Origin of the sequence: Micromonospora sp. NPDC005206, from assembly GCF_040608175.1 — a bacterium.
Lineage (GTDB): Bacteria > Actinomycetota > Actinomycetes > Mycobacteriales > Micromonosporaceae > Micromonospora.
Genome location: NZ_JBEXHU010000008.1, coordinates 225621 through 281470, shown reverse-complemented (window position 1 = coordinate 281470; position 55850 = coordinate 225621). Strand labels below are relative to the sequence as shown.

General features: G+C 72.8%; 53 protein-coding genes, 4 tRNA genes and 1 pseudogene (2 of these 58 cut by a window edge). 40 read left to right on the top strand and 18 right to left on the bottom strand.

Going from position 1 to position 55850, the window contains the following annotated elements; all coding sequences use genetic code 11:
- Nucleotides 1–1972, top strand: the 3' portion of a protein-coding gene (locus tag ABZU69_RS14775) for a DEAD/DEAH box helicase (RefSeq protein ID WP_354964852.1). Its footprint begins 161 nt before the window's first position; the window shows 1972 of its 2133 coding nt (coding positions 162–2133); its start codon lies beyond the left edge, outside the window; its stop codon occupies nt 1970–1972.
- A gap of 295 nt (nt 1973–2267) precedes the next feature.
- Nucleotides 2268–3197 (top strand): hypothetical protein, encoded by a 930-nt coding sequence (locus ABZU69_RS14770; protein ID WP_354964851.1) that lies wholly within the window; start codon nt 2268–2270, stop codon nt 3195–3197.
- A gap of 21 nt (nt 3198–3218) precedes the next feature.
- Here the strand turns inward: ABZU69_RS14770 and ABZU69_RS14765 are convergent, their stop codons facing one another.
- Entirely contained in the window at nt 3219–3635 is a 417-nt protein-coding gene (locus ABZU69_RS14765; protein ID WP_354964850.1) for a helix-turn-helix domain-containing protein, read from the bottom strand.
- 250 nt (nt 3636–3885) lie between these two features.
- On the opposite strand from ABZU69_RS14765, the gene ABZU69_RS14760 reads away from it, so the two are divergent.
- Nucleotides 3886–4332 (top strand): hypothetical protein, encoded by a 447-nt coding sequence (locus ABZU69_RS14760; protein ID WP_354964849.1) that lies wholly within the window; start codon nt 3886–3888, stop codon nt 4330–4332.
- A gap of 21 nt (nt 4333–4353) precedes the next feature.
- On the opposite strand, the gene ABZU69_RS14755 is transcribed toward ABZU69_RS14760, so the two are convergent.
- The gene (locus tag ABZU69_RS14755) at nt 4354–5517 is read right to left on the bottom strand and encodes an SAM-dependent methyltransferase (RefSeq protein WP_354964848.1); all 1164 of its coding nucleotides are present in this window, start codon (nt 5515–5517) and stop codon (nt 4354–4356) included.
- An 86-nt stretch (nt 5518–5603) separates the two neighbouring features.
- Nucleotides 5604–7292 (bottom strand): DEAD/DEAH box helicase, encoded by a 1689-nt coding sequence (locus tag ABZU69_RS14750; RefSeq protein WP_354964847.1) that lies wholly within the window; start codon nt 7290–7292, stop codon nt 5604–5606.
- Nucleotides 7293–7608: 316 nt separating this feature from the next.
- On the opposite strand from ABZU69_RS14750, the gene ABZU69_RS14745 reads away from it, so the two are divergent.
- Entirely contained in the window at nt 7609–8259 is a 651-nt protein-coding gene (locus ABZU69_RS14745; RefSeq protein ID WP_354964846.1) for a ferritin-like fold-containing protein, read from the top strand.
- A 75-nt stretch (nt 8260–8334) separates the two neighbouring features.
- Here the strand turns inward: ABZU69_RS14745 and ABZU69_RS14740 are convergent, their stop codons facing one another.
- Both ABZU69_RS14740 and ABZU69_RS14735 read right to left on the bottom strand, forming a co-directional pair.
- Nucleotides 8335–8562, bottom strand: a complete 228-nt coding sequence (locus ABZU69_RS14740; protein WP_030329796.1) for a DUF3107 domain-containing protein — start codon at nt 8560–8562, stop codon at nt 8335–8337.
- Nucleotides 8563–8626: 64 nt separating this feature from the next.
- On the bottom strand, nt 8627–9265 hold the full coding sequence (locus tag ABZU69_RS14735) for a TetR/AcrR family transcriptional regulator (protein WP_354964845.1): 639 nt from the start codon (nt 9263–9265) through the stop codon (nt 8627–8629).
- A gap of 149 nt (nt 9266–9414) precedes the next feature.
- Here ABZU69_RS14735 and ABZU69_RS14730 point away from each other — a divergent pair, with 149 nt between their 5' ends.
- From ABZU69_RS14730 to ABZU69_RS14705, 6 genes and pseudogenes are all read left to right on the top strand, one after another.
- Nucleotides 9415–12864 (top strand): hypothetical protein, encoded by a 3450-nt coding sequence (locus ABZU69_RS14730; protein ID WP_354964844.1) that lies wholly within the window; start codon nt 9415–9417, stop codon nt 12862–12864.
- 23 nt (nt 12865–12887) lie between these two features.
- A complete protein-coding gene (locus ABZU69_RS14725; RefSeq protein WP_354964843.1) occupies nt 12888–13862 on the top strand; it encodes an alpha/beta hydrolase in 975 nt (324 codons plus the stop codon).
- A 5-nt stretch (nt 13863–13867) separates the two neighbouring features.
- Entirely contained in the window at nt 13868–14728 is an 861-nt protein-coding gene (locus ABZU69_RS14720) for a DUF3152 domain-containing protein (RefSeq protein ID WP_354964842.1), read from the top strand.
- A 101-nt stretch (nt 14729–14829) separates the two neighbouring features.
- A complete protein-coding gene (locus ABZU69_RS14715; RefSeq protein WP_354964841.1) occupies nt 14830–15666 on the top strand; it encodes a DUF3152 domain-containing protein in 837 nt (278 codons plus the stop codon).
- A 56-nt stretch (nt 15667–15722) separates the two neighbouring features.
- Nucleotides 15723–16971, top strand: a pseudogene (gene moeZ / locus ABZU69_RS14710) (adenylyltransferase/sulfurtransferase MoeZ).
- Between the two features lie 139 nt (nt 16972–17110).
- On the top strand, nt 17111–17995 hold the full coding sequence (locus ABZU69_RS14705) for a prenyltransferase/squalene oxidase repeat-containing protein (RefSeq protein ID WP_354964886.1): 885 nt from the start codon (nt 17111–17113) through the stop codon (nt 17993–17995).
- Nucleotides 17996–18006: 11 nt separating this feature from the next.
- Here the strand turns inward: ABZU69_RS14705 and ABZU69_RS14700 are convergent, their stop codons facing one another.
- Together ABZU69_RS14700 and proB are read right to left on the bottom strand one after the other, a co-directional pair.
- Complete coding sequence (locus ABZU69_RS14700; protein WP_354964840.1) at nt 18007–19248, bottom strand: glutamate-5-semialdehyde dehydrogenase; 1242 nt, start codon at nt 19246–19248, stop codon at nt 18007–18009.
- Nucleotides 19249–19312: 64 nt separating this feature from the next.
- A complete protein-coding gene (gene proB, locus ABZU69_RS14695; RefSeq protein ID WP_354964839.1) occupies nt 19313–20470 on the bottom strand; it encodes a glutamate 5-kinase in 1158 nt (385 codons plus the stop codon).
- A gap of 13 nt (nt 20471–20483) precedes the next feature.
- Between proB and ABZU69_RS14690 the strand changes: the two genes are divergently transcribed.
- From ABZU69_RS14690 to ABZU69_RS14680, 3 genes are read left to right on the top strand one after another with little or no spacing between them, the layout of a single operon-like run.
- Nucleotides 20484–20798, top strand: coding sequence for an MGMT family protein (locus tag ABZU69_RS14690; protein ID WP_354964838.1), 315 nt, complete (start codon nt 20484–20486; stop codon nt 20796–20798).
- Nucleotides 20799–20830: 32 nt separating this feature from the next.
- Nucleotides 20831–22240, top strand: a complete 1410-nt coding sequence (locus ABZU69_RS14685) for an MFS transporter (protein WP_354964837.1) — start codon at nt 20831–20833, stop codon at nt 22238–22240.
- 27 nt (nt 22241–22267) lie between these two features.
- Complete coding sequence (locus tag ABZU69_RS14680) at nt 22268–23791, top strand: aminotransferase class V-fold PLP-dependent enzyme (RefSeq protein WP_354964836.1); 1524 nt, start codon at nt 22268–22270, stop codon at nt 23789–23791.
- Between the two features lie 105 nt (nt 23792–23896).
- On the opposite strand, the gene ABZU69_RS14675 is transcribed toward ABZU69_RS14680, so the two are convergent.
- From ABZU69_RS14675 to ABZU69_RS14655, 5 genes are all read right to left on the bottom strand, one after another.
- On the bottom strand, nt 23897–24742 hold the full coding sequence (locus ABZU69_RS14675; RefSeq protein ID WP_354964835.1) for a hypothetical protein: 846 nt from the start codon (nt 24740–24742) through the stop codon (nt 23897–23899).
- On the bottom strand, nt 24743–25288 hold the full coding sequence (locus ABZU69_RS14670; RefSeq protein ID WP_354964834.1) for a SigE family RNA polymerase sigma factor: 546 nt from the start codon (nt 25286–25288) through the stop codon (nt 24743–24745).
- A gap of 110 nt (nt 25289–25398) precedes the next feature.
- The gene (locus ABZU69_RS14665; RefSeq protein ID WP_354964833.1) at nt 25399–26316 is read right to left on the bottom strand and encodes a hypothetical protein; all 918 of its coding nucleotides are present in this window, start codon (nt 26314–26316) and stop codon (nt 25399–25401) included.
- A gap of 219 nt (nt 26317–26535) precedes the next feature.
- Nucleotides 26536–27759: a hypothetical protein gene (locus ABZU69_RS14660; protein ID WP_354964832.1), complete on the bottom strand. Its 1224-nt coding sequence runs from the start codon at nt 27757–27759 to the stop codon at nt 26536–26538.
- A complete protein-coding gene (locus ABZU69_RS14655; RefSeq protein ID WP_354964831.1) occupies nt 27752–28312 on the bottom strand; it encodes a SigE family RNA polymerase sigma factor in 561 nt (186 codons plus the stop codon). Before ABZU69_RS14655 ends, ABZU69_RS14660 begins: the two co-directional genes overlap by 8 nt.
- Before the next feature lie 231 nt (nt 28313–28543).
- Between ABZU69_RS14655 and ABZU69_RS14650 the strand changes: the two genes are divergently transcribed.
- Nucleotides 28544–29125 carry an NADH-quinone oxidoreductase subunit B family protein gene (locus ABZU69_RS14650; RefSeq protein ID WP_354964830.1) on the top strand — a complete coding sequence of 194 codons (582 nt, stop codon included), beginning with the start codon at nt 28544–28546 and terminating at the stop codon, nt 29123–29125.
- 87 nt (nt 29126–29212) lie between these two features.
- Nucleotides 29213–30529 carry a DUF2252 domain-containing protein gene (locus ABZU69_RS14645; protein ID WP_354964829.1) on the top strand — a complete coding sequence of 439 codons (1317 nt, stop codon included), beginning with the start codon at nt 29213–29215 and terminating at the stop codon, nt 30527–30529.
- 16 nt (nt 30530–30545) lie between these two features.
- Here the strand turns inward: ABZU69_RS14645 and ABZU69_RS14640 are convergent, their stop codons facing one another.
- Nucleotides 30546–31592 (bottom strand): glucose 1-dehydrogenase, encoded by a 1047-nt coding sequence (locus ABZU69_RS14640; protein WP_354964828.1) that lies wholly within the window; start codon nt 31590–31592, stop codon nt 30546–30548.
- A gap of 116 nt (nt 31593–31708) precedes the next feature.
- On the opposite strand from ABZU69_RS14640, the gene ABZU69_RS14635 reads away from it, so the two are divergent.
- Nucleotides 31709–32527: an NADH-quinone oxidoreductase subunit C gene (locus tag ABZU69_RS14635; RefSeq protein WP_354964827.1), complete on the top strand. Its 819-nt coding sequence runs from the start codon at nt 31709–31711 to the stop codon at nt 32525–32527.
- Nucleotides 32527–33489 carry a complex I subunit 1 family protein gene (locus ABZU69_RS14630; protein WP_121656084.1) on the top strand — a complete coding sequence of 321 codons (963 nt, stop codon included), beginning with the start codon at nt 32527–32529 and terminating at the stop codon, nt 33487–33489. Before ABZU69_RS14635 ends, ABZU69_RS14630 begins: the two co-directional genes overlap by 1 nt.
- Nucleotides 33490–33579: 90 nt before the next feature.
- Here the strand turns inward: ABZU69_RS14630 and ABZU69_RS14625 are convergent, their stop codons facing one another.
- On the bottom strand, nt 33580–34599 hold the full coding sequence (locus tag ABZU69_RS14625; RefSeq protein ID WP_354964826.1) for a glutathione S-transferase C-terminal domain-containing protein: 1020 nt from the start codon (nt 34597–34599) through the stop codon (nt 33580–33582).
- A gap of 174 nt (nt 34600–34773) precedes the next feature.
- Between ABZU69_RS14625 and ABZU69_RS14620 the strand changes: the two genes are divergently transcribed.
- The gene (locus tag ABZU69_RS14620) at nt 34774–35202 is read left to right on the top strand and encodes an ester cyclase (protein ID WP_354964825.1); all 429 of its coding nucleotides are present in this window, start codon (nt 34774–34776) and stop codon (nt 35200–35202) included.
- Here the strand turns inward: ABZU69_RS14620 and ABZU69_RS14615 are convergent.
- On the bottom strand, nt 35183–35758 hold the full coding sequence (locus ABZU69_RS14615; protein ID WP_354964824.1) for a Uma2 family endonuclease: 576 nt from the start codon (nt 35756–35758) through the stop codon (nt 35183–35185). The two genes, ABZU69_RS14620 and ABZU69_RS14615, sit on opposite strands and share 20 nt — an antisense overlap.
- A gap of 96 nt (nt 35759–35854) precedes the next feature.
- Between ABZU69_RS14615 and ABZU69_RS14610 the strand changes: the two genes are divergently transcribed.
- The 8 genes from ABZU69_RS14610 to ABZU69_RS14575 all read left to right on the top strand — a co-directional run bounded on the left by ABZU69_RS14610 (nt 35855) and on the right by ABZU69_RS14575 (nt 44883).
- The gene (locus tag ABZU69_RS14610; protein WP_354964823.1) at nt 35855–36463 is read left to right on the top strand and encodes an NADH-quinone oxidoreductase subunit I; all 609 of its coding nucleotides are present in this window, start codon (nt 35855–35857) and stop codon (nt 36461–36463) included.
- 40 nt (nt 36464–36503) lie between these two features.
- Complete coding sequence (locus tag ABZU69_RS14605; protein ID WP_354964822.1) at nt 36504–37067, top strand: NADH-quinone oxidoreductase subunit J; 564 nt, start codon at nt 36504–36506, stop codon at nt 37065–37067.
- Entirely contained in the window at nt 37064–37450 is a 387-nt protein-coding gene (gene nuoK / locus ABZU69_RS14600) for an NADH-quinone oxidoreductase subunit NuoK (protein ID WP_354964821.1), read from the top strand. Before ABZU69_RS14605 ends, nuoK begins: the two co-directional genes overlap by 4 nt.
- The gene (locus tag ABZU69_RS14595) at nt 37447–39384 is read left to right on the top strand and encodes an NADH-quinone oxidoreductase subunit L (protein WP_354964820.1); all 1938 of its coding nucleotides are present in this window, start codon (nt 37447–37449) and stop codon (nt 39382–39384) included. Before nuoK ends, ABZU69_RS14595 begins: the two co-directional genes overlap by 4 nt.
- Nucleotides 39385–39498: 114 nt before the next feature.
- Nucleotides 39499–41007, top strand: a complete 1509-nt coding sequence (locus ABZU69_RS14590; protein WP_354964819.1) for an NADH-quinone oxidoreductase subunit M — start codon at nt 39499–39501, stop codon at nt 41005–41007.
- Entirely contained in the window at nt 41004–42494 is a 1491-nt protein-coding gene (locus ABZU69_RS14585; protein WP_354964818.1) for a proton-conducting transporter membrane subunit, read from the top strand. The genes ABZU69_RS14590 and ABZU69_RS14585 overlap by 4 nt, the downstream gene beginning before the upstream one ends.
- A 112-nt stretch (nt 42495–42606) precedes the next feature.
- Nucleotides 42607–43482, top strand: coding sequence for a zinc metalloprotease HtpX (htpX, locus tag ABZU69_RS14580; RefSeq protein ID WP_354964817.1), 876 nt, complete (start codon nt 42607–42609; stop codon nt 43480–43482).
- Nucleotides 43483–43623: 141 nt separating this feature from the next.
- Nucleotides 43624–44883 (top strand): MFS transporter, encoded by a 1260-nt coding sequence (locus ABZU69_RS14575; RefSeq protein ID WP_354964816.1) that lies wholly within the window; start codon nt 43624–43626, stop codon nt 44881–44883.
- A gap of 19 nt (nt 44884–44902) precedes the next feature.
- Here ABZU69_RS14575 and ABZU69_RS14570 read toward each other — a convergent pair whose 3' ends face one another.
- The gene (locus tag ABZU69_RS14570) at nt 44903–45670 is read right to left on the bottom strand and encodes a MerR family transcriptional regulator (protein ID WP_354964815.1); all 768 of its coding nucleotides are present in this window, start codon (nt 45668–45670) and stop codon (nt 44903–44905) included.
- Nucleotides 45671–45763: 93 nt separating this feature from the next.
- On the opposite strand from ABZU69_RS14570, the gene ABZU69_RS14565 reads away from it, so the two are divergent.
- Nucleotides 45764–46291 carry a dihydrofolate reductase family protein gene (locus ABZU69_RS14565; protein ID WP_354964814.1) on the top strand — a complete coding sequence of 176 codons (528 nt, stop codon included), beginning with the start codon at nt 45764–45766 and terminating at the stop codon, nt 46289–46291.
- Between the two features lie 108 nt (nt 46292–46399).
- On the opposite strand, the gene ABZU69_RS14560 is transcribed toward ABZU69_RS14565, so the two are convergent.
- Nucleotides 46400–46834: a hypothetical protein gene (locus ABZU69_RS14560; RefSeq protein WP_354964813.1), complete on the bottom strand. Its 435-nt coding sequence runs from the start codon at nt 46832–46834 to the stop codon at nt 46400–46402.
- Between the two features lie 182 nt (nt 46835–47016).
- Nucleotides 47017–47511 carry a YajQ family cyclic di-GMP-binding protein gene (locus ABZU69_RS14555; RefSeq protein WP_354964812.1) on the bottom strand — a complete coding sequence of 165 codons (495 nt, stop codon included), beginning with the start codon at nt 47509–47511 and terminating at the stop codon, nt 47017–47019.
- Nucleotides 47512–47658: 147 nt separating this feature from the next.
- Between ABZU69_RS14555 and ABZU69_RS14550 the strand changes: the two genes are divergently transcribed.
- The 13 genes from ABZU69_RS14550 to rplK form a co-directional block, all read left to right on the top strand.
- Nucleotides 47659–47742 (top strand) — tRNA-Tyr (locus ABZU69_RS14550).
- Nucleotides 47743–47925: 183 nt separating this feature from the next.
- Nucleotides 47926–49122 carry an epoxide hydrolase family protein gene (locus tag ABZU69_RS14545; RefSeq protein WP_354964811.1) on the top strand — a complete coding sequence of 399 codons (1197 nt, stop codon included), beginning with the start codon at nt 47926–47928 and terminating at the stop codon, nt 49120–49122.
- 573 nt (nt 49123–49695) lie between these two features.
- Entirely contained in the window at nt 49696–49887 is a 192-nt protein-coding gene (locus tag ABZU69_RS14540) for a hypothetical protein (protein ID WP_354964810.1), read from the top strand.
- Between the two features lie 115 nt (nt 49888–50002).
- Complete coding sequence (locus tag ABZU69_RS14535) at nt 50003–52531, top strand: bifunctional diguanylate cyclase/phosphodiesterase (RefSeq protein ID WP_354964809.1); 2529 nt, start codon at nt 50003–50005, stop codon at nt 52529–52531.
- A 93-nt stretch (nt 52532–52624) separates the two neighbouring features.
- Nucleotides 52625–52697, top strand: a tRNA-Thr gene (locus ABZU69_RS14530).
- Between the two features lie 24 nt (nt 52698–52721).
- Nucleotides 52722–52794: transfer RNA gene (locus ABZU69_RS14525), tRNA-Met, on the top strand.
- Between the two features lie 132 nt (nt 52795–52926).
- Complete coding sequence (gene rpmG / locus ABZU69_RS14520) at nt 52927–53094, top strand: 50S ribosomal protein L33 (protein WP_007073056.1); 168 nt, start codon at nt 52927–52929, stop codon at nt 53092–53094.
- A gap of 126 nt (nt 53095–53220) precedes the next feature.
- Entirely contained in the window at nt 53221–53667 is a 447-nt protein-coding gene (locus tag ABZU69_RS14515; protein ID WP_074314636.1) for a MaoC family dehydratase N-terminal domain-containing protein, read from the top strand.
- Between the two features lies 1 nt (nt 53668).
- Nucleotides 53669–54061, top strand: a complete 393-nt coding sequence (locus ABZU69_RS14510) for a MaoC family dehydratase (protein WP_354964808.1) — start codon at nt 53669–53671, stop codon at nt 54059–54061.
- Between the two features lie 128 nt (nt 54062–54189).
- Nucleotides 54190–54262, top strand: a tRNA-Trp gene (locus ABZU69_RS14505).
- A gap of 210 nt (nt 54263–54472) precedes the next feature.
- Complete coding sequence (secE, locus tag ABZU69_RS14500; protein WP_089018931.1) at nt 54473–54865, top strand: preprotein translocase subunit SecE; 393 nt, start codon at nt 54473–54475, stop codon at nt 54863–54865.
- Between the two features lie 41 nt (nt 54866–54906).
- Nucleotides 54907–55629 carry a transcription termination/antitermination protein NusG gene (gene nusG / locus ABZU69_RS14495; protein WP_354964807.1) on the top strand — a complete coding sequence of 241 codons (723 nt, stop codon included), beginning with the start codon at nt 54907–54909 and terminating at the stop codon, nt 55627–55629.
- A 187-nt stretch (nt 55630–55816) separates the two neighbouring features.
- Nucleotides 55817–55850 carry the 5' portion of a 50S ribosomal protein L11 gene (rplK, locus tag ABZU69_RS14490; RefSeq protein ID WP_354964806.1) on the top strand. Its footprint extends 398 nt past the window's final position, so the window shows 34 of its 432 coding nt (coding positions 1–34); its start codon is at nt 55817–55819; its stop codon lies off the right edge, out of view.

The window sequence follows — 55850 nt, the reverse complement described above, 5'->3', positions numbered from 1 at the left end:
CAAGTCGGCGGTCTACTTCGTGGCCACCGCGCTGCTCCGAGACAGCGAGCAGGCCGACCAGGCCGGCCCGACCGTCATCGTCTCGCCCCTGTTGGCGCTGATGCGTAACCAGGTCGAGGCGGCCGCTCGAGCCGGCATCCGGGCCCGCACGATCAACTCGGCGAACCTCGACGAGTGGGACGAGATCACCGCCGAGATCCAGACCGGCGCGGTGGACGTGCTCCTGATCAGCCCGGAGCGGCTCAACAACCCGGACTTCCGCGACGGCGTACTGCCGAAGCTGGCCGCGACCACCGGGCTGCTGGTCGTCGACGAGGCGCACTGCGTCTCCGACTGGGGGCACGACTTCCGGCCGGACTACCGGCGGCTGCGCACCTTCCTCGCCGAGCTGCCGGAGCGCACCCCCGTGCTGGCCACCACCGCCACCGCCAACACCCGGGTCACCCAGGACGTGGCCGAGCAGTTGGGTGACGCCCTGGTGCTGCGCGGCACGCTGGACCGGGAGTCGCTGCGCCTCGGCGTGCTCGACCTGCCCAGCCCGGCGCACCGCCTGGCCTGGCTCGCGGACCACCTGGACCAGCTGCCCGGCTCCGGCATCGTCTACACGCTGACCGTCGCGGCGGCTGGGGAGACCGCCGAGTTCCTGCGCACCCGGGGCTACCCGGTGGCCTCGTACACCGGGCAGGCCGACGACGCCGACCGGCGGGCCGCCGAGCAGGACCTGCTGGACAACAAGATCAAGGCGTTGGTCGCCACCAGCGCGCTCGGCATGGGCTTCGACAAGCCCGACCTGGGCTTCGTCGTCCACCTCGGCGCGCCGCCCTCGCCGATCGCCTACTACCAGCAGGTCGGCCGCGCCGGCCGCGCCGTCGAACACGCCGAGGTGCTGCTCCTGCCCGGTGCCGAGGACGCCGCCATCTGGCGCTACTTCGCCTCGCTCGCGTTCCCTCCCGAGCAGCAGGTGCGGGCCGTGCTGGCCGCCCTGCACACCGACCGCCCGCTTTCCACCCAGGCACTCGAGCCGCTGGTCGACCTGCGCCGGGCCCGGTTGGAGCTGATGCTCAAGGTGCTCGACGTGGACGGCGCGGTCCGCCGGGTGCGCGGTGGCTGGCTCGCTACCGGCGAGCCCTGGGTCTACGACGAGGCCCGGTTGCGGCGCGTCGCCGAGGCGCGCACCGTCGAGCAAGAGGCCATGCGGGAGTACGCGACCACGTCCGGCTGCCGGATGCGGTATCTACGTGAGTGCCTCGACGACACCGGGGCGGCCGACTGCGGCCGGTGCGACCGGTGCGCCGACCCGCTCTTCGGCTCGGACGTGTCGACGGCCGCGCTCACCGCCGCGCAGACGTTCCTGGGGCGGCCCGGCGTGGAGATCGCCCCGAAGAAGCTGTGGCCGACCGGGCTGGACGCGGTGGGCGTACCGCTGAAAGGCCGGATCCCCCCGGCGGAGCAGGCGCTGCCCGGGCGTGCCGTGGGGCGTCTCTCCGACCTGGGCTGGGGTGGTCGGCTGCGCGACCTGGTCGGCCCGGACGCTCCCGACGCCCCGGTGCCCGACGATGTGGCCGCAGCGGTGGTGGAGGTGCTGAAGGCGTGGGCGCACGGCGACGACCCGTGGCCCCGTCGCCCAGCGGCGGTGGCCGCGGTCGGCTCCCGACGGCGGCCCCGGCTGGTCGGCTCGCTGGCCGAGCGGATCGCCGCCGTGGGTCGGCTGCCGCTGCTCGGCGAGGTTTCCCCGACCGGTCCGGGTGGCGCCGGCGGGCCGCGCGGCAACAGCGCCCAGCGGGTCCGCGCGCTGCATGACGCGTTCACCGTGCCGGCCGAGCTGGCCGACGCGCTGGCCGGGCTGGCCGGACCGGTGCTGCTCGTCGACGACCTGGTCGACTCGGGATGGACGATGACGATGGTGACCCGGGTGCTGCGCCAGGCTGGTGCGCCGGACGTGCTTCCGCTCGCCCTCGCTGTGGCCGGCTGAGCCCGCCGAGCCGCCCTCGCCGGCCGTTCCGCAGCCCGACGGGCGGTCCCCTCCGGCGTCCGCCGCCCCTGGCCGGTCGGCCAGCCCTGGTGGTGGCGGAAAAGTTCCCGGGCAGGGCGGATTGCGACAGTCGCCACGCCGCCCCGGCGTCGCCCGGGACCGGCCGGCCGCGGCGGTACCGTGGGCGGCATGACCGATCAACCGTCCGTCACCGCGTACGCCATCCCCGGGATGACCTGCGAGCACCGCGTGCGGGCGGCCGTCGGCGACGGTGTCCACGCGCTGGACGCCAGCGGTGCCTGACCGGATCTCCACCACGCCGGACCGGAGCACACTCCGGCTGGCGCTGGTGGTCGGCGGGCTGGTACTCGCGGTGCTGCTCGGCTTCGGCCTGGGTCGGATGAACGCTGGCGGCGCCACCAGCGCCGGCGGTACGGCGCTGGCCGCCGACCACACCCACCCGCCGGGCACGGAACCGCACGACCACGGCAGCGCCACCGTTGCGGACCAGGGCGCGGGCGCGGAGCCGGGCGGCCTGTCGGTCAGCTCCGCCGGGTACACCCTGGCCCCCGAGGCCACTGAGTTCCCGGCGGGCCGTTCCGGGCAGCTCCGGTTCCAGGTACGCGACGCGCAGCGCCGGCCGGTCACCCGCTTCGCCGTGGTGCACGACAAGCCGATGCACCTCATCGTGGTCCGCCGGGACCTGACCGGCTACCAGCACCTGCACCCGACCATGGCGCCGGACGGCACCTGGTCGGTGCCGTTGACCCTCGCGCAGCCCGGCGTTTGGCGGGCGTACGGCGACTTCACCGTGGTCGCCGACGACGGCGGCCAGACCGCGGTGACCCTCGGCACGGACCTGGTCGCGCCCGGCGGCTACCAGCCCCGTTCGCTGCCGGCGCCGGCCACCTCGACGGCGGTCGACGGGTTCACGGTGGGCTACCAGGGCGGCCCGCAGGCCGCCGCGACGGTGCCGCTCACGTTCCGGATCGACGCCGCTGGCGGCGCCGCCCCGCTGGAGCGCTACCTCGGGGCGTACGGGCACCTGGTGGCGCTACGCGAGGGCGACCTGGCCTACCTGCACGTACACCCTGAACCGGAACTCGTGGACGGCCAGGTCAAGTTCTGGCTGACCACCCCCGGCCCCGGCCGCTACCGCCTCTACCTCGACTTTCAGGTAGCCACCAAGGTCCACACCGCAGAGTTCACCCTCACGGTCCCCTAACCCCCCGGGGCGGGGCCGGGGTTAGCCGGCGCGGCGGATGGGGCGGCGGGCCAGGTAGCGGAGCAGGTCGCGGATGTGGTGCTTCTCCTCGGCGGGGACGGTGGGGTCGGCCAGCCGGTCCAGGATGGCGCGAACGTCCGCCTCGACCGGGCCGTCGTCGTTGCGTCGGCGGGGTGCCGGGCCGGCGTCGGGCAGCCCGAGCGCCCGGAACGCCGCCGCGACCGGCAGATCCAGCGCGGAGCAGAAGCCGCGCACCTTCGCCAGTTCGGGGTAGTCCTGCCAGTCACCGGCCAGCCAACGGAACACCGTGGAACGGCCCACGCCCGTGTGCGAGGCAAGGTCGGTGACCGTCCACCCGCGTTCGTCGCGAGCGTCGTCGATGGCGCGCCGGACGAAGCGGGCGAAGGCCATCTGTGGTGAAACGTCTGCGGAACCCATCCCTGCGGGTCTTCCCCTTCCGGCCGAAGCACTGGGGCATGCGCTTTCCGAGGGTAGTACGCCGAGGGGTGGAAACAATTGACTGACCGCACAAACTGTCCCGTGGATGGGACTTTTGCTGAGCCGGAGTATCGGCCAGGCCGGAACGCGTACCCAGCGATCATCGTCGTTCTTCCACTAGGCTCGGTGCCCGTCCCGGCATGGCGTGCTCGCCTGCCGCGTCCGACCGGACCACCTGTCGAGGAGCACCATGGCCGACTTGAGCCGCCCCCAGCCGTACCAGCCCGGTGCGGTGAGCCTCTTCTTCGTCGCCAAGGCCGGCGTCTTCGCCGCCGCGCTCTGGATCTGGTTGCTGGTCCTGGTGCTCCGCACCGACGCGGCGACCGGCGCGCACGTGCTCGCCGCCACTGGCGCGATCACCACCACGCTGGTGGCAGTGGTGCTGGGCGCTCGGATGGCGTTGCAGCACAACGCCGCCGTGCGGCACGCGGAGATGAAGAAGCTGCTGGTCGACATCTCCTGGAACGCCTTCGCTGCGGCCGGCAACGCCGAGAGCGCGGGCAAGGTGGTGCCCTTCCCAGCCGGCGCGGCCGACAGCGAGTGGGCAGCCCAGCGGGCGGGCAGCGACCGGGTGTCGGTCTTCGACCGTGGCTCTGGCGGGCGGGACCGCGGCAGCAACGGCGACCGCCGTCGCTAGCCGAGGGGCGACCCGTCGTCGTTAGGCGGCGGGCGGCTCGTAGGTGGCGAGCAGGGTCTCCAGCCGGGGCGTGACCCGCCACTGGTCCACCAGCTCGCGATACTCCGCACGTTGCGGACCGGTGGCCCCGGTACCGGTACGGCGGGCCCGGATCAGCAGGTTGCGCGGGGTGTGCTGCGAGTCCACGAACTCCACCACCTCGGCCCGGTACCCGTGCACCCGCAACAACCCGGCGCGCAGCGCGTCGGTGAGCACGTCGGCGAAACGCTCCCGCAGGATGCCCTGTCGGGTCAGCAGCTCGTACGGGGCCGGGGTGGGTTGGGCGCGTAGCTGTTTCGCCAGGTCGTGGTGGCAGCAGGGCGCGGCGAGCACCCAGCGGGCCTCCCAGCGCACCGCGCGGGCCAGCGCCTCGTCGGTGGCGGTGTCGCAGGCGTGCAGCGCCAGCACCAGATCCGGTGCGGGGTCGACGACAGCGTCGGCGATCGTGCCGGCCACGAAGCTGACCCGGTCGGCCCAGCCCAGTCGCTGTGCCAGCTCGGTGTTGCGCCGCCGCTGGTCCTCCCGGACGTCCACGCCGATCAGCTCGACGGCGAGCCCCCGGCCGGACAGGTAGCGGTACGCGGCGAAGGTCAGGTACGCGTTGCCACAGCCCAGGTCGACCACCCGCAGCGGACCGGTCAGGTCGTCCGGCAGGGTCGCCGCCAGGGCCCGCAGGAACGCGTCCACCTGGCGGCGCTTGGCCGCCGAGCCGCCGATCTCGGCGAAGATCTCATCGCCCGGGTCCAGCAGGTACTCCTTGGCCCGGTCGTTCCCGGCGGGTGGCGCGACCGGCCGGGCCGGCGCGGCGGCCCGGTGCACCTGCGCCTCGCCGGACTTCGTCACCCGGAGCTGGAGCGTCGCGTCCGTCGTCTCCACGTGCCAGTTGCCGAACGGCTCCGCCAGCAGCTCGTCGATCGCCGCGGCGGTCTCCGGGCCGGGGGTGACGTTGCGGGTGTACGGGCGGGCACCGTCGGAGGTGGCGATCTGGAGGCGCGGCCCGGCCTTGAGGGTCACCGGCCGCAGCTCGGCCCGGACCACCGTCGGACGGCGGCCACGGCGGCGCCCGGCGGCGACCGCCCGGGTCAGCGCGGGATCGAGCAGCAGTGCCCTGACCTGGGACAGGGCGGCGTCCAGTGGTTCCGGCATCGTTCCATCTTCTGACGGTGGGGTGGGAAGGGAACATCCCCCGTACCGCGCGGGGCGGTGCGGGGGATGTCGGGTGTGGCTGTGCGTCAGTCCGCGGTCGCCTCGGCCGGCGTACCCGCGCCGGAACCGCCACCACGGCGACGGCGACGGCGACGCGGCTTCGACGGCTCACCGTCGGTCGCGGCCACCGGCTCGGCCGGGGTCGTGTCGGCGGAGATCACCGCAGTCGGCTCGCCCACGGCCGCCTCGCCGGCCCGGCGGCGACGCCGGCGGCGGGGGGTGCGGGTGCCCTCTTCGTCGACGGCGGCGTTGTCCGCGGGTGCGTCGGCGGCCGGCGTGCCGGCGTCGGTGCGGTCCCGACGGCCGTCGCTGCGACCGCGGCGCTCGCCCCGGCCGTCGCCACGGCTCTCGCCACGCCGGGAGCCCCGGCCGCCGCTGTCGCCACGCCGGGAGCGCGTGCCGCCCAGGTCTTCCTCGATCTCGGCGGACAGCCCGGCCCGGGTCCGCTCGGCGGTGGGCAGCGTGCCGGTGATCTCGGTGGAGATGTGCAGGTCGGTGTAGAGGTGCGGGGACGTGTGGTACGTCTCCGGCGGCTCCGGCATCTCCAGACCGAGGGTCTTGTCGATGATCCGCCAGCGGGGCATGTCGTCCCAGTCGACGAAGGTCACCGCGACACCGGTCGCCCCGGCCCGGCCGGTCCGGCCGATCCGGTGGGTGTAGGTGTCCTGGTCTTCCGGGCAGTCGTAGTTGATGACGTGGGTGACGCCGGTGACGTCGAGCCCGCGGGCCGCCACGTCGGTGGCGACCAGAATGTCGATCTTGCCGGCCCGGAACGCCCGCAGCGCCCGCTCGCGGGCACCCTGGCCGAGGTCACCGTGCACCGCGGCGACCGCGAAACCGCGGAAGTCGAGATCCTCGGCGACTCGGTCGGCGGCCCGCTTGGTGCGGGTGAAGATCATGGTCAGCCCGCGCCCCTCCGCCTGGAGGATGCGCGCCACCACCTCGACCTTGTTCATCGAGTGGGTGCGGTAGACCAGCTGCTGGGTCTGCGGGGACGGGCCGGTCTCGGCGGTGTGCCCGGCGTGGATCGTCATCGGCTGACGCAGGAAGCGCCGGGACAGGGTGACGATCGGGTCCGGCATGGTGGCCGAGAAGAGCATCGTCTGCCGGTCTTCCGGCAGCATCGCCAGGATCTTCTCGACGTCGTCGAGGAAGCCCAGGTCGAGCATCCGGTCGGCCTCGTCGAGGACGAGTGCGTGCACCCGGTCCAGACGCAGGTGCTTCTGCTTCTGCAGGTCCATCAGCCGGCCGGGGGTGCCGACCAGGATCTCCACGCCCTTGCGCAGCGCGTCGATCTGCGGCTCGTACGCCACGCCGCCGTAGATCGGCAGCACCCGGACGCCCCGCGTTCGGCCGGCGGCGGCCAGGTCCTTGGCGACCTGGATGCCCAGCTCGCGGGTGGGGACGACGACCAGCGCCTGCGGGACGCCGTCGCTGCCCTCGCCCGGCGCGAAGACCCGCTCCAGCAGCGGTACGCCGAAGCCGAGGGTCTTGCCGGTGCCGGTGGGCGCCTGACCGATCAGGTCGACGCCGCGCAGCGCGATCGGGATCGCGTACTCCTGGATCGCGAACGCGCGGGTGATGCCGGCCGCGGCCAGCGCCTCGACGGTCTCGTCGCGAGCGCCGAGTGCGGCGAAGGTGGGGGCCTCCGGTCGAACCGGGGCGGTGGGGGCCAGTTCCTGGCCGTCCATCAGATCTTGAGTCAATTCGCTCATGTGGATGTGGGGGTGCCCTCTCGTGGGTGCGCCCCGTCATGTCCTCAGGGCGCGTTCGGTATGACGCGGGCCACACGGTCGGGGGCGGACTGCCGAGCCGGACCGGGCCGCACGCGCGCCGCAGGCTGAGCTTCGATCAGATCGGCGCCCACGGCAACTGCTCTATGCTACCTGAACAGGCATACCCCCGTCCCGATTCCCGGCCGGGGTGAGTCCAGCCGGGGCAACCAGATGTGACCCGGGTCACAATGTTCGGGTGTGGGTCGTGCCACGCGCGGGGCACCCACGCCCCGACGACGAACGGTAACCTGCGCTCGTGTCCGCGCCGACCACCCCCGGTCCCGCCGTCGCCGACCTGCTGGGTCTGGTCGCCTTCGGTGAGCTGCTCGCCTTCGAGCGGATGGCCGGCGACGCCCGGCTCGCGCCCGATCTGCACCGCCGCGCCGCGCTGAGCGAGATGGCCGCCGCCGAGATCGCCAACTACCGCCGGCTCGCCGACCGGCTCACCGCGTTGGGCGTGCCGCCGGCGGACGCGATGGCGCCCTATCTGACGGCCCTGCAGGCGTACCACGACTCGACCGAGCCACGGGACTGGGCGGAGGTCGTGACCAAGGCGTACGTCGGTGACGCCATCACCGACGACTTCCTCCGCGAGATCGCCGACGCGTTGGACGAGCCCGACCGGGCGCTGGTGCTGGACGTGCTGCACGACTCCCGGTACGCGGAGTTCGCCGCCGCGGAGATCCGGGTGGCAGTCGCCGCCGACCCCCGGGTTGCCGGCCGACTCTCCATGTGGGCCCGGCGGCTGGTCGGCGAGGCGCTCTCCCAGGCCGGCCGCGTGGCCGCCGAGCGGGCCGCGCTCACCACGCTGATCGCGCAGGACGACCGGGTCGACGTGCCGGGGCTGTTCCGGCGGCTCACCGCAGCGCACACCGCGCGGATGGCCGCCGTCGGGCTGAACAACTGATCACCCGGGCCGCCGGGTGCGGTGCCGGCCCGCGGCAGGTGGGCCAACGCCGACCTGCCGCGATGGCCGAACCGGTCAGCGGACGGTGAAACCGACCGCCCGGGGCGACGCCTCGGCGATCTCGACGTAGGCGACCTTCTCGACCGGAACGATGACCCGCCGGCCCTTCTCGTCGGTCAGGGAGAGCGTGCCGCCGTTGCCGGCGAAGGCGTCGGTCACGATCTGCTCGATCTCGGCCGGCGACTGCGCGCTGTCCAGAACCAGCTCGCGCGGCGCGTACTGCACGCCGATCTTGACCTCCACTGTGCCTCCTCAACTGGGGCGAAAGAACCGCCCTGCGAAGGCTATCCGATCACGGGGGCGGTGGTCAGGCTGACTCACCTTGCAGCGGGAAGCTCGCGATGCCCCGCCAGGACAACGCCGCCACCAACGCCTCGGCCTCGGCCTTCGGCACCTGTCGACCGCCGGCCAGCCAGAACTGCGCGGCCGTCTCCGCCGCGCCGACCAGCCCGGAGGCCAGCAGCTCGGCGTGCGCCCGGCTCACGCCGGTGTCCGAGATGATGGTGTCGGTGATCGCCGCGATGCAGCCCTGCTCGACCCGCTCGACCCGCTGCCGCACCGCCGGATCGTTGCGCAGGTCCGACTCGAAGACGAGGCGGAACGCCTCGCTCTCGTGGTCGACGAAGTCGAAGTATGCCCGCACCGACGCGCTGACCCGCTCCTTGTTGTCGCTGGTACCGCGCATCGCGTCGTGCACCTTTGCGACGATGGCGTCACAGTGCGTGTCCAGCAGGGCCAGGTAGAGCTCCATCTTTCCCGGGAAGTGCTGATAGAGCACCGGCTTGGAGACCCCCGCCCGCTCGGCGATGTCGTCCATCGCCGCGGCGTGGTAACCCTGCGCGACGAACACCTCCTGCGCCGCCGCGAGCAGCTGCTTACGGCGCGCTGAACGGGGCAGGCGGGTGGGCCGGCCGGCGGTCTGTGCACCGTTCCCCACAGCGGTCATGGGATCCTCCGAGTTCTCCGTACGAGCCGGCATTTTCCCCCCAGACCGGGCGTGGCCCGTGACCCCCGTCGTGGAAATGGCCCGCCGCTGTAACTTATCGCCACTGTCACCACACGGTAGCCTCAGCGAGGGCGACCAAGGAGCGCGCGGTGAGTGAAACAGGGCAACCCGGAGCCGCCACCCCGGGAGAGCACGGTGACGGAGCGGGTCAGCACGACGACCCGGGCCGTTCCGGCAGCGGGTGGGCGCCCCCGGCGGGCGGATGGTCCCGGGCCGCCGAGCGCGAGGACGCCCGGAAACAGGCGGCCCGCTGGCAGCCCGATGCCGCGTCCGGTTGGCGTACGTCCTCCACCCGGCACGGCGACCTGCCAGCATCCCTGCCCGGTGCCACCGACCCACCGGCCCGGGTCAACGGCCACCACGCCAACGGCGTCCGCCACGCGGGTGCCGAAGCCAACGGCGTCCACCACCCCGGTGCCGAAACGCCGGCTGGCCGCCCGGCGCCGGTGAGCGCGCCGCCCGGGTCGACCGCCGAGGACCGGCGCGACCAGGCCAGCGACCGCCTGGTGGTGCCCGCCCAGCGCCCGGCACCGCCGCAGGAACAGGGGCCTGGCGAGCCTGACAGCGGCCCGGCCCGACACTCCACCGTCGATCCTGCCGCCGGCCAGAGCGCCCGCTGGGCCGACCCCGGTATGCCCACCTCGGCGCCCCCCGGCGTCCAGGTGCCACCCGTCGGCACCGCCGCCTCGGGCTTCGAGGTCCCGCCCGGTTTCCACGCACCCACCGCCGAGCGGCCGTCCGCCGACGAACCGCCAGCCGCGCCGCGCGGCTGGCGCGACCCGCTCGCGCCGCAGGCATCGAGTGAGCCGAGGCGCATCCCCGACCGGGCCGCCGGGCACGCCGACGATTCCGAGTCGGGCCGCGCCGCCGAAGGCCCCGTGCCCGGGGACACGCCCCGGGCAGGGGAGTCGCCGGCGATCGAGCCGGACTGGTCCGGGCCGAGCTGGAATCGCCCGAGCTGGGGCAGCGGCTGGGCGCCGCCCTGGTCCCGACAGGATGGCGAGCCCGCCGCACGCTCGACACCGGACGAGCCCGCGCCGGGTTGGGTCGCCGACCCGAACGTGCCGTACGAGCCGGCACGCGTCGAGCCGACCCGCCCGTACGACCCGGTACGCGCCGATCCGCCGCGCGGGTACGACGTCGCCCGCGACGAACCTGAGCCCGGGGCATCGACCGAGCCGGCTGCGGCGGCTGGTGCCGCTGTGCCGGGCGAGGGTCCCTCCTGGGCCGGTGGACGACCGGCACTGAGCCCCACCGGCACACCGCCGGAGCCGTCCCGGGCCGAGCCGGCGGATCGCCCCTCCTGGGCCGGCGGTCGCCCCGCCCCGACCAGCGGCCCACCCGCCGACCGGCCCTCCTGGGCCAGTTCCGCGCCGACCAGCGCCCCCCGGGTCGAGCCGACCAGCGCCCCGCGGGCCGACCGGCCCTCCCCGGCCGGTGGATCGGACCCGGCGCCCACCAGCGGCCCGCCGTCGCGTCCGTCCTGGGCCGGTCCGGCCCCGACCAGCGCTCCGCCCGCCGTCCGGCCCTCCCCGGCCGGTGGATCGGACCCGGCGCCCACCAGTGCCCCGCCGTCGCGTCCGTCCTGGGCCGGTCCGGCCCCGACCAGCGCTCCGCCCGCCGTCCGGCCCTCCTGGGCCGGTGGACCGGAGCCGTCGCCGACCAGCGCTCCGCCATCGCGTCCGTCCTGGGCCGGCGAATCGACGCCCAGTAGCGCACCCACGGGCGACCGGCCGTCCTGGTCCGGCCCGGCGCCGACCGACCCGCCGCTGCCGACCGAGGCTCCTCCGGCGCCGGCCGGAGCACCTCCGGCGCTGTCCGACGCACCCCCGGAACCGACCGGTCCGGCGCTCGTGGCGGAGCGGCCCTCCTGGACCGGCCGGTCGCCGGCCACTCCGGCGGGCGAGCCGCGGACCGAGCGGGCCGACTGGTCCGAGGGACGCCTCCCCGCGGCCCCGGCCGAGCGCCCGTCCTGGCCGGCCAGTCGGTCCGCGAGCACGCCCCGTGCGAGCGACGTGGGGGAGCCGTCCGGCCCGCTCCGGCCCGAAACCCGATCGACCGCGCCGTTCCGGTTCCGGCCGGAGACCCCCGAGCCGCCCCGCGCGGCTCCGGCGGCCACCGGCCCGTCACCCGCTGCCAACGCGCCGACCCCGGCCGGTGCCGTCCCGGCCCCCTCGACGAGCGGGTCCGGGCGCAGCGACCGGCCCTCACCCGCGCCCGCCCCGACGAGCGCACCTCCCTACGCGGCTCGCCGATCCGCGCCCGATCCCGCGTCGCCGGTCGACCCGGCCGACGGCGCTCGGCTGCCGGACCAGACGTCGGCGGTGCTGCCGCAGCGCGTCCCTGCGGAACCGGACGTGCCCGTCGTGCCGGAGCCGCCAGCCGTGGAGCCACCCGCCGAAACCCCGGAACTCGCCCGTATCGCCACCCACCTACGTCGCGACGACGAGCCCGCGCCCCTGCGGGAGCGCCCCGAGGGGTTCGACGTCAACGCCATCCTGGACGCCGTCCGGGAGGTCGCCGGCGTGCGGGACGCGGCCCTGCGCCGTACCCCGGCGGGAGCGCACAGTCTCCGCCTCGACCTGGCCGACGGCGCCGACCCGGCCGAGGTGAGCCGGCAGGTGGCGCGGCTGCTCCAGGAGCGGATGGGGTTGGCCGCCGCCCCGCAGAACCTGCCTGGCCTGCCCAGCACGCCGGCTCCGCCGGTCCGCCGCCGGGCGGCCGAGCCCCGCTCCGCTGAGCCCCGGCAGGCTGTGCCCCGGCAAGCCGAGCCCCGGCAAGCCGAGCCCCGGTCCGCCGAGCGGCGTTCTCCAGAGCCCCGGTCCGACGAGCCGCGCGACGCCGCTGCGGAACCGCGTACCGGCGAGGTGCGGGCCACCGGATCGGTTGCGCCCGGTCGGGTCGAGGCCACGCCGGCGAGCCCTGAACAGCAGGTGGGAGCGGACGGCTCGCGCCGTCGCCGGGCGATCGCCCCGCACCGGGGCCGCGCCACGGTGGAGGAGCCGGGGTCGGTCTCGGCCGCGCCGGCCGGTGCGGCCACCGGCAGTCCCGCGACGCTCGGCACGTCGTACTCCGGTGGTCAGGTGACCACCACGGAGTCGGCGCCGTCCCGGCCGCTGGAGACGGGCGGCACGCCGGGGCCGCGGGTGGTGATCGACCACGTGCAGGTCAGCACCTTCGGCCTGGACGCCAACGTGGAGGTCCGGCTGCTGGCCGGCGGTGAGAGCGCCGCCGGTTACGCCACAGGCCCGGCGGTGGACGGCTACGTCCTGCGGCTCTGCGCGGTGGCCGCGGCCGCCGCCGTGGACGAGTTGCTGCGCGGCGCGGAGAACGCCGAGCGGGGGCGCTGCTTCGTGGAGCACGCGGCGGTGGTGCCGTTCGGCAACTGCGAGGTGGCCACCGTGGTGGTGCTGCTGGTGTGCGAGGGCTGGGTCGAGCAGCTCGCCGGTTCGGCCCTGGTCGCCGGCGATCCGAGACAGGCGGTGGTCCGGGCGACGCTGGCAGCGGTGAACCGTCGCCTGGAGGCGCTGCTGTCCTGAGTGGTCCGGGGCAGACTGGAACGATGAAGCCCGCCACTCTCTGGCCGGACCATTTCCTTCCCGAGGCCCGTGTCCCGCCGCCGTGGCCGGGTCGGGCGGTCCGCCTCGACGGCTCGGTCACGTACGTACGGGACACCCCGGCCACCGCCGCCGGCGCGGAGCCGGCGTTGTACGTGCACGGCCTGGGCGGCTCATCGCAGAACTGGACCGACCTGGCCGGCCTGCTCGCCGATCGTCTGGACGGCCAGGCCATCGACCTGCCCGGCTTCGGCCGCAGCGAGCCGGGCCGCCGCTACACCGTGCCGGCCTTCGCTGATCTGGTCGTCCGCTGGATCGAGCACTCCGGTCGGGGTCCGGTGCACCTGTTCGGCAACTCGCTGGGCGGTGCGGTCGTGGTTCAGGTGGCCGGGCTCCAGCCCGACCTGGTGCGCACCCTCACGCTGATCTCTCCGGCGCTGCCGTTCCTGGACTTCCGTCGCTCGTTGCAGGGGCGCCTGCTGCCGGTGCTGGCCGTTCCCGGGGGTGAACGGTTGGTCGCCCGGCGGCTCACCCAGCTCGCCCCGGAGGTGATGGCCGAGCAGGTGTTGGAGGCGTGTGTCGCCGACCTCAGCCGGATCTGCGCGCAGCGCCGCGCCGAGGCGCTGGAGGAGATCCGGGTGCGCTACGAGGCGGAGCACTACGCGGCCGCGTACGTCCGGACGTTCCGCGGGCTGGTCTCCAGCTTCCTGCGGGCGTACCTGCCGGGGTCGGGCTCGCTGTGGCGGCTTGCCCGGGCGGTGCGCGCGCCGACCCTGGTGGTGGGCGGTCGGCAGGATCGGCTCGTCGACGTGCGGGTCGCGCCGCAGACCGCCCGGGCCATCCCGGACAGCCGGCTGCTGATGCTCGACGGCGTCGGCCACGTGGCGCAGATGGAGGTGCCTCGGCTGGTCGCTCGGGCGGTGGTCGGCCTCCTCGCCGAAACGGAGGAGACCGCCACGCGGCCTGATCTGGCAGGCTGAGCCGGATGCGCACGTCCTCCCGCCGCCCTGGTCGCCGTCACCGACAACTCGCACTGCTCGCCCAGCTGGTCGCGGTCGTGCTGGCCGTCGGCGCGGTGGTGACGGTGGTCGCCGAAGGGCCGGGCGGGCATCCTGGCGCCGACCGGCTGGCCGCCGACGAGATCACCGGGCCGCCACCGCTGGTGGCCGCACCGTTGCCGCCGTCGGCCGACCCGTCGCCGTCCGGGTCGCCGGTCGCCCCGTCGAGTGCACCCCCGGTGCTGCGGCTGTCCGGGGCGGTGCCGACCGCCGGCACCGGTCGGTTCGGCTACGACGACCGCACCGGGCCGTTGCTGGGCCGCGCGGGTGAGCTGCGGCGCTACCGGGTGGCGGTCGAGTCGGGCAGTGGGGAGGACCCGGTCGCGTTCGGGCAGGCGGTCCAGACGGCACTCGCCGGGCCGGGGAGCTGGGTCGACAGCGGCCGGCTGAGGTTGCAGCAGGTGCCCGGGGGCGCGGCCCGTGACTTCACCGTCTACCTGGCCACCGCTCGCACGGCGGGCCGGATGTGCGCCGACGGTGGAGTGGACATCCGGGTCGGCGGCCGGCCGTATACCTCGTGCCGCGCGCCCGGCAAAGTGGTCATCAATCTGGACCGGTGGCGGCTGTCCGTGCCGCACTTCGTCACGGCCCGCGTGCCGCCGGCGGTCTATCGGACGTACGTGGTCAACCACGAGGTGGGCCACCAGCTCGGGCACCGGCACGAGCGCTGCCCGGGCGCCGGTCGACCGGCTCCGGTGATGATGCAGCAGACCCTCTTCCTGAACGGGTGCCGGGTCAATCCGTGGCCGTACCTCGAGGGTCGCCGCTACGCCGGCCCCGCGCTCTGACCGCCTGGTCCGACACGCCGAACCATCGCGACCATCAGGCGTATTGCGTTAATCGCGGCAAAGGCGGGGAAATGCCCGAATAATCTGGCAGGCTCGAGTTCATGACGCCGTCGTCCCCTTACGGCCCGCCTCGGCCGCCCGGCCCGTCCGGCCGGTCGGAGTACCGGGCCCCGGACGCACGGCCCGCGCTGGTCCGGATGCTCCGACGACGCCGTCGCAGCCTGGTGCTCGGCCTGCTCCTGCTCGCCGTCGCCGCCGCCGGAGTGACGTTGACCCGGGGCGGCGAGCCGCCGGCCGGGCCGCCACCCGTCACCCATGGCCGGATGGGTCATGGCGGTGGGGTGGGCGCGCACCCGGCACCAACCAGCTACCCGTCCGTCGGCGCGGGCCGCTTCACCTCCGCCGACGCTGAGACCGCGGTGCACGGCGAAGACGGGCCGCTGCGCCGTTACCGGGTCGCGGTCGAACGCGGCACCGGCCAGGACGCCGACGCCTTCGCCGACACGGTGGACGAGGTGCTTGCCGACCCCCGTAGCTGGATCGCCTCCGACGAGCTGCGGGTGCAGCGGGTCGCCGACGCCGGTGCCGCCGACTTCACCATCTACCTGGCCACCCCGGTCACGTCGGAGCGGATGTGCGCCGAGGGTGGGCTGACCACCGAGCGCTACACCTCCTGCCGCCTCCCCGGTCAGGTCATCATCAACCTGGCGCGCTGGCTGGAGGCGGTGCCGGACTACGGCGCCCCGCTGGAGACGTACCGGACGTACGTGATCAACCACGAGGTCGGCCACGAGCTCGGCGAGGAGCACGAGGCCTGTCCGGGCCCCGGCGAGCCCGCGCCGGTGATGCAGCAGCAGACGTACGGCCTGGAGGGCTGCGTCGCCAACGCCTGGCCCTACGTCGACGGTCGTCGTTACGCGGGGGACATCGTCCCCTGATCGACCCGGTCGTCGGTTATTCCCGCTCCCGCATCGCGGGCCACGTGTCCTCCCTCATGGCCGAGCATCGGGCCGGCGAGCGACAATGGCGCGGTTCACACCGCCGATCCCGGGGAGTCCACCGTGTCGTTGCCCCCGCTCGTCGAGCCCGCCGCCGAGCTGACCGTTGACGAGATCCGCCGCTACTCCCGCCACCTGATCATTCCGGACGTCGGGGTGACCGGGCAGAAGCGGTTGAAGAACGCCCGGGTGCTCTGTGTCGGCGCCGGTGGCCTCGGGTCGCCCGCCCTGCTGTACCTCGCCGCGGCCGGGGTCGGCACGCTCGGCATCATCGACTTCGACACCGTCGACGAGTCCAACCTCCAGCGCCAGGTCATCCACGGCGTGTCCGACGTCGGCCGGTCCAAGGCCGAGTCCGCCGCCGCGTCGATCCGCGAGATCAACCCGCTGGTCAACGTGGAGATCCACAACACCGCGCTGGACCGGGACAACGTCCGCGAGATCTTCGCCCAGTACGACCTGATCGTCGACGGCACCGACAACTTCGCCACCCGGTACATGGTCAACGACGCGGCGGTGCTGCTCGGCAAGCCGTACGTCTGGGGCTCGATCTACCGTTTCGACGGCCAGGCGTCGGTGTTCTGGGCCGAGCATGGCCCCTGCTACCGGTGCCTCTACCCGGAGCCGCCGCCGCCCGGCATGGTTCCGTCCTGCGCCGAGGGTGGCGTGCTCGGTGTCCTCTGCGCGTCGATCGGCTCGATCCAGGTGAACGAGGCGATCAAGCTGCTCACCGGCATCGGCGAGCCGCTGGTCGGCCGGCTGATGGTCTACGACGCGCTGGAGATGGAATACCGCAAGATCAAGGTTCGCAAGGACCCGAACTGCGCGCTCTGCGGCGAGAACCCGACGGTCACCGGCCTGCTGGAGGACTACGAGGACTTCTGCGGCGCGGTCTCCGACGAGGCACAGGAGGCGACGGTCGACTCGACCATCACCGCGCTGGAGCTCAAGGAGTGGCAGGACGCCGGCAAGGACATCTTCCTGGTCGACGTCCGGGAGCCGGCCGAGTACGAGATCGTCCGGATCCCCGGCGCCACCCTGATCCCCAAGGGCGACATCATCTCCGGTGAGGCGCTGGCCCAGCTGCCGCAGGACCGGCAGATCGTGCTGCACTGCAAGTCCGGCGTCCGCTCGGCGGAGGCGCTCGCCGCGCTCAAGGCGGCCGGGTTCCGCGATGCCGTGCACGTGCAGGGCGGCGTGCTCTCCTGGATCAAGCAGATCGACCCCGCGCTGCCCGCGTACTGACCGGCCCGAGCCGGGGTGGCCGACACCGCCGCCCCGGCTCCCGCACGGGAGTGCCGGGCCCGCCGGCCGGGATGCGCCGGCGAATCGACGCAGGCGGCTCCAAGCGGCCCTTTGCCCGGAGCGACGCAGCCATTCCCGGCTGGCCGATTCCCCGAGGCGGTATCGCGTCTGCGCAGGTAGCGTCTCCGCCGTGGTCGACTTGGATGCCGCGATCGGGTTCGTCGTGGCGCACGGGGACGCGGTGGAGCGTGCCCGACTCTCCTGGCTGCGCAACGGCACGCCGGTGCCCGACGAGCTGCTGGAGACGGCCGAGATCGGCCAGGCACCCGACGGCGGCTGGCCGGCGACCTGGGGCGGCGAGATCGCGTCGATCGACGCCACCTGCTTCCGGCTCGCCGAGCTGGACGACCTGGGCGCGCTCGGTCGTCCCGCCGCCCGCCGGGCACTGGACTGGCTGGCCTCCCGTCAGCAGGCCGACGGTGGCTGGGACGAGGACCCGACGCTGGCCGGCTCGGCTCCGGAGTGGGCCCGCCCCGGCGATCCGGAGGCAGGGCTTTTCCTCACCGCCAACGCCGGCTTCTGGCTCACCGTGGCCGGCCTGGACGCCCGTGCCGCGGGTCCGCTCGATCATCGGGTCGGAGGGGCGTACGCGGGGGTGGTGCAGGCGGCCGCCCACTCGCTCGCCGTGCGGCTGCGCCCGGACGGCAGTTGGCCGTCCTTCCTCGCCGCCGGCTGGCTGAGCGCGGCCGTGCTGCACCGCCAGGACATGTTCCAGGAGTCCGCGCGGATCCAGGTGGTGCTCGCCGAGCGGATGCCCAAGATGTCCCCGGGGGACGTGGCCTGGCTGGCGGCCACGCTGCGCCGGGTCGGCATCGACCCGCAGGACTGGATCATGGTCCGGGCCCTGCGCCGCCTGGCCGAGACCCAGCGCAGCGACGGTGGCTGGGAGAGCGACGACGGGCACCAGTTCGACGTGCACTCCACGCTGTCCGCCATCCGGGCCTGCCGGCCGGCGACCAGCTGAGGCCCTCGGCTCTAGCGCAGGTGCCCGTTCCCGGTGACCACGTACTTGGTGCTGGTCAGCTCGGGCAGGCCCATCGGACCCCGGGCGTGCAGCTTCTGCGTCGAGATGCCGATCTCCGCGCCGAATCCGAACTCGCCCCCGTCCGTGAACCGGGTCGAGGCGTTCACCATCACCGCCGCCGCGTCCACCCGGGCGACAAACTCCCGGGCCGCGCTCGCCGAGTCGGTGAGAATCGCCTCGGTGTGCCCGGTGCCGTACCGCCGGATGTGCGCGACCGCCGCGTCGAGCGAGTCGACGACCGTGACGGAGATGTCCGCTGAGAGGTATTCGGTGGCGTAGTCCTCCTCGGTGGCCGGGACCACGGCGGCGGAATGTTCGGCCACCTCGGGCGAGCCGTGCACGGTCACCCCGGCCTCGGCGAACGCGGCAAGCATCGGCGGCAGGAACGCGTCGGCGACGCCCGCGTGCACCAGCAGCGACTCGGCGGTGTTGCAGGTGGAGAGGCGCTGGGTCTTCGCGTTCAGCGTCACCGCCACGGCCTGCGCCACGTCCGCTGCGGCGTCCACGTAGACGTGGCAGTTGCCCACCCCCGTCTCGATGACCGGCACGGTGGACTCTTCGACCACGGTGCGGATCAGCGACGCGCCGCCGCGCGGGATCAGCACGTCGACCAGCCCCCGGGCGCGCATCAGCTCCTTGACCGACTCCCGGGAGCTGGCGTCGAGCAGCTGCACCGCGTCGGCCGGCAGCCCGGCCCCGGCGACCGCGTCGCGCAGCACCGCGACGAGCGCGGCGTTGGAGTGCGCGGCCGACGACGACCCGCGCAGCAGCGCCGCGTTGCCGGACTTCAGGCAGATCCCGGCCGCGTCCACGGTCACGTTGGGGCGTGCCTCGTAGATGATCCCGACCACCCCGAACGGCACCCGGATCTGGCGCAGCTCCAGCCCGTTGGGCAGGGTCGAGCCGCGGACCACCTCGCCGACCGGGTCGGGCAGCGCGGCCATCTGGTGCAGCGCGTCGGCGATGCCGGCCACCCTGCCCGCGTCGAGGGCGAGCCGGTCCAGCACGGCCGCGCTCAGCCCGGCCTCCCGGCCGGCCGCCAGGTCCGTCGCGTTCGCGGCCAGGATCTCCGGGGTACGCGCCACCAGCGCGTCGGCCATCGCGGCCAGCGCGGCGTCCTTGGCGGTACGCGTCGCCACGGCCAGCGTCTCCGCCGCCGCCCGTGCCCGCCGGGCCTGCTCGCTCACGCTCATCGGTCACTCCTCGCGTTAGGAAGGGCCCCTTGTACAACGCCAGGCGTTAACAAGGTGCCCTTGCTTACAGCAGGACGAGGTCGTCGCGGTGGACGACCTCCCGCTCGTACGCCGGGCCGAGCGCCGCGGCGAGTTCGGAGGTGGAGCGACCGAGCAGCCCGGGCAGCTCCACCGCGTCGTAGTTGACCAGCCCGCGCGCGACCGGCGCGCCGCCGGCGTCCACCAGGTCGACCGGGTCCCCGGCGGTGAACGTCCCGTCCACCGCGGTGATGCCGGCGGGCAGCAGCGACTTGCGCCGCCCGACGACGGCGGCCACCGCGCCCGGGTCGAGGTGCAGCCGTCCCCGTGGGGAGGTGGCGTGGGCCAGCCAGAACAGTCGTGCCGCCGGGCGCTGCCGCTGCGGGTGGAACAGCGTGCCGACCGGCTCGCCGGCCAGCGCAGGCGCGGCCAGGTCGGCGCCGGTGAGCACCACCGGGATGCCGAAGCCGGTGGCGATCCGGGCCGCCTCGACCTTGGTCACCATGCCGCCGGTGCCGACCCCGGATCGCCCGGCCCCGCCGATGGTGATCCCGGCGAGGTCCTTCTCGTCGCGGACCTCGGTGATCCGGGTGGAGTGCGGCCGGGTCGGGTCACCGGTCCAGAGCGCGTCCACGTCGGAGAGCAGCACCAGCAGGTCGGCGTGCACGAGCGCGGCCACCAGGGCGGCCAGCCGGTCGTTGTCGCCGAACCGGATCTCCTCGGTGGCCACCGTGTCGTTCTCGTTGACGATCGGCACCGCGTGCAGGTCGAGCAGCTTGCGCAGGGTGCGGTACGCGTTGCGGTAGTGCGCCCGTCGGGTCACGTCGTCGACGGTGAGCAGCACCTGCCCGACGGTCAGGCCGTGCCGGGCGAAGGCCGCCGCGTACCGGCCGATCAGCAGGCCCTGGCCGACGCTGGCGGCGGCCTGCTGGGTGGCCAGGTCACGCGGGCGTCGGGTCAGCCCGAGTGGGGCCAGGCCGGCGGCGATCGCGCCCGAGGAGACGAGCACCACCTCGCGCCCCTCAGTGGCGAGCCGACCGAGGGTGTCGACCAGCGCGTCGACCCGCTCGTCGGCCAGCCCGCCGGTGGCGGTGGTCAACGAGGAGGATCCGATCTTGACGACGACCCGTCGGGCCGCCGTGACTGCGTCGCGCACCCGCCCATTCTGCGTGGTCGGTGCGGCGGGGCCCGGTTGCGTTCCCATATCGTGGCGGACTGTGACACCTGACGAGTACGTCGAGGCGGTCCTCGACCTGGTCGAGCGGATTCCGGAGGGCCGGGTGATGTCGTACGGCGGGGTCGCCGACGCGCTCGCCGAGCGCTCCGGCCGCACCTCGGCCCGGCTGGTGGGCAGCATCATGGCCCGACACGGCGGCTCGGTGCCCTGGCACCGGGTGGTCACCTCCGCGGGCCGGCTGCCCCCGGGGCACGAGCGGGAGGCGCGGGCCCGACTGCGCGCCGAGGGGGCACCACTGCGCGGTGCGGGAGTGGACATCCGGGTGGCGGCTTGGTCGCCGGAGGAGGGGATGTGACCTCCGCCATAACGTGAGTAACATTCGGCCCCATGAACCCGCCGCCGGGTGATGCCGGCTCACCAGCCGCCGGCCCGTTGCCCCGGCCGGTGCACGCCGGATACGCGCTCGGCTCCCTGGCCACCGGCGCGTTCGGCACCGTCCCCGGGCTCCTGCTGCTGCCGTATCTGACCGACACACTCGGGGTGGCCGCCGGGGTGGCCGCCCTGCTGGTGCTGCTACCCAAGGCATGGGACGTGCTGGTCAACCCGGTCGCCGGGCGGATCTCCGACCGCACCCGGTCCCGCTGGGGCGCCCGCCGCCCATACCTGCTCATCGCCGGCCTCGCGCTCGCCGTGCTCTTCGCGGCCATCTTCGCCGCGCCCTTCGACGGTGGTCCCGCCGCGGCGGCGTACGTGGCGTTCGCCTTCCTCGCCACCGCCACCGCATTCGCCTTCTTCCAGGTGCCGTACGTGGCGATGCCGGCCGAGTTGACCGACGACTACACCGAGCGCACGCGGTTGATGACTTGGCGGATCGCCGTGCTGGCGCTGGCCATCCTGGTCTCCGGCGCGGTCGCCCCGCTGGTGGTGACAGCCGGCGGCGACGGTGTGCCCGGGCACCGGTGGATGGGGTTGTTCGTGGCGGTGCTGATCGCCCTCGGCGCCGTCGGCGCGTTCCTCGGCACCCGGTCCGCGCCGACCGGCACGGTGGGCGGCAGCGAGCCCACACTCCGCGCCCAGCTCGCCGTCGCCGGTGCCAACCGGCCGTTCCGGGCGCTGCTGATCTGCTTCGTGGTGCAGTCCGCCGGGGTGGCGACCATCCTGGCCGGGGTCAACTACTTCGCCGGGCAGATCCTGCGCGACGAGCAGAGCGGACCGACGTTGCTCTTCGTCTGCTTCGTCGGACCGGCGCTGCTGGTGATGCCGGTCTGGACCCGGGTCGGCGCCCGGCTGGGCAAACGGGCCGCCCTGGCCGCCGCCGCGCTGATCCTCGCCGCCGGTGCGCTCGCCCTGGTCGCCGCGCCGGTGCTGCCGGCGGTCGCGGTCTACCTGCTGGTCGCGGTGATCGGCGTCGGGTACGCCGGGCAGCAGGTGTTCGCACTGGCCATGCTGCCGGACTGCATCGCGTACGACACCGCGCGCATCGGCCGGCGGCAGGCGGGCGTGTTCACCGGGATCTGGACCGCCGGGGAGACCTTCGGCCTGGCCCTCGGCCCGGGCATCTACGGTCTGGTGCTCCAGCTCTCCGGCTACGTCTCCTCCGACACCGGCACCGCCGCCGCGCAGTCCGACCTCGCCCGCCTCGGCGTCCTGCTCGGCTTCACCGTTCTGCCCGCCCTCCTGGTGGGCCCGCCGGTCCTCCTGCTCCCCCGCTACACCCTGACTCCCGCCGTCCTGGCCGCCGCCACGCACCACCAGAGCGTCGATCATGGAGTTGTGGTGGGGGACGAAAACCGCTGACCATCACGAGAAGGGCACCACGAGTCGATGATCGACGAGAACAGGGTGGGGGCTGGGGCGCTTTCCGCCGACGGGATGGCGGCGGAGGACGTTCTCGCCGAGGTTCGTGCGCTGCGCGCGGGTGACCGGCCTACGCACGGTGGGCGGTTGTTCGCCTACGTGTACGACCCCGCGGTGCCCGGCCTGGACGAGCTGGCGGCCGCCGCGCACCGCGAGAGCGCGCACGTCAACGGGTTAGACCCGACCGCGTTTCCGTCCCTGCTGGCCATGGAGAACGCGCTGGTCGCCGCAGCCGGCTGGGTGCTCGGCGGTGGGCCGGGCACGACCGCCCCGGACCTCGTCGGCAGCGTCACCAGCGGCGGCACCGAGTCGCTGATCCTCGCGGTCAAGGCGGCCCGGGACGCCCACCCGGAGCAGGCCGCGCCCCGGATCGTGGTGCCGGCGAGCGCGCACGCGGCGTTCGCCAAGGCGGCGCACTACCTGCGGGTGGCGCTGGACGTGGTGCCGGTCTCCCCGGACACGCTGCGCCCCGACCCGGCCGCGATGGCCGCCGCGATCCGCCCGGAGACGGTGCTGGTGGCCTGCTCCGCGCCGTCGTACGCGCACGGTGTGGTGGACCCGGTCGAGGAGATCGCCGCGGCGGCGGCCCGCGCCGGGGTGCGCTGCCACGTGGACGCCTGCTTCGGCGGCTGGACCCTGCCGTACCTGCGCCGCCTCGGCGAGCCGGTGCCGCCGTTCGACTTCTCGGTGCCGGGGGTCACCTCCATCTCGGTGGACCTGCACAAGTATGCGTACGCGCCGAAGGGCGTGTCGGTGCTGCTGCACCGTGACGCCGCCCTGCGCGCCCCGCAGTACTTCGCGTACGCGGACTGGCCCGGCTACACCATGATCAATCCGGTGATCGCGTCCACCCGCTCGGGTGGGCCGATCGCCGCCGCGTACGCGACCCTGCGGCACCTCGGCGACGCCGGATACCTGGCGTTGGCCGAGCGCACCCGGGACGCGGTGGCCGGGCTGGCCGCCGCCGTGCGCGGGGTCGACGGGCTGCGGCTGATGGCCGAGCCGGAGTCCACGGTGGTCTGCTTCACCGCCACCGAGGACGGGCCCGACCTGTTCGTCCTGGTCGACGAGTTGACGGCGCGCGGCTGGCACACCCAGCCCCAGCTGTCGTACGCCGGTCTGCCGGCGAGCGTGCACCTCACGGTGACCGCCGCGGTGGCGCCCCGGGTGCCCGAGTTCGGGCCGGACCTGAGCGAGGCGGTGGCGGCGGCGCGGGCGGCCGGGCCGGTCGCGCTGCCCCCCGAGTTGGCAGCCCTGGCCGGCGCCCTCACCCCGGACGCGTTGACCCCGGAGCTGGTGGCGGGTCTGGCCGCCGGACTGGGGCTGGGCGCCGAACCGGACGACGGCTCGGGCCCGGACGGCGAATCGAGCGCCGCGCCGCTCCCGGAGCGGATGGCGGTGGTGAACACGCTGCTCGACGCCGCTCCGCCGGCGTTGCGCGAGCGGCTGCTGGTGGAGTTCGTCGGCCTGCTGCAACGCCCGTCCTGGTGACCGGTGGGGTGGCGGTCAGCCCGCCACCCCAGGGTCGATCAGGCGCAGCCCGGCGAAAGCTCCGGCCGGCCTGCGCCGCCGGAGGACATCCGGCGGCGCGGCCAGTCAGCTGGCGGGCAGCTTCAAGTCGGTACGGGCCGTGTTGTCGTCGGACGAGCGGTCGGCCGGGAAGCTCCCGCTCACGTTGGCCCGCACGGTGAGCGCACAGCCGGTGAGGGTCCGTGCCGGTCCGCCCGGGGCGATGTTCACCGTGACGCCGATCCGGTACGACCGGGTACCGCCGGAGGGAATCGGCCCGTCGCCGGTGCAGAACATCGTCTTGAGGTCGTCGGTCTGGCCCTGATTGAAGCAGCCGCCGATGTTCGTGCCATTCAGGTCGATCGTCGCCTCGACGGGCAGCACCACGATCAGGTCACCAGCGTCGTATGCCCGGGTGCCGGCGTTGCCCATCGTGATGGTGAGTGATCCGGTGTAGCCGGCGTCGGACGGCCGCAGGGTGAGGGTGCGGGGGGCGCTGATCGACAGGTCGATGTATCGGGTCGAGGTCGGTGTGGGGGTGGGGCGGGAGTTGGTCGAGCCGGTGGGGGTGGGGGTGGGGGACCGCGTCGCACTCGGCGTCGCCGAACGGCTCGGCAGGAGCGTCGGCGATTCGCTGGGTGTGGGACCCGACGGGCTGCTCGGCAGGACCGAGGGGAGATCGGTAGCTGTCGGGCTGGCGATGACACCGGTGGGCGGCGGAGCGGCCAAGGGTCGGGCCAGGCTCACCCCGCCGATTGCGGCGGCGACCACCGCAGCGGCGATCCCCGGGGCCACCGCCCGGTTCCGAAGCCGGCGGTACGCCCGTCGACGCGGCACGTCCGGATCCGGTTCGGCGACCTGCCGGAGGCTGACGGTGTTCAGCTCGTTGAAGGCGGCCGACAACCGATCCGCTCGCTCGTTGCGCTGTTCCATCTAGTCCGCCCTCCTCTCGGTCGGGTCGTCGACCGTCGCGGGTTCGCGACCGGTGCGCTCGGGTTCGTGCTCTGCCAGGCAGTCGGCCAGTGTTGCCCGGGCTCGGTGTAGCCAGGACTTGACCGTGCCGGGGGCCACCCCGCAGTCCTCGGCGATCTCACCGACGGTCAGACCGGCCAGGTAGTGCAGGACCACCGCGCGCCGATGGTTGACCGGCAGGGTGGCCAGGGCGGCGGCGAGCACCACCCGGTCCGGACCTGGCCCGTTCACCACCTCCACCCGCTGCCGAAGGCTGAACAGCCGGGCGGTGCGCAGGCGGTGCCACCGGCTGATCGCGATGTTCCAGGCGACCCGGCGGACCCAGGCCACCGGATCGTCGTACCGGGAGATCCGGTGCCAACGGGGCCAGGCCCGACTGAACGCCTCCTGCACCAGGTCCTGCGCTTCGCTCATGTCTGCGACGAACGCGTACAGCTGGACCACCAGCGGCTGGAATTGTCGGCGGTAGACCTCGTCGAAGGTGGAGCCGTCGTCGTGCGCGGCCATCCCGCTCACCTCGATGTGCAGACGCGCGGGGGACGGCGCCGCATCGGGCGAGGTGGGCGTGCGCGGCCGCAGGAACACCTGCGGCCGCGCCCCAGCCGATGACATGTCCGTCAGCCGGCGGTGACGTCGAAGCTGGCGGTGTTGTCGGCCGGGTCGACGTCGGTCAGCACGTCGCCCCAGCCGAAGGTGGCGTCCAGCAGCACCGAGCCGGTGCCGAGGTCCCCGGGGGACACCTCGGCGGGTGCCTGGATCAGCAGCGAGACCTCTCGTTCCTCGCCCGGCATGAACCCGCCGCCGGCCACCAGGCAACTCGCCGAGCAGGCCTCGACGGGTTCGATGCCGACGATCCCGACCCCGCTCGGCAGCGTCGGGGTGAGCCAGTACCCGTCGTGCGGCGCGTCACCGGCGACCCGGACGGTCACCGGCACCCGGCCGAGCCAGCTCCCGTCTTCCTGACGCGTCAGGGCTGCGGGGCCGGCGGCAACCGCCGCGTCCGTGCTCGTGTCCCGCACGTACGGTCGAGGGGCGCGCAGCGAGCCGGTCGTCGCGCGGAACAGCGCGGCGAAGGTGGCCGTGTCGTTCTTCGGGTTCCGGTCCCCGGTCGTGACGCCGATCTGCCCACCGGAGGTGATCATCGGATACGGCCGGGTGGTGGTGAGCACCCGGAAGTCGACGGTGAACCTCCGTCGCTCGTCCCGTTGCAGCACACCACCCGGCACCTGGCAGTAGATCGTCCGCGCTGGCTGGGCCACGCCGTAGGAGCAGGGGGCGGCCGGGTCGAGTCCGGCGAAGGTGCCGGGGACCGGCTCGGTGATCGTCAGGTCGAGGTAGGACGCCTCGTTGCCGCGGTAGGTGACGGTCACCGGAAGGCTGCCCGCGTACCCCCGGTCGGTCGGCTCGAGCACCAGCCGCCCGACGGAGATCGCCGTGTCGCGTGGGGCGGCGACGGCCGTCCCGGGCAGACTGGTCAGCGCAACCGCCGTGCCCAGGGCGCCGGCCACGAGCCCGCGGGTGATGGTTCTGGTCATCTTCGTTGCTCCGTTCCCCGTAGTGCCGCCCCCCGTTAACCGGGTGGCGCTGATGCGAGCAAGACACCGGAAGAGCCCCGCGACGGTTGCGGGGGAGCCAACCGCCGAGCTGTCAGAAGCGCGACAGTTCATCGCCGCCAGCACGGGTCCGTCGGCCTGCTGCAACGCCCGTCCTGATGACCGGTGGGGTGGCGGTCAGCCCGCCACCCCGCCGACCGTTCACCGGTACGCCATCGTGTCCTCGTTGTTCCCGAGGTCGGGATCGATCAGGTAGTGCCCACCGGGCCCGGCTGCCGTGCCGCGCACCGTCGCCGTGCCCGGTGCCAGCTCGGTGCCCGGGGGCAGCCGCACGCCGAGGCGCACCGTCAGCTCGCCGTTCGCCTCGATCGGACCGAGTCGGCACAGCAGCGGGGGACGGTACTCCCCGACGTTCGGCCCGCAGCCGGACCAGGCGGGGCCGTCCGGCGCGAGGGAGGCCGGCAGGTCCAGTTCGAGGAGAACCTCGTCGGCGCGCCGGTCCCCGACGGCGCGGATCCGCACCTCGACGGCGCCGACCCGGGACCCGTCGGTGGGGTCGTCGGCCAGGACGAGGTCCTTCGCGGTCACCGCCAGGTTGGTGGAGTACGGGTTCGGGCCGAACGAAGTAGGACCCTCGACCTGCGAGAACCGCTCGCCCGTCCAGCGGTACCCGCGCCACTGCCGCTGGGACCACTCGCCCGGCCAGCCACCGCCCGGGTGCAGGTCGGCCACCTCCACTCGGACGGTGCCGTCGGAACGGCCGTCCAGCGCGGTCAACCACTGCGGCTTCTCGCGGCTGGTGGCCACCACCCGGCCGATCGTGACGATCCTGCCTGCCTCGTCCCGATCGAACGCGACGACCTGCTGCGGGCCACCGCTGCCGAACGAACACAGCAGCATGGCCACCGTCTCGGTCGCACCGTCGCCGTCGACGTCGGCGTAGTCGATCGCCTCGATGGCGTTCGTTCCCTCCTTGGCGATGCGCGGGTCGCCGACCAACCGGACCGTGTTCACCGGGCAGTCGGGTGGCCCTGATCGCCAGGCCGGCAGGTCCACCGGTGCGGCGACCAGTTGGGCCCGGCTGAGCCGCCCGTCCGGAGCCGTGGGCCGGGTGGGGCTGGCACTGGTCGTCGAGGGCGTGCCGACGGGGCTCGGTGACAGGCTCGACGTCGGGCTCGCGGTCACGCTCGGGGTGGGCGGCAGCGGCCCGGGTGCCGGGCCGGGGCGGTTCAGGGCCGCGTACCCGACTGCAGGGCCGCCCAGCAGCGCGACCGCCACCGATGCGGCCGTGGCGCGGTGACGCCGCCGCCGGCGGCGAACCGTCCGACGGACCTCCGCGGGCCCCGGCACCTCGATCTCGGCCAGCAGCACGCTGCGGTACCGGTTGAACTCCCCGGCGAGGTCGACGTTCTCCAGCTCAGGCACTTTCCGCCCCCTCCGTGGTGTCGCGCAGATACCCGGCGAGCGTCGTCCGGCTCCGGTGCAGCCAGGACTTGACGGTGCCCTCGGCGACCCGTTCCTGAGCCGCGATCTCGGCCACCGTCAGGTCGGCGAGATAGTGCAGCACCACGGCCCGGCGCTGGCGCGGCGGCAACTTCGCCAGCGCGACGTCGAGCGCCACCCGGTCCGGCGTCGGTCCCGCGACGTGCGTCTCCCGTTGCCGCAGCAGGTAGGCCTGCGCGGTGCGCAGCCGTCGCCACCGGTTGTGGCCGAGGTTCCAGGCCACCCTGCGGACCCAGGCCAGCGGGTCGTCGTAGCCGGCCAACCGATTCCACTGCGCGAACGCCTTGCAGAAGGCCTCCTGAACCAGGTCCTGCGCGTGGCCGCGGTCCCCGGTGTAGGCGGTGAGCTGGACCACGAGGCCCCGGTAGTGCGCGTGGTAGAAGTCGTCGAAGCTCATCTCGGCCTGATCGGGCCCGGTGTCCTGAAGGTGGTCCGGCGGGGGCTCACCCGCCCGAACGTCTCTCGTCACACTCACTCGCTCTCCCCCGTGGCGTACCGGCATCGGGCACCCCGACAGAGGTGACACACCGCGCCGCCGGGGAAGGTTGCGACTGCCGGGAAGCCGACTGTGCCACGGCTCACATCGATTGGGGCGGATCCACCCCCCGACGTGTCGGGGCAGGGCCATGGCCTGCGCCGAGCGGCCACCCGGTCGCGTTCGGTCGCTGTGGTTGACTGTCTGGTGGGGGACAGGAAGGGGACGCTCGTGCAGCTGCCGGCAGTGCTCGGCGAGCCGATCCGGTTCGTGCTGAACTGGGGCCGCCGCTACTCGCTCTGGGTCTTCAACTTCGGCCTGGCCTGCTGCGCGATCGAGTTCATCGCCACCAGCATGGGTCGGCACGACTTCATCCGGCTCGGCGTGATCCCGTTCGCCCACGGCCCCCGGCAGGCCGACCTGATGGTGGTCTCCGGCACGGTGACCGACAAGATGGCCCCGGCGATCAAGCGGCTCTACGACCAGATGCCGGAGCCGAAGTACGTCATCTCGTTCGGCGCCTGCTCCAACTGTGGTGGCCCCTACTGGGACTCGTACTCGGTGACCAAGGGCGTCGACCAGCTCATCCCGGTCGACGTCTACGTGCCCGGCTGCCCGCCCCGGCCGGAGGCGCTGCTGCACGGCATCCTGCGCCTCCAGGAGAAGATCGCCGCCGAGCAGTCCGGCGTCGGTGGGGTGTCCCGCCCGGATCTGCTCGCCCCGCCGGTCGACGCGCCGCCCCGCGACGGCTCCGCCCCGCGCTCCGTCGACTCGCTCACCGCCCCGCCGGTCCGCCCACCCGCCGCCGGCTGACGTCCGCACCGGCATCGGCCCGTCGGCCGAGCGGACCAGTCGGTCGTCCGACGCCCCGGGTGGTCCGGGCGAGCTAGCCTGCGCACCATGAGCAACTCGGTGGACCAGCGGTCAGCCCACATCGTCGACGTGCTGACCGAGGAGTTCGGCGCGTCCATGGCGATCGACCCGGCCGCCTTTCGCCGCAAGTTCCGCAAGATGGCCGCCTCACCCTTCGCCTTCTACCGGGGCAGCGCCGCCCTGTTCTACGCCGACCAGCGCGGCGACTGCGCCGACGACCGGTTCCTGGACGAGCGGACCAGCCGGGTGTGGATCCACGGTGACCTGCACGCCGAGAACTTCGGCACCTACATGAACGCGTCCGGGCAGCTGGTGTTCAACGTCAACGACTTCGACGAGGCGTACGTCGGGCCGTTCACCTGGGACCTGCGACGGTTCGCCGCCAGCGTCGCGCTGCTCGGCTACAGCAAGGCGCTCTCCGACACGGTGATCGGCGAGCTGGTGGCCGGCTTCGCCGGGTCGTACCTGACCGAGCTGCGGGCGATCGCCGCCGGCGGGGACGACGCCATCGGCTCGATCACCCTGGACAACGCCGACGGGGTGCTGCGCCGGGTGCTCCAGCAGGCCCGGCTGAACACCCGGGTCGACCTGCTCGCCGAGCAGACCACCGTCGACAACTACGAGCGGCGCTTCTCCGTCGGCGACGGGGTCTTCGAGGTCGACGGGGACACCCGCGCCAAGGTGCTCGCCGCCTTCGAGGAGTACTTGGGCACGCTGCCCGCCGCCTCGGCCCGGCTGCGCCCGGTGGCGACGCGGATCAAGGACGTGGTGCTGCGCAAGGGGGTGGGCATCGGCTCGGCCGGGCTGCCGTCGTACAACCTGCTGCTGGAGGGCCACACCCAGGCACTGGAGAACGACGTCGTCATCTACATGAAGCAGGCGCAGGTGCCGGCGGTGACCCGGTACGTGTCCGACGAGTCGGTGCGCGGCTACTTCCAGCACCAGGGCCACCGGACCGCGGAGTCGCAGCGGGCGTTGCAGGCGCACGCCGACCCGTGGCTCGGCTTCACCGAGCTGGACGGGGCCGGCCAGCTGGTCGCCGAGGTCTCCCCGTACGCCGCCGACCTGGACTGGTCCGACGTCAACGAGCCGGAGGAGCTGACCGGGGTGCTCGCCGACCTCGGCCGGGCGGTGGCGCGGATGCACTCCGTCGCCGACGACGAGTCCAGCCACGACCTGGTGGACTACTCCACCGAGGAGGCGATCGTGGCCGCCGTGGAGACCGACGAGCGGGGCTTCGTCACCCACCTGGTGGAGTTCGCGCACGCGTACGGGGTGCGCGCCCGGCAGGACCACCAGCTCTTCGTGGACCTGTTCCGCAACGGCCGGCTGCCCGGCATCTGACCGGCCCGCCCGCCGCTCAGACCCCGAACTCCAGCACCACCTTGATGTCGTCCGGCTCTGCGGTGTACGCCTCGGCGTACCGGTCGACCTGCACGCGCCGGGTGAGCAGCGACTCCAACCAGGGCTGCTCGGCGCGGCTGAGCGCCTGAGCGGCCATGCTCCAGTGCCGGCGGTTGGCGTTGACCGAGCCGAAGACCACGTTGTTCTCCAGGACCAGCGCCCGGTTGAGCGCGCCGGCGTCGAAGTCGATGCTCCGGCCGCCGCTGGACACCCCGGCCAGGCAGACGATCCCGGTCTGGCCCGCCTTGCACATCACGTCGAGGACCACGGTCGGGGCGCCGGTGCACTCGACCACCACGTCCGGCTCGAAGGGCAGGTCGTTGACCGGCACCGTGTGGTACGTGGCGCCCAGCGCCGCGACCAGCTCCGGCTTCGGCCCCGAGGTCGCCCGGTCCAGCACGTGCACGGTGAGCCCGCGCTGGGTGGCGAGGAGCGCGGCCAGCAGCCCGATCGGCCCCGCCCCGGTCACCAGGACCGTCTGCGGCTGCCACTCGGCCCGGTGCCCGATCCGCTCGATGTGGTCCCACGCCTTGGCCACCACGCTGGTCGGCTCGAGCAGCACGCCAACCCGCGCCAGCGCCGGGTCGAGCCGGACCGCGAACCGGGGCTCGATCCGCCAGCGGTCGCGGGCGAACCCCGGCAGCGCCTTGATGCCGTGCTCGGTGAACTGCCCGTTGCGGCACATGTCCCACTCGCCGGCCGCGCAGTTGGGGCAGGGCACCGGGTCGGGGTGCCGGACGATCCCGGCCACCAGGTCACCGGGTTGAAAGGCGCCGCTCGGGTCTTCCAGCACCCGGCCCAACGACTCGTGTCCGATGATCAGGCGGTCCGAGCCGGGCGGCGCCTCGCCGTACTGCCCATCGATGATCTCGTGGTCGGTGCCGCAGATCCCCACCGCCAGCGCCTGGACCAGGACGGCGCCCTCCCCGGGCGCCGGCTCGGGCTGATCCTCGATGAGGCTCAGCGAGTTGGCGGTTCCGGGTTTCACGGTGACAGCGCGCACGCCCTCATCTTTCCCCGCCCAGCACCGGGCCGCCCCCCAAAGCCGGCAGATCGGCGGGCACCTCGGCTCCACTCGGCCCGAACGGCGACTTCCACACAGGCCCTAGGATCAGCGGCATGACTCCCGAAGAGGTCGGCGCTCGGCTGGTCGCGCTGCTCGCGCCGGTCGAGGCGACCCCGTCGGTCTCCGGCGGGCAGCGGTACGCGCGGGCCACCGTCGATGTTCCGCCGGGGAGCTGGCCGGACGCGCTGCGCGCCGCCCGCGACGACACCGAGCTGGCCTGCGACTTCTTCGACTGGCTCTCCGCCGTGGACGAGCTGGCCGAGGGCTTCGACGTGGTGGCGCACCTCTGGTCGACCCGGCTGCGGCGCGGCGTGTTGCTGCGTACCCGGCTGCCCCGCGGCGCGGCCACGGTGGCGTCGGTGGTCGATGTCTACCCGGGTGCCGCCTGGCACGAGCGGGAGACGCACGAGATGTTCGGCATCGGCTTCGACGGCCACGGGGAGCTGCGACCGCTGCTGCTGCCGCCGGAGTTCGAGGGCCATCCGCTGCGCAAGGAGTTCGTGCTCGCCTCCCGGGTGGCCAAGCCGTGGCCGGGTGCGAAGGAACCGGGCGAGTCCGAGGCCGGCGGTGGCCGCCGACCGATCCGCCCGCCGGGCGTGCCCGCTCCGGGCGAGTGGGGCACCACGCCCACCCCGGCCGGGGCGGGCGGGGCGGGGGAGGGTCCGCGCGGCGGCACCCCGGCCAGACCGGCCGGTGAGCGGCCGGCGCGGCCTGCCCCGGGGGCCCGTCCGGCGCGTACTCCCCGACCCGCCGGCACCGCCGACGGCCCGGCCGCGCCCGACCAGGCCGCGCCCGGCGGGAGCCCGGGCGGTCCGGTCGCGGACCCGCCGGCCCGCGGCGACCGGACCGACGACGACGGGGGTACGGCCTGATGCCGCTCTGGGTGGAGCTGGTGCTGCGGGTGGGCGGCGTGCTGGTCGCGTTCCTCACCCTGCCGTTGCTGGTGGGGCAGGCCGAACATAAGGTGATGGCGCACATGCAGGGCCGGCTCGGCCCGATGTACGCGGGCGGCTTCCACGGCTGGGCGCAGCTCGTGGCCGACGGGGTCAAGTTCGTGCAGAAGGAGGACATCACCCCGCGCGAGGCGGACCGGGCCGTGTTCCGGCTGGCGCCGGCGGTGGCCCTGGTGCCCTACCTGCTGGTGCTGCTGGTCATCCCGCTCGGCCCGAACGACCTGGTCGGGCAGCCACTGGACATCGGCCTGTTCTTCGTGCTGGCCGTGGTCGGCGTCGGGGTGGTGGCGGTGCTCATGTCGGCTTGGGCGTCGGCCAACAAGTACAGCCTGCTCGGCGGGCTGCGCGGGGCCGCCCAGCTGCTCGGCTACGAGCTGCCGCTGGTGCTGGCCGCCGCCTCGGTGGCGATGGCGGCGGGCACGCTCAGCCTCTCCGGCATCGTCGCGGCGTGGCAGCCGTGGTGGCTGCTCTGGCAGGCACCCGCGATGATCATTTTCTTCGTCGCCGGCCTGGCCGAGATCCGCCGGCCCCCGTTCGACATGCCGGTGGCCGACTCGGAGCTGGTCTTCGGGTACATGACCGAGTACACGGGCCTCCGCTTCGCGTTCTTCCTGCTCGCCGAGTACGTCGGCATCGTGGTGATCGCCGCGCTGACCACGGTGCTGTTCCTCGGCGGCTGGCAGGGCCCGTTCGCCGACGACCAGCTGGGCTGGCTCTGGACCCTGCTCAAGGTCTTCGCCGTGGCGTTCGTGATCATCTGGCTCCGGGTGTCCTACCCGCGGCTGCGCGAGGACCAGCTCCAGCGGCTCTGCTGGCTGGTGCTGGTGCCGGCCTCCCTCGCGCAGCTGGTCCTCACCGCGGCCGTCCGCATCGCCCTCTGACCGCGAAGGAAGGGCACCTTGTTAACGCCTGCGGTAGAGCAGGGGCCCCTTCTTAACGGTTGAGGAAGGGCCGCAGCTGAGGCAGAGCGGTCAGCGCAGCGGGGTGTGCGCGGGGTCGACGGGCTCGGCCGGCGGCGGTGGCGGCGTGCCGTCGCCGAAGGGACGGCCACCCAGCGCTTCCCGGCCGTGCGGGGTGATCCAGTTGGACAGGTCGGGGCCGAGGGGGACGATCCCGGTCGGGTTGATGTCCCGGTGCACCTCGTAGTAGTGCCGCTTGATGTGGTCGAAGTCGATGGTGTCCCCGAACCCCGGAGTCTGGAACAGGTCCCGGGCGTACGCCCAGAGCACCGGCATCTCGCTCAACTTCTGCCGGTTGCACTTGAAGTGGCCGTGGTAGACCGGGTCGAAGCGGACCAGCGTGGTGAAGAGCCGCACGTCGGCCTCGGTGATGGTGTCGCCGACCAGGTAGCGCTGGTTGGTCAGCCGCCCGGACAACCAGTCCAGCCGGTCGAACAGCCGGTGGTACGCCTTGTCGTACGCCTCCTGGCTGCCGGCGAAGCCGCACCGGTAGACGCCGTTGTTGACGTCCCGGAACACCACGTCGTTGACCTCGTCGATCTGCGCCCGGAGGTGGTCGGGGTAGAGCTGCGGCGCGCCCTCGCGGTGGTACGGGCCCCACTGCGTGGACAGGTCGAGGCTCATCTGCGCGTAGTCGTTGGTCACCACCTGCCCGGTCGGCACGTCGACGATCGCCGGCACGGTGATGCCCCGCTCGTAGCCGGGGAAGCGCTTGAAGTACGCCTCCTGGATGCGCTCGATGCCGAGCACCGGGTCCCGGCCGTCCGGGTCGAGGTCGAAGGTCCAGCTGCGAGCGTCGTGGGTGGGGCCGGCCACCGCCATCGAGATGGCGTCCTCCAGACCGAGCAGCCGCCGCACGATGATCAGGCGGTTGGCCCACGGGCAGGCGCGGCTGACCGCCAGCCGGTACCGGCCCGGCTCCACCGGGTAACCGTCCCGCCCGTCCGCCGTGATCCGGGTGGCTATGTACCGCTGGTCCCGGGTGAACTCACCGCCCGGCTCGACGTACTTCCCGCCTGTTTCCTCGCCCACGTCGCCCTCCCGGTCCGGAATCGTCTTCGGTTCCCATCCTCGCTGATCTCCGGCCCGCCGGCTCGCAGCTGCCCAACCTGACCGCCGGTCCCACGTCCCGATCCGACCGCGGCTGCGGTCCCGCGTCCCGGCCGGGACCGGGCCCGGTGCGACGGCGCCGGTTAACCTGCCGGCATGACGGATGTGGAGGCGGCGGCCCGGCGTTTCATCGCCGATGTGTGGAACGCCCGCCGGGAGGAGTCCGCGTACGAGCTGATCGCCGAGGAATGCCCAGGGCTGGGCGGCACCGGGCCGGAGGCGACGCTGGCCTGGCACCGGGAGCGGCGGGCGGCCTTCCCGGACCTGCGCTACAAGATCGTGGACGTGGTGGCCGCCGGCGAGCGGGTGGCCGTGCACTGGCGGGCGGCCGGCACCCAGGCGGGGCAGTTCGGGCCGGTGCCGCCGACCGGGCAGGTGGTCAGCTACTCCGGGGCGACGTTCCTGCGCTTCGACGCGGCGGGCCGGATCGTCGAGGTGTGGAGCTGCAACGAGCTGTTCCAGCTGCTCCAGCAGCTGGGCGTCGAGATGCTCCCACCGACCGTCGTCAGCGGGCCCGGGGCGTGATTCGCTCCAGCGGGATGTCCATCTCCCACGGCTCCGGCACCAGAATGCCGTCAGTGAGTTGTGCCTGCTCGACGTAGACCTGCTTCATCGCGTCGAGCTTGTGGGTGTGTACGACGATGCCGGCCTCGGTCTCTATCCGCCAGAGGTAGGGGATGTCCGCCTCGGCGTAGAGGGCCGGTTTGAGTACCCGATCGATGCTGCGGGACCCTTCCGAGACGATTTCAACCACCAGAAGAACCTGGTCCGGTAGATAGTGCGACGGATTCCGCTCTGCGGCGTCGAGGTAGGTGACCAGCAGATCAGGGATGAAGGAACGCTTCCGTGAGATGCGTACCTCGACGCCCTGGGTGACGTCGAAATCGCGTGGGCAGCTCTCCAGCATGGCCGAGCCCAGCATGAGCGCGATGGACTGATGGAGTCGCGTGGGGGAGGGCGACATGAGCAGGTTTCCGTCCAGAATCTCGGGGCGAGGCCTGCCGTCGTTGGGCAGGGCGTCCAAGGCGTCGGTTGTCCACTCGCCCGGCGGCGGAACGTCGTCGTGCAGCGCGGCGGTCATCGACGGGTCCTTTCCAGTGCGTTCGTTCTCCCCGCGACCACGGTACCGCCGCAGACCCACGGGTGGTGGTCGCGCGCGCGGGGGCCACAGGGCAGGATGGTCGACATGAGCGACCCCAGCGAGCACGGCGGCACCGAGCGTGGCCTCCCCGGCGCGGGCCTGGTGAAGGGGCTGGCGGTCACTCTCAAGACGATGACCAGCCGCTCGACCACCCAGCAGTACCCGGACGTCGCCCCCGAGCTGCCGCCCCGCTCGCGCGGCGTGATCGCGCTGTCCGAGGAGAACTGCACGGTCTGCATGCTGTGCGCCCGCGAGTGTCCGGACTGGTGCATCTACATCGACTCGCACAAGGAGGAGGTGGCGGTGCCCGGCGCCGCCCGCCCCCGCCAGCGCAACGTGCTCGACAAGTTCGACATCGACTTCTCGCTCTGCATGTACTGCGGCATCTGCATCGAGGTCTGCCCGTTCGACGCGCTCTACTGGTCGCCCGAGTTCGAGTACGCCGAGTACGACATCAAGGACCTGCTGCACGACAAGGACCACCTGGGCCAGTGGATGGCCACGGTTCCGCCGCCGCCGGCGCACGACCCGAACGGCGAGCCGGCCAAGGAGGAGACCGCCGCCGCGCGCAAGGCGGCCGCCGCACGTCCGACCCCGCCGGCGGTACGCCCCGAGCCCGGCGCCGACCCGGGTGCCGCGTCGTGACCGCGCGACAGTCGGCGCCCCGAGCCCGGAGGGCGGCCCGGTGACCGGCGCGGATCTGCTGCTGCTCGCCCTCGGCGCGGTGGCGGTCGGTGCCGGTGCGCTGGTGGTGACCACGAAACACCTGGTCCGGGCGGGGCTCTACCTGGTGGTCTGCCTGGGCGCGCTGGCCGGCGACTATCTCGTGCTCAGCGCTGAGCTGGTGGCCTGGGTGCAGGTGCTGATCTACGTGGGCGCGGTGGTGGTGCTGCTGCTGTTCGCGGTGATGCTGACCCGGGCGCCGATCGGCGCCTCCGACGACCTTGACCGGCCCGGCTGGCCGGCGGCGCTGATCGGCGGCGGCGCCGGGCTGGGGCTGACCGTCCTGCTGGTCGACGCCTACCGGTGGAGCACGGTCGCGCTGCCCGACGCGGGTACCGCGGAACGGTTGGGGGAGCAGATCTTCCGGTCGTGGGTGCTGCCGTTCGAGGTGCTCTCCGTACTGCTGCTGTCGGCGCTGGTGGGCGCGGTGGTGCTGTCCCGGCCGGATATCGGCCGGTCCGGCGCGGGAGCGGACGGCGCGGCAGCGCCGGACGGGGTGGACGTGACCTCCGGGGGGCGCCGGTGAGACCGGTCATCCCGTACGTGACCGCCGCGTTGCTGTTCGGCCTCGGCGTCTACGGCGTACTGCGCCGGCGTAACGCGGTGCTGGTGCTGATGGCGGTGGAGCTGATGCTCAACGCGGTGAACCTGATCCTGGTCACCGCGGACACCACCGCCCGCTCGGTGCTGCCGCACTCCGGTCAGGTCTTCGCGCTCTTCGTCATCGTCCTCGCCGCCGCCGAGATCGGGGTGGGGTTGGCGATCGTCCTTCAGCTCTACCGGCTGCGCGCCAGCGTGGCGGTGGACGAGGTGCAGTTGACCGAACCCGCCGAGTCGCCGCGGACCGCCGGTACGCCGGAGCCAGCCGCCGCCGGCACCGCCGGCCGGGACGCGGAGGCGGGCCGGTGACCGGGGTGCTGGGCGCGCTGCTGCCCGCCGTACCGCTGGCCGCCGGGCTCCTCGGCCTGCTGCTGCCGCCGGCCCCGCGTCACCCGACCACCGGTGTGGGCGGTGACGATCGGGCCCGGCGGGTGGCCGTCGCGCTCGGGGTGACCGGCGCGGCCGGCGCGCTCGCGCTGGCCGTCGCGCTGCTGGTCACGGTCGACGGACCCCGGGAGACGTCGACCACCTGGGTCGACCTCGGTGGGCTGACGGTGACCCTCGGCGTGCGGCTGGACGGCGCCGCCGCGCTGGTCGCGGTGGCGGTCGCCGCGGTCGCCCTGGCCGTGCAGGTCTACTCGATCGGCTACCTGCGGCGCGGCCCGCACGACGACGTCGACGTCGACCACCGCTACCCGCCGTACGCGGCGCAGATCAGTCTCTTCACCGCCGCGATGCTGCTGGTGGTGGTCGCCGGCGACCTGATCATGCTGCTGGTCGGCTGGGAGGTGATGGGCCTCTGCTCGTACCTGCTCATCGCCCATGACCGCCGGCTGCCCGGTGCGCCCGCCGCCGCGATGAAGGCGTTCCTGGTCACGCGGGTCGGCGACGTCGGGTTCCTGCTCGGCATCGCGCTGCTCGGCGTGTCGACGGGCAGCTTCCGGATCGCCGACGTGCTCGCCCACGACCACTCCACCGCGACCCTGACCGCGGCCGGTCTGCTGCTGCTGGCCGGGGTGGCCGGCAAGAGCGCGCAGTTCCCGCTGCACACCTGGCTGCCGGACGCGATGGCCGGCCCGACGCCGATCTCGGCGCTGATCCACGCCGCGACGATGGTCGCCGCCGGGGTGTACGCGGTGACCCGCCTCTATCCGCTGTTCACGGCCGCGCCGGTGACGCTGACCGTGCTCGGGGTGATCGGGTCGATCACCCTGCTGCTCGGTGCGCTCGCCGCCACCGCGCAGGACGACATCAAGCGTGTGCTGGCCTGGTCGACCGTGTCCCAACTGGGTTACATGACCGGCGCGCTGGCGGTCGGCTCGCCGTCGGCGGCGCTGTTCCACCTGTTGACCCACGCCGCGTTCAAGGCGTTGCTGTTCCTCGCCGCCGGCGCGGTGATCCACGCGGTGGGCACCACGCTGATGTCGGAGATGGGCGGGCTGCGCCGCAGCATGCCGGTGACCTTCTGGTGCACGGTGGTGGGCCTGGGCGCACTGGCCGGGGTGCCGCCGCTGGCTGGCTTCTGGAGCAAGGACGGCGTGCTGACGGTCGCCGAAGCCGCCGCCCGGGAGGGCACCGGCCCGGCGCCGTCCTGGGTGGGCTGGCTGGTCTGGCTGGCCGGGCTGGCCGGCGTCGCGATCACCGCCTGGTACGCCGGCCGGCTGCTGCTGCGGACCTTCTTCGGCGAGCCCCGGCTGCCGCTGCTCCGGCCGCACGATCCGCCGGCGGTGCTGCGCTGGCCGGTGCTGCTCCTGGCCGTGCCAGCCGCGCTGCTCGGCCTGGCCGGGTTCGTCGGGGCGTTCGCCGACCGGCTGCGGTTCGCCACCGTGCCGGTGGCGGGCGCGGAGGACGGCCTGGTCCACCTCGGGCCGGGGCTGCTGCTGCCGCTCGCGCTGCTGCTGGTCGGGGCGGGGCTGGTGCTGCTGGGCTGGCGCCAGGCCCCGGCCGCCGACCCGGCGGCCGCGCTGGGTCCGCTGCGGCCGGTCTTCGCCCGCGCGTTCCGGCTCGACGACGTCCAGCACGCCCTGGTGGTACGTCCCGTCCGCGCGCTGGCCCGGGCCGCGCGCACCGGCGACGAGGTGTTCGTGGACGGTGCTGTCGAGGGCAGCGGGCGGGCCGCGTCCGGCCTGGGCGCCGGGCTCGCCGCGCTGCACCGGGCGGCGCTGCCACGGGCCGCCGCCGGGGTGCTGGCCGGCGCGCTGTTGATCGGGCTGGCCGCCGCTCTGATCGGAGGGGTGCGGTGAGCGCGAGGAGTGAGCCGGTGTTGCGAGCCCCGCAGTCGCGAGCAGAGGCAGTCCGGTGAGCGCGAGGAGTGAGCCGGTGTTGCGAGCCCCGCAGTCGCGAACAGAGGCGGTCCGATGAGTGTCGGGCAGGTGTTGCTGGTCGCCGTCCTGGCGCTGCCGGCGCTCGGCGCGGTTGCGGTGGCGGCGACACCGCGGGACCGGACGGCCCGACTGGTCGGCACGGTGGCGGCGGCGTTGACCCTGCTGGCCGCGGTGCCGCTGGTGTTCGGCGGCCGGAGCTGGGTCGCCTGGTCGGCCGGCGCGCCGGCGGTGCGGCCCTGGCACCAACTGGACCTGCCCTGGGTGCCCGGCCTGGATCTGCGTTTCCACCTCGGCGTCGACGGCATCTCCTGGCCGCTGGTGGTGCTGACCGCGCTGCTCACGCTGTTGTGCTGCGGGTACACGCTGTGGCGGGTGCCGGCCGGCGGCAGTGGCCGAGCCCTGGTCGCGTTGCTGCTGGTGGTCGAGGTGGGCATCCTGGGCACCTTCCTCGCCCTGGACCTGGTGCTGTTCTTCCTCTTCTTCGAGGTCGTCCTGCTGCCGATGTACGCGATCATCGCCGGCTGGGGCGGCGCGGACCGGCGTCGGGCGGCCCGCAAGTTCGCGCTCTACACCCTGCTCGGCTCGGTGCTGCTGCTGGTCGGCGTGTACGTCGTGGTCGCCGCCGCGGGCACCGCCGACGTGGTGGCGCTGACCGGTGGCGGCGGATTGTCCCGGGGCACCCAGCTCGCCGCGTTCACCCTGCTCGCGCTCGCCTTCGCGGTGAAGAGCCCACTCTGGCCGCTGCACTCCTGGCTGCCCGACGCGCACACCCAGGCCCCCACGGTGGGCAGTGTGGTGCTGGCCGGGGTGCTGCTCAAGATGGGCACCTACGGCCTGATCCGGGTGGCGGTGGGGGTGGCGCCGGAGGGTGCCCGCTGGGCGGCGCCGGTGCTCGGCGTGCTGGCCGTCGCCGCGATCCTGGTCGGCTCGCTGGTCTGCCTCGCGCAGGACGAGGTCAAGCGGCTGATCGCGTACTCCAGCGTCGGCCACATGGGCTTCGTGCTGCTGGGCGTCGCCACGTTGACCACCACCGGCATCCAGGCGGCGCTGATCGGCAACGTCGCGCACGGCGTGATCACCGGCCTGCTGTTCTTCCTGGCCGGCGCGGTGAAGGACCGTACCGGCACGGGCAGCCTGTCCGAGCTGTCCGGGCTGCGGGAGACCGCGCCCCGGCTGGCCGGTCTGCTCGCGTTCGCGGCGATCGCGTCGCTCGGCCTGCCTGGGCTGGCCGGCTTCTGGGGGGAGGCGTTCGCGGTGATCGCGGCGATCCAGGTGGGCGGCCCGCTCTGGACCACCCTCGGTGTGCTGGCCGCGCTCGGCGGCGCGCTCACCGCCGCGTATTTCCTGCGGCTGCTGCGCCGTGTCACCCACGGCCGGCCGACCACCGCCGTCGGCGGGGTCGGTCCCACCCTGGCCGGGGCCGAGCTGACCGCGTGGGCGCCGCTGGTGCTGCTCGCCCTGGCCATCGGGCTGGCCCCGGCGCTGGTCCTCGGGGTCGCCGAGGCCCCGGTCGACGCCCTGGTGGGGGTGGTCCTCCGATGAACACGGTGCAGAGCGTGGACAGCGTGGCGCTGCTGCCGGCCTACCTGGCCGCCGGTACCGCCGTGCTCGTGCTGGTCACCGACCTGCTGCTGGCCCGCCCGCGGGCCACGGTCGTGGTGGCCGCGCTCGGGGCGCTCAGCACCGCCGTCGGTGCCGCCCTGGTCGGGGCGGGTGGCGAGCGGCGGACGTTCTGCGTCGGCGCCGACTGCTCCTGGATCTTCGGCGGCCGGGCCGCCCTGGTCGGCGCGGTGGTGGCGCTGCTCACCCTGGGCGTGCTCGGGTTGTCCGTGCCCGCGCTGCGGGCCGGGCGGTCACCGGTGGGGGAGTACTGCTTCCTGCTTGCCTGCTCGATGACCGGCGGCGTCGTGCTCGGCGCGGCCGGTGACCTCATCACCCTGATCGTCGCCCTGGAGACGCTTACCCTGCCGCTGTACGTGCTGGTCGGCCTGCGCCGGGGGAGTCTGGCCAGCGCCGAGGCGGCGGTCACCTTCTTCGTGGTCAGCGTCGTGGCCACCACGGTCGCCCTGCTCGGCGCGGCGCTGCTGTACGCGGTGACCGGCTCGCTGCACCTGGACCGGCTCGGCACGCTGCTCGCCGAGCGGCCGGAGCTGCGGGACCTGCCGCTGACCACCGCCGCGGTGGCGTTGCTGCTGCTCGGGCTGGCCTTCAAGGTGGCGGCGGTGCCGTTCCACGCCTGGGCCCCGGCCACCTACGACGGCGCACCCCTGCCGGTGGCCGCGTACCTGTCCACGGCGTCGAAGGTCGGCGGCGTGGTCGCGTTGCTCGCCGTGGTGCAGCGGTCGCTGCCGGCCGACCAGACCGGTCCGGTGCTGGCCCTGCTCGCGGTGCTCACCATGACCGTCGGCAACCTCGTGGCCCTGCGCCAACGGCGTACCGTCCGGCTGCTCGCCTGGTCCTCGGTCGCGCAGGCCGGTTACATCCTCGCCCCGCTGGGCGCGTTGGCGCTGGCCGCCGGCCGTACGGGCGAGGCACGGGATGCCGCGTACGCGGCCGCGGTGGCGTACACCGTCTTCTTCGTGGTCCTGGAGCTGGCCGCGTTCGCCGGGGTGACCGCCCTGCGCCCGACGGGTGCGGACGGCGGCACCCTGGACGACCTGCGCGGTGCGGCCCGCCGGCACCCGTGGCGGGGTGCGGCGCTCGGTCTCGCGCTGGTCGGCCTGGCCGGTCTGCCGCCCGGGTTGGCCGGGTTGTTCGCGAAGGTGACCGTGGTCCGGGCGCTGCTGGACGGTGGCGCCGCCTGGCTGGCGCTGGTGGTGGCGGTCAACGCGGTGATCGGGCTGGCCTACTACCTACGCATGACCGCCGCCCTGTGGGCGCCGACGGCGACGCCGGGCGTGGCGGTTCCCGGCGGTGCGGCGGCCGTACCTCTGGTGGGTGTGGTGGCGGTGGTGCTCGCGGTGGCCACGGTGGCTGCCGTGGTGCTGGGAGTCGCCCCGCAGTTGGTGCTCGACCTGGCCGGCCGTTGATCGCACCGGGCAGGTCTCAGTGAATTCTCAGCGTTGAGACGGATGGTTGGTGGGTACCGGGTTGTTGCACCGGTCAGCGGATCCCGGCGATCCGTGCACCGAAGGAGACATTGTGCACCACAACCGTCTGAAGACCGCCGCGCTGCTCGGCCTGCTCACCGCCCTGATCCTGGCGGTCGGCTACGGGTTCGGCGGCAGTGGCGGCCTGGTCATCGCCGTCCTCGTGTCTCTGGTCATGAACGGCATTTCCTACTTCTACTCCGACAAGCTCGCACTGCGCTCGATGCGGGCGCAACCGGTCAGCGAGGCGGAGTTCCCCGAGCTGTACCGGATGGTGCGGGAGTTGGCGGCCGAGGCCCGGCAGCCGATGCCGCGGCTCTACGTCAGCCCGACCGCGCAGCCCAACGCGTTCGCCACGGGTCGTAACCCACAGCACGCGGCGGTCTGCGTGACCCAGGGCATCACCGAGATCCTCGACTACCGCGAGCTGCGCGGTGTGATCGGGCACGAACTGTCGCACGTCTACAACCGCGACATCCTGATCTCCAGCGTGGCGGCCGGCCTGGCCGGCATCATCACCTTCCTGGCGAACATCGCCTTCTTCATCCCGCTGGGCGGTGGCGACGACGAGGACCGGCCGAACCCGGCCGTGCTGCTGTTGACCCTGATCCTGGGGCCGATCGCGGCCACCGTGATCCAGCTGGCGATCAGCCGGAGCCGCGAGTTCCAGGCGGACGCCTCGGGCGCCGAGTTGAGTCGTGACCCGCTTGCCCTCGCGAGCGCACTTCGCAAGATCGACGCCGTGGCGCGACGCCGGCCGTTGCCGGCACAGGGCCAGCTCACCAGCACCGCGCACCTCATGATCGCCAACCCGTTCCGGGGCGGCGGCGTGGCCGCGCTCTTCTCCACCCACCCGAAGATGGAGGACCGGGTCGCCCGGCTGGAGCAGATGGCCGCCAACTCGGGGCCTGTGCAGTTCCAGCGCTGACCCGCTGATCCAAGCCTCCGCCCGCACCCGTACCGGGTGCGGGCGGAGTGCTGTGTCACCCGCGATATCCGATACCTCGCACTGACCGGCGGCGTTAGGGTCGGAACGGCTCACGCTCATTACATTCTCTGGAGGTTCACGGTGGCCGCACTGCGCCAGTACCTGGGTGTCTGGCGGATCCCCGGCGCGCCGATGCTGCTGATCACCGGCATCATCGGGCGACTCGGGATCGGCATGACCCCGCTGGCGCTGCTGCTGGTGGTCGAGCAGGTGACCGGGCGGTACGCTCTCGCCGCCGTCGCCGGCGGGATCTACGCCGTCGCCGGTGCCGCGCTCAGCCCGGTGGCCGGCCGGATCGCCGACCGGGTCGGCCCGAGCCCGGTCCTGCTGGTCACCGCGGTGGCCCACCCGCTGGCGCTGATCGGGCTGCTGCTGGCCAGCCGGTCGGGCGACGACGCCCTTCCCGCCATCTACCTGGCCGCCGGCATCGCCGGAGCGACCTACCCGCCGCTCACCGCCGCGATCCGTGGTGCGTGGAACGACCTCACCGGCCCCGGCTCCGACCGGTACCACCTGCGCAACACCGCCCTGGCCGCGGAGACCTCGCTGTTCGAGATCGTCTTCGTGCTCGGCCCGCTGCTCGTCGCCGGCTTCGTGCTGTTCGCCGACGCCGCGGCCGCGCTGATCGGGGCGGCCGTGGTCACCCTGGTCGGCACCACCGCCGTCGCCCTCGGCCGTGTGATGCGTGGCTGGCGTCCGCACTCGCGTGAGCACCACGCCCGGGGGCTCGGCCCGCTGCGGGTGGGGGGCTTCCCGGCCCTGCTGGTCTGCGTGGCCAGCCTCGGCATCGCGTTCGGCGCGGCCGGCGTGATTGTCCCGGCGTACGCCGGCAACTACACCGCCGACGACCCGGAGAGCCTGGCCGGGATCCTGCTGGCGGTCTGGGGGATCGGCAGCGCGGCCGGAGGCTTCTGGTTCGGTGTCCGCCGGCCGTCCCCGAACATGACCCGGCAGTTCGCCATGCTGCTCGCCGCGCTCGCCGGCACCTTCGTGGTGTTCGCGGTCATGCCCACGCCGCTGGCGCTGGGTGTCGCGCTGGTCGTCGGCGGGGCCACCATCGCTCCCGCGCTGACCCTGGAGAACACCCTGGTCGGCCGGATCGCGCCGACCGGCATGCTGAACGAGGCGTACACCTGGGTGGTGACCATGTCGGTGGCGGCGAGCGCCGCCGGCGGCGCGGTGGCCGGCCTGATCGTGGACCACGCCGGCGGTGTGCCGTGGGCGTTCCTGTTCGCGGGGGCGTCGGTCGCCGTCGGGGCCGCGGTCGCCGCGCTGCCCGCCGGGCCGATCGCCCGCGCGGAGATTTCGACGGTACGCACCGACGAGCCCGTCGCCGCCTGACCCACCTGCCGCCGCGCGGTCAGGCTTGATCGAACGGGAGCGGGCAGCCGGAGCTGCCGGCGCAGGCCACCAGGTCGTCGCAGCCGGCGGAGATCGCCGCTCGCAGGGTGTCTCGGACGGCCGTCAGGTCGGCCAGCCTCCGCTCCACCTCGGCCAGCTTGGCCGTGGCCTGAGCCGGTAGGCCCGTGCTCGGGCGGTGATGCCGCTGGCCGGCGTGGAGCAGGTCGGCGACCTCGCCGAGCGTGAAGCCGAGACGCTGCGCGGTCTTGATGACCCGCAGCCGGGTGACCGACTCCGCCGGGTACAGCCGGTGCCCTCCGGGCGAGCGCCGTGGCGCGGCCAGCAGGCCACGACGTTCGTAGTAGCGCAGCGTCTGCGGGTTCACCCCCGCCGCGTCGGCCAGTTGACCGCTGCGCAACCACGACCCGGCCGACCCGGGTACGCCGACGGGCCGCGCCCGCTCCGCCAGGCCGTCGAGAACGCCGACGTGCGAGGCCGGCACCCGTACGTCGAGCGTCACCGCGTCCCGGCCGGTCCGCGTGACCTCGAAGGTGAAGAACGAGCAGCACGCCGACTCACGGGCGGTCAGGTCCCGGGCGGCGCGCTCGGCCTCCGCCGTGCCGACCAGGTGCAGCCGCAGGAGCTGCGCGGACGGCCGATCGAGCCGTCGGACGGCGTCGGCGAAGAAGCGGTCGAACTCGGCGAGGCGCACGGGCTGCTCGGCGGTGGGCAGGTCACAGGAGTCGGGGACCCACGTATCGTCCGTCCCAGGGTGTCGGTCGCTCACCACCCGACGGTAAGCCCGTACCCGGGTACCGGATGCAAGCCCGCACCCTTCCGGCTCTAGGCGGTCTTCGGACCGACCAGTGGAAGGAGACCCATGGCAAAGCTGCTGTACTCCGCGACAGCGTCACTCGACGGCTACATCGCCGGCTCGGGTGGTGACATGTCCTGGCTGACCGAGCACCTCGTCGGCGAGAACCCGACGGCGGACCACCTGTTGGCCAACATCGGCGCGATCCTGGCCGGCAACAGCACCTTCGGCGGCGACGACCCGAACCGCGGCACCGACAGCGAAGGGGCCTTCGGCGGTCGGTACCACGGACCGGTGGTCGTGCTCACCCACCGGCCGCCGGTCGAGCCAGCCCCGGGCGTCACCTTCGCCGGCGACCTGCACAGCGCCGTCGCGCAGGCCAAGGAGGCCGCCGGGGACAGGTACGTGAACGTCCTCGGCGCGAACGTCGCCAGACAGTGCATCCAGGCCGGGCTGCTCGACGAGATCCTGATGTTCTTCGCCCCGGTGCTGCTCGGCGACGGGGTACGCATGTTCGACCAGCCGGGCGGAACCAGGGTGCGATTGGCACCGATTCCCGGCGAGACCGCCCACTGGTACAGCGTCATCTATTGAGCCGTGTGTGGCGTCGCCGGAAACCGCTTCAGGCGGCGGGTGAGGTTGGCGGCGGGTACCTGTTGCTCAGCGGGTTCTTGTAGCTGAGGGGTTGCGCCGAGTCCAGAACTACGCCCAAGGTGGGGTGTATCGGCTCACGTAGTCGCGAGCACGGGGGAGCGGGTCCTGCCAGTACTGGTGCGGCATGCGGGAGTGGTGCGCCTCGCAGAATTCGGCGAGACTGTCCACGATCTTGACGCGCTCCAGCGGCCGGCATTCGAAGGCTGTGTTGGCCGTCAGCAATTCCGGCTCGGGGTTCCACCCCGAATGGTCGAACGCCCAGCCATCCCAGAGCGCGTAGGCGTGGAAGACCTGCCAGCCGTCTGCCAAGCGCACCCCTGCGATCTCAATCGGCCGATCCGGGTAGGAATCCCGGCACACCCAGGCCAGGATGTGACACGCTCCGGCAGCGAAGAAGGCCTGGTCCGTCCGGTCCCAGGCGATTCGCTGATCCGATCGCTCAATCGCAGTCCGACGAAATGCCCCCGCTGCTTCGGCCGCCACCAGCCAGACGTTAGCGAATGGTCCGACCCATCGCTCATGCCGCGATGCATCGCAGTCGCGGCCGTAAAGGCCACCAGAAGAGGTACGCCGGCTTCGGGCGGGCCGACGAGGACCAGCCCCAGGCCGTCGTCTGCCCAGGTGACAAGGCGTGATCGGCCCCATGGCCGGGCCCCGAAGCCGCCTTACCTGTAGTTGGTGAACTGGAGCGCGACGCCGAAGTCCTCGCCCTTGAGCAGCGAGATGACCGCCTGGAGGTCGTCCCTCTTCTTGCCGGTGACGCGCAGCTGGTCGCCCTGGATCTGGGCCTGGACGCCCTTGGGGCCCTCGTCGCGGATCTTCTTGCTGATCGCCTTGGCCTTGTCCGTCTCGATGCCCTGGATCACCTTGCAGTCGATCTTGAATACCTTGCCGGACGGGCGCGGATCGCCGGCGTCCAACGACTTCAGCGAGATGTTCCGCTTGACCAACTTCTCCTTGAAAACGTCCAGCGCGGCGCGCACCCGCTCCTCGGTCTCCGCCTGGAGGCCGATCGCCTCCTCGCCCGACCAGGAGATCTCCGCGCCGGTGCCACGAAAGTCGAACCGCGTCGAGAACTCCTTCTCCGCCTGGCGGAGGGCGTTGTCGACCTCCTGGCGGTCGACCTTGCTCACGATGTCGAACGACGGGTTCGCTGCCATGCTTCTGCTCCTGCTGTCCGGCGGACTGGGCCTGCCGTCGGCCGCCGACCGGCAGCACGACCCCCTGACCGTACCCGGTTGCGCCGGTGCCGGGGTGAGCCGCTATCCTTGCTTCCGCCGCCGCGTTACGACGCGGTGGGGTGCCCTGGCGGGTTGCCCGAGCGGCCAATGGGAGCGGACTGTAAATCCGTCGCGAAAGCTACAGAGGTTCGAATCCTCTACCCGCCACCAGGTTCAGAGATGACCCCGTGAGCTGCGGAAACGCGCTCCGGGGTCTTTCTCGTGGAGGCCACGGGCTGGACCCAGGCGCGAATTCGCGTTTCGGTGCGCCGGTTGCGGGTCCGCTGCGAGACTGGGCGCGTGCCAGCTCGCCGGCGCCCGGTGCCGGTCGATCCGACCCGGTAGGTGGAGAACATGTCTGACGACAACGAGATCCGCCCCTTTCGGCTCGACACGCCGGAAGAAGTGATCGACGACATGCGGCGCCGGATCGCGGCCACGCGCTGGCCCACCCGAGAGCTGGTCACCGATCGCTCCCAGGGCGTGCAGTTGGCGACGGTCCAGGAGCTGGCCCGCTACTGGACGACCGACTACGACTGGCGTGCGTGTGAGGCGAAGCTGAACGCCATGCCGCAGTACACGACCGTCATCGACGGCGTCGAGATCCACTTCATCCACGTACGGTCGCAGCACGAGGACGCCCTGCCGCTGATCATGACGCACGGCTGGCCAGGGTCGGTCGTCGAACTGCTCGGGACCGTCGGGCCGCTCACCGACCCGACCGCGCACGGCGCCGCCGCCGAGGACGCCTTCCATCTGGTGCTGCCGTCCCTGCCTGGCTACGGCTTCTCGGGTGAGCCGACCGAGCTCGGCTGGGACTCCAACCGCATGGCCGGCGCGTGGGCGCAGCTGATGGCCCGCCTCGGCTACACGCGCTACGTCGCCCAGGGTGGTGACGTGGGTGCCGCCGTCACGGACGCGATGGGCCGCCAGGGACCCGATGGCCTGGTCGGCATCCACGTCAATCTGCTCGCCGGGGCGATCGGTATCAAGGACAAACTGCCGGCGAAGTCCGAGCAGGAGCGCGTGGCGCTCGACGCGCTCAACACGTTCACAATGGACGGCTTCGGCTACTTCCTGGAGCAGTCCACCCGGCCGCAGACGATCGGCTACTCCCTGCTGGATTCACCCGTCGGGCTGGCGGCCTGGATGCTCGACCACGACACGGACAGCTATTACAAGATCTCCCGCGCGTTCGTCGACGGCAAGCCGGTGGGCAACCTGACCCGGGACAGCATCGTCGACAACATCACGCTGTACTGGCTGACGGGCACCGGCGCCTCGGCCGCCCGGTGGTACTGGGAATTTGGACGGACCATCGCCGCAGCCACCGCGTCCGGCCAGGCGCCTCCGCCGGTCTCGGTTCCGGTCGGCTTCACGACGTTCCCCGACGAGATCTGGGCTGCCCCGCGTAGCTGGGCCGAGACGGTCTACCCCGACCTCGCGTACTTCAACGAGGTCGACCGCGGCGGCCACTTCGCCGCCTGGGAGGAACCGGAGCTCTTCTCCACCGAGGTGCGGGCCGTGTTCCGGCCGCTTCGGAGCTCCTGAGCTCGTACGTCCGAGGTCGCCAAAGCGTAGGCAGTTCACCGTCGGGCGCGACGGTGGCTCGGCCTGGCGAGGAAGGCCATCCAGACGGGATCTCACCTCGGCCTGTCCTTGGGCTGGTGCAGCGTTCTTCGAGCCGCCAGCTGTGGATCCGGAAGGGATCCGTCGAGGTGCTGGCGCGCTGGCGAAGACCCGGTATGGTGGTCGATGGCTGGACACGGAGCGCAAGCGCGTCCTACCCTTGAGGCCCGTCACTGACAGTGACCGGCTCGCCAGATTTGATCGCCCCAGCACGGCTGAGCCGAATTGTGTTGAAGGTCGTATTCAATGCTGTACGAAGCGGTGAGCTGCCCTGCGGGCTCGTGATCAGGCCCGGCGTGATGAGGGCGGTGGGCCGAACGGCGGGAAGTCACAGACGGTGGGGCCATTCGGGCCGCCCACCACTTCTCTGGCTGCGCTCACTGTGGCACGATCGTGGAACCTCCACTACCCCCACGATACTTTCCGACAGGAGCAATCATGTCTGGTCGTAGGTTGGGCCGGCTGTTTGGCTCACTTCTAGTCCTCGCCGCACTCGTGAGCGGCATCGGCGGTGTCAGTCTCGGCGGCAGCGCAGGGGGCGGCGCGCAGGCTGGCGACATTGTCTGGCAGAGCGTGCAGGCTGGCGACATTGTGTGGCAGAGCGTGCAGGCTGGCGACATTGTCTGGCAGGTGCGGGGTGACCACGTCAGGCCGACCGCGCAGACTGCAGACATCGTCTGGCAGTGAGCGGCTGGGCGCCCTGGGTCCGTCATCCAATTGGGCTGTTCGGGGCGCCACGCGCCAATGGCGGAGTGCTCCGTGACGGTGTCGTGACCGCTCGGCGTCATTCCGAAGGAGCGCCATGATCGGTCGCGGTCAACCCCGGCGCAGGTCGTCCGAGGACGCATGGATCATCACCGCGCCTCTCGCTTTGATCGCGGTCACCTGCGCCACCATCACGGGGTTGGTCGCGAAGGAGCCATTCGGCGACTGGCCGGAGGCAGCTCTTCTTCTCGTCCTGATGATCGTGGCGGGGTTGCCGCTGCTCAGCCTGGTTGTTCGGCGGCAGACGATCGGTGTCACGCTCACCGAGCTGCCAATGGTCCTCGCACTCTACTTTCTGCCGCCGCTGACGGTGGTGGTCATCTACACGTTGAGTTCGCTCATCACCCACACTCGGCAGCGGTTTTCGGCGCCCAAAGTGTGGTTCAACGTGGCGCGGGCCGCTGCGGGGACGTCACTGGCCGTCTTGGTCCTCCAGGCATTCCCGCCCATCAAGGGGGTGGGGCCAAGCACTTGGGTCAGCATCTTCGCCGCCGTAAGCATGGTGATCCTGATCAGTTACGCCAGCGTGGCCGCGGTGCACACGCTGCTGCACGGCTGGCAGACCGGGCGCGGGACATTGCGTACCGCCACGCCGGCGGTGCTCACCGCGGCGATCAACGTGTCGGTTGGCCTGATCGTGCTGATCATGGTCCGGAGCACGTGGTGGTCGCTGCTCCTGCTCGCCGCCCTCGGCGCCGGCCTTGTCCTGGTCTATCGGGCCTACGCCCAGTTCTTCCGTCAGCACCGCACCCTCACCGACCTGTACGACCTGACCCGCGCGGTGGTCGAGAGCGGGCACAGCGGCAGGCTGGCGGACGCGCTGCTCGGCCGGGTCCGCGCTCTGATGCAGGTGGAGTACGCGACGCTGTGGCTCCCGGCCCAGGGGCGGCACCCCGAGACCTTGTTGACTGCCCGGGTGGACGACCCCGGTCTGCTCGACCTGGCGCTCACCCCGCCGACGATCCGGGAGCGGGTCCGCGACACCCGGCGCACGATTGCCGTCGGCCGCGGTGTGACCACCGACGGAGAGTTCCGCGCCGATCTGGCCGAACGGCGGATCAAGGACGTGGTAGTGGTGCCGCTGCGGTCTGGTCAGGTCGTCATCGGCACCCTCGAGGTGGCCAATCGCCTCGGTGATGGCAACAACTTCACGCCCGCGGACATCGCCGTCTTCGAGACGGTGGCCGCGCACGCCGCGGTGGCCCTGGAGAATTCTCGGCTGGTCGATCGGTTGCGACACGACGCGTACCACGACGCCCTGACCAAGCTGCCCAATCGGCGGCGGATCACCGGCGCACTGGAGGAGTCGGTCAAGATCCGCACCGACGGCGAGGTGGTGGCCTTGCTGCTCTTCGACGTCGACGGGTTGCGGCAGGTCAACGAGTCGCTCGGCCACGCGGCGGGTGACAAGGTCCTCGCCGAGGTCGCCAACCGGTTGCGGGCCAGCGCGCCGTCGTCGGCCCTGGTCGGCCGGGCCGGTGGGGACGAGTTCCTGGTGACGCTGCGGTTGGAGAGCGCCGACGCGGCACTGGAGCTGGCCGGCCAGTTGCGCGACCAGATCCGCGACGAGATGGTCTTCGACGCGCTCACCCTCGACGTGAACACCGCCGTCGGGGTGGCCGTACACCCGGATCATGGCAGCGACGCGGCGACCCTGCTGCTCCGGGTCGACCTCGCCGCCACGGCCGCCAAGTCGGTGCCGGGCAGCGTACAGCTGTTCAACCCTGCGCTGGAGTCCCGATCGCTGCGCCGGCTGGGTCTCGCCGGCGATCTGCGCCGAGCACTGGACCATGACGAGCTGGAGGTCTACTTCCAGCCCAAGGTCACTCTGCGGGACCGCCACCTGGTCGGTGTCGAGTGCCTGGCCCGGTGGGAGCACCCGACGCACGGCACCGTGGCCCCCGAAGACTTCGTGGCGGTGGCCGAACACACCGGCCAGTTGAGCCGGCTCACCGAGGTGGTGCTCCGCGAGGGGCTGCGCCGCAGCCGGGACTGGGCACTGGCCGAACAGCCGCTGTCCATCGCGGTCAACCTCTCGGCCCGTACGCTCACCGACCAGCATTTCCCGGACCGGGTGCAGGAGCTGTTGACGGAGTACGGGGTGCCGGCGCAACGCCTCACCCTGGAGATCACCGAGGCGGGGGTGCTGGACGGCACCGACCGGCCCATTCCGACCCTGCGCCGACTGCGCGACCTCGGCGTCCGGCTGTCGGTGGACGACTTCGGCACCGGCGACTCGTCCCTGGCCCACCTCCGTCGGCTGCCGGTGCACGAGGTGAAGGTGGACCGCTCCTTCGTGCAGGGCATGGCGACCGACCCGGGTGACCTGGCGATCGTCAACGCGGTGGTGACCCTGTCCCAGCAGTTCGGCCTGGCCGTGGTCGCCGAGGGTGTGGAGAGTGAGCTGACCCTGGAGCTCCTCCAGGACATCGGCTGCGAGATCGGTCAGGGCTTCCTGTTCAGCCGACCGCTGCCGTACGAGCGTCTGGCCGCCTGGTTCGGCGCCCAGGCCGACCCGGAAACGATCTCCGGCGGGGAGCTCCCACGCCTTCGTGTCGTGCCCTGAGCTGGGCGCGGACGATCATCGGGGATCCGATTTCACCTGTCGAGCCGGGCCGTGTACTCTTACTTCTGCGCGCCTCCAGGGGAGATCGCGCAGGCCCCCTTAGCTCAGTCGGCAGAGCGTCTCCATGGTAAGGAGAAGGTCTACGGTTCGATTCCGTAAGGGGGCTCGAGGGTTCAGCTGGACCCACCGCGGCGGTGTAGCTCAGATGGCAGAGCAAGCGGCTCATAATCGCTGTGTCGCCGGTTCAAGTCCGGCCACCGCTACTCTCGTCTTCCGGGCACGGTCCCGGTGGCCGTGGGGATGGGCGCCACTGGCGCTCACTTTGCATGTCCGCGCAGTCAGCGACTAGGCTGACGCGTCGTAGTTGTTTCCGTTAGCGAGGAAGGCACTCCGCCGTGGCGAAGGCTACCGATGTCCGGCCGAAGATCACTTTGGCGTGTGTGGAGTGCAAGGAGCGCAACTACATCACGCGCAAGAACCGTCGTAACGACCCCGACCGCATCGAGCTGAAGAAGTTCTGCCCGCGCGACGGTCGGCACACGGTCCACCGCGAGACCCGCTGACCTGCGGCCGGCCCCACGCCGGCCATTGTTGAAGCTTTCCCGATCGCCGATCTGGCCGGGCCGGCGCGGCTCCGCCGCCGCCGACCGAGCAGATCGGCGATTGTGTTCTCCGTGTAGGTTCGCGGCATGTCTCTGGACCCTTCCTTCGTCGGCCGGACCTATCCGCCGACCGCCCCCTACCAGGTGGGCCGAGAAAAGATCCGTGAGTTCGCCACCGCCATCGGCGCCACCGACCCGGCCCACCACGACCCGGAGGCGGCCCGGGCGCTGGGCCACCCGGACGTGGTCGCCCCGCCGACCTTTCCGGTGGTCGTCACGATGGCCGCGAGCCGCCAGATCGTCGAGGACCCGGCGCTCGGCGTCGACTACAGCCGCGTGGTGCACGGCGACCAGCGGTTCGCGTACACCCGGCCGGTGGTCGCCGGCGACGAGCTGGTGTGCGCGAGCACCATCGAGGACGTCACCACCCGGGGCGGGCACGGCTTCCTGACCACCCGCACCGACGTGAGCACGGTCGCTGGCGAGCCGGTGGTCGCCGTCTGGTCCAAGATCGTCGTACGTGGGGAGGCGTGACATGGAGCTGCCAGCCAAGACGTTCCAGGTGACCCGCGCGGACCTGGTCCGCTACGCCGGCGCCTCGGGCGACTTCAACCCGATCCACTGGAGCGACCGGTTCGCCACCAAGGTGGGTCTGCCCGGGGTGATCGCGCACGGCATGTTCACCATGGCGCTGGTCGGCCGGGCCGTCACCGAGTGGGCCGGGTCGCCCGACGCGGTGGTCGACTACGGCGTCCGGTTCACCCGGCCGGTCGTGGTCCCCGACGACGACCAGGGGACCGAGATCGAGGTCACCGCGGTGGTCCGTGAGGTGACCGAGGACGGCCTGACCCGGCTCGACGTGACCGCCACCTGCCTGGGTGAAAAGGTGCTCTCGCAGGCGCGGGCCACCATCCGGACGGCACGCTGAATCTTCCCGCCACGCGAGGCGGGGAGACCGGTTGGGAAAGTCGGGCGGCTACCCGTACACTGGTCCGCCGTGGGGCAAGTGACCCCTGCTCGGCCGTCTGTGGCCGCGTGGGGCGAGAGTTGCCGCACAGGGGTGTAGCTCAATTGGCAGAGCAGCGGTCTCCAAAACCGCAGGCTGCAGGTTCAAGTCCTGTCACCCCTGCGCCTCAGGCCTGACCGTTCCCGTGGGTCGCGCCGCCGAGATGGCGGCGTCCGGCCCGTGGTGGTGGCATTGGCGGGGTGGTTCCGAGGCATCGGGCCCCCCGGTTGATCCACCGGCCGCGGCCCGTCGCGGGACGGTTGGTCCGGCCGGCGTGACAGCGCCGCGCACGCCGTCCGGCGTGCGACCCGAGATTCCGCGACGGAGGGCGAAGTGGCCGACAACAAGCGGCGCGGCGAGGACGCCGGCGACGATCGTCTGGACGACGAGGTCGTCGACGACGTAGCCGACGACGACGCCACCAGCGCGGACGAGCCGGTCTCCCGGGGAGGCACCGCGACGCGGTCCCGCGCCCGGGCGGAGTCGGCGGACAGCCGGCCGACCACCCGGTCGGAGACCGGTCGGGTGGGTGTGTTCGGCCGCATCGCCCGGTTTTTCCGCGAGGTAGTGGCCGAGCTGCGTAAGGTCATCTGGCCGACACGCAAGGAGTTGCTGACATACACCGCCGTGGTGGTGGCGTTCGTCGCAGTGATGCTGACGATCGTGGGTGTGCTGGACTACGGCTTCGCCAAGGTCGTGCTGTTTGTCTTCGGCAACTCGAGCTGACCGGCTGCCTCCAGAGCCGATAGTGACGGAAGTGAGCGAGCGTGCCTGAGTACGACGAGACCGCCGGACCGGTGGACGAGCAGTCCACGGTCGCGACGGCGGCTGGTGACGAGTCGGTTGAGGCCGCCAGCGAGCCGGAGTTCCCAACCACCGAGCCTGCCCCGGACGAGGAGTACGACCCGGTCGCCGAGCTGCGGCAGAAGCTGCGCTACGCGCCGGGTGACTGGTACGTGGTGCACTCCTACGCCGGCTACGAGAACAAGGTCAAGACCAACCTCGAGACCCGGATCACGAGCCTCGACATGGAGGACTTCATCTACCAGGTCGAGGTGCCGACCCGGGAAGAGGTCGAGGTCAAGAACGGCAAGCGTTCGCAGATCCAGGCCAAGGTCTTCCCGGGCTACATCCTGGTTCGGATGGAGCTGACCGCCGAGTCCTACTCCTGTGTCCGTAACACCCCGGGCGTGACCGGCTTCGTCGGCGCGACCGACCGGGCCGACCGGCCCGCGCCGCTCTCCCTCGACGAGGTGCTGAAGTGGCTGGCGCCGGCGATCGAGACCGAGCAGAAGAAGGCGAAGCCCGAGATCAAGGTCCTCGACTTCGAGGTGGGCGACTCGGTCACCGTCACCGACGGCGCGTTCGCGTCGCTGCCGGCCACGATCAGCGAGATCAACGCCGACCAGCAGAAGCTCAAGGTGCTGGTGTCGATCTTCGGCCGGGAGACCCCGGTGGAGCTCAACTTCAACCAGGTCGCCAAGATCTGACCGGTCGTCGGCGGCGGGCCCGGCCCGCCGCTGACGTCGGCGTACGCCCTCCCGCTCGACCTCGGCGGACGAGTGGGCTGCGGCCTGCGCTACTCTTGAACGTCGCCGCTGTCGCACCGCGCTGACCGTGCGCGCCCCGAGGGCGGTGTCAGCCGCATTTTCCCAGCTCCAAGCCCCAGGAAGTGACATGCCTCCGAAGAAGAAGCTCGTCAAGACGTTCA

Bases quoted from the DNA above. Each gene is read 5' to 3' on its own strand.
- ABZU69_RS14675 (WP_354964835.1), bottom strand. From the start codon at position 24,742: ATGGAACAGCGCAACGAGCGAGCGGATCGGTTGTCGGCCGCCTTCAAC.
- ABZU69_RS14515 (WP_074314636.1), top strand. From the start codon at position 53,221: ATGTCTCTGGACCCTTCCTTCGTCGGCCGGACCTATCCGCCGACCGCC.
- ABZU69_RS14645 (WP_354964829.1), top strand. From the start codon at position 29,213: ATGAGCAACTCGGTGGACCAGCGGTCAGCCCACATCGTCGACGTGCTG.
- ABZU69_RS14735 (WP_354964845.1), bottom strand. From the start codon at position 9,265: ATGACCGCTGTGGGGAACGGTGCACAGACCGCCGGCCGGCCCACCCGC.
- ABZU69_RS14565 (WP_354964814.1), top strand. From the start codon at position 45,764: ATGGCAAAGCTGCTGTACTCCGCGACAGCGTCACTCGACGGCTACATC.
- ABZU69_RS14535 (WP_354964809.1), top strand. From the start codon at position 50,003: ATGATCGGTCGCGGTCAACCCCGGCGCAGGTCGTCCGAGGACGCATGG.
- ABZU69_RS14720 (WP_354964842.1), top strand. From the start codon at position 13,868: ATGCGCACGTCCTCCCGCCGCCCTGGTCGCCGTCACCGACAACTCGCA.
- ABZU69_RS14670 (WP_354964834.1), bottom strand. From the start codon at position 25,288: ATGGCCGCGCACGACGACGGCTCCACCTTCGACGAGGTCTACCGCCGA.
- ABZU69_RS14715 (WP_354964841.1), top strand. From the start codon at position 14,830: ATGACGCCGTCGTCCCCTTACGGCCCGCCTCGGCCGCCCGGCCCGTCC.
- ABZU69_RS14615 (WP_354964824.1), bottom strand. From the start codon at position 35,758: ATGACCGCCGCGCTGCACGACGACGTTCCGCCGCCGGGCGAGTGGACA.
- ABZU69_RS14755 (WP_354964848.1), bottom strand. From the start codon at position 5,517: ATGCCGGAACCACTGGACGCCGCCCTGTCCCAGGTCAGGGCACTGCTG.
- ABZU69_RS14555 (WP_354964812.1), bottom strand. From the start codon at position 47,511: ATGGCAGCGAACCCGTCGTTCGACATCGTGAGCAAGGTCGACCGCCAG.
- ABZU69_RS14545 (WP_354964811.1), top strand. From the start codon at position 47,926: ATGTCTGACGACAACGAGATCCGCCCCTTTCGGCTCGACACGCCGGAA.
- ABZU69_RS14760 (WP_354964849.1), top strand. From the start codon at position 3,886: ATGGCCGACTTGAGCCGCCCCCAGCCGTACCAGCCCGGTGCGGTGAGC.
- ABZU69_RS14630 (WP_121656084.1), top strand. From the start codon at position 32,527: ATGCCGCTCTGGGTGGAGCTGGTGCTGCGGGTGGGCGGCGTGCTGGTC.
- ABZU69_RS14635 (WP_354964827.1), top strand. From the start codon at position 31,709: ATGACTCCCGAAGAGGTCGGCGCTCGGCTGGTCGCGCTGCTCGCGCCG.
- ABZU69_RS14620 (WP_354964825.1), top strand. From the start codon at position 34,774: ATGACGGATGTGGAGGCGGCGGCCCGGCGTTTCATCGCCGATGTGTGG.
- ABZU69_RS14750 (WP_354964847.1), bottom strand. From the start codon at position 7,292: ATGAGCGAATTGACTCAAGATCTGATGGACGGCCAGGAACTGGCCCCC.
- ABZU69_RS14685 (WP_354964837.1), top strand. From the start codon at position 20,831: ATGAACCCGCCGCCGGGTGATGCCGGCTCACCAGCCGCCGGCCCGTTG.
- ABZU69_RS14510 (WP_354964808.1), top strand. From the start codon at position 53,669: ATGGAGCTGCCAGCCAAGACGTTCCAGGTGACCCGCGCGGACCTGGTC.
- proB (WP_354964839.1), bottom strand. From the start codon at position 20,470: ATGGGAACGCAACCGGGCCCCGCCGCACCGACCACGCAGAATGGGCGG.
- ABZU69_RS14680 (WP_354964836.1), top strand. From the start codon at position 22,268: ATGATCGACGAGAACAGGGTGGGGGCTGGGGCGCTTTCCGCCGACGGG.
- ABZU69_RS14725 (WP_354964843.1), top strand. From the start codon at position 12,888: ATGAAGCCCGCCACTCTCTGGCCGGACCATTTCCTTCCCGAGGCCCGT.
- ABZU69_RS14585 (WP_354964818.1), top strand. From the start codon at position 41,004: ATGAACACGGTGCAGAGCGTGGACAGCGTGGCGCTGCTGCCGGCCTAC.
- ABZU69_RS14590 (WP_354964819.1), top strand. From the start codon at position 39,499: ATGAGTGTCGGGCAGGTGTTGCTGGTCGCCGTCCTGGCGCTGCCGGCG.
- ABZU69_RS14610 (WP_354964823.1), top strand. From the start codon at position 35,855: ATGGTCGACATGAGCGACCCCAGCGAGCACGGCGGCACCGAGCGTGGC.
- ABZU69_RS14700 (WP_354964840.1), bottom strand. From the start codon at position 19,248: ATGAGCGTGAGCGAGCAGGCCCGGCGGGCACGGGCGGCGGCGGAGACG.
- ABZU69_RS14765 (WP_354964850.1), bottom strand. From the start codon at position 3,635: ATGGGTTCCGCAGACGTTTCACCACAGATGGCCTTCGCCCGCTTCGTC.
- ABZU69_RS14665 (WP_354964833.1), bottom strand. From the start codon at position 26,316: ATGACCAGAACCATCACCCGCGGGCTCGTGGCCGGCGCCCTGGGCACG.